Genomic DNA, 56111 nt, shown 5'->3' with positions numbered 1-56111 from the left:
GACGCCAGCCCTCCCCTCGCGGGTGTTGTTTTGCGTTCACGCGCCGGCCGGTGCGTGAACGCTCGGCGTCGGACAGGCTACTCGGCCGTGCGAAGCGCAGGTGCCGGAGCTGGCGCCGCGCGGCGCGCATAACGCTGCGCCAGCACCGCGCACACCATGAGCTGCATCTGGTGGAACAGCATCAACGGCAGCACGATCGCGCCGACGGCGTGCGAGGCGAACAGCACCTTGGCCATCGGAATCCCGCTCGCCAGGCTCTTCTTCGAGCCGCAGAAGACGATGGTGATCTCGTCCTCGATGTTGAAGCCGAAGCGCCGCGCCATGAACGTCGTCAGCCCCAGCGCCAGCGCCAGCAACACGCCGCACACCAGCAGCAGCCCCAGCAGCGCGCTCACGGGAATCTGCTTCCAGAGCCCTTCGATCACCGCCGCGCTGAAGGCCGTGTAGACCACCAGCAGGATCGAGCCCTGGTCCACGAACTTCAGCACCGCGGCGCGCTTCTGGATCCACTTGCCGATCAGCGGGCGCGACAGGTGGCCGATGACGAACGGCACCAGCAGCTGCAGCAGGATGCGCCCGATCGCGTCGAGCGACGACGACGACGCCACCGCGCCGCCTTCAGGCAGCACCACAAGGCTCACCAGCACCGGCGTGATGAACACGCCCAACAGGGTCGAGGCCGAGGCGCTGCAGATGGCGGCCGGCATGTTCCCCCGCGCCATCGCAGTGAAAGCAATCGCCGACTGCACCGTGGCCGGCAGCACGCACAGGAACAGCACGCCCGTGTACAGCTGCGGCGTCACCAGCGGCCCCAGCACCGGCCGCAGCGCGAGCCCCAGCACCGGGAACAGGATGAAGGTGCAGGCGAACACCAGCAGGTGCAGCCGCCAATGCATGATGCCCGCAAGGATCGCCTCGCGCGACAGCTTGGCGCCGTGCAGGAAGAACAGCAGCCCGATCGCGACCGTGGTCAGGCCCTCGAAGAAATGGGCCACGCGGCCGCTGGCGGGCAGCAGGCTGGCCAGGGTGACGACCGCGACGAGCGTGAGCGTGAAGTTGTCGGGGAGGAAGCGTGAACGTGCCATGCCTCGCATTGGACCTTCCGGCCATTCAAAAGAGAAATGGATTTATCGGATGGATATATGATTTGAGCGCATGAACGTCACGCTGCGCCAACTCCGCGTCTTCCGCTCAGTGGCCGAGGGCCGCAACTTCAGCCGTGCCGGCGACCAGGTGGGCCTGAGCCAGCCGGCGGTGAGCCGGTCGATCTCGGAGCTCGAGGCCCAGCTCGGCCTCAAGCTACTGGACCGCACCACGCGCGAGGTGGTGCTGACCGAAGCCGGCCACTCGTTCGCGGCCCGGCTCGACCGCGTGCTCGACGAACTCGACCAGACCCTGCAGGACGTGGCCGGCCTGGCCAGCGCGCGCGGCGGCAAGGTGCGCGTGGCCAGCAGCCCCACGCTCTCGGCCAACCTCATGCCCGACTGCATCGCGGCCTGCGCGGTGCAGGCGCCGGGCATCCAGTTCTTGTTGCTCGACCGCATTCAGCAGGACGTGCTGGACAGCGTGCGCAGCGGCGAGGTCGACTTCGGCGTGGTGATCGAGCCCTCCGAGGCCGACGACCTGCACTGCGAGTCGATCCTCAACGACCCCTTCATGGTGGTCACGCTGCCCGGCCACCGGCTGACGGAAAAAAAGGCGTCGGTGAACTGGTCGGCGCTCGACGGCCAGCCGCTGGTGCTGCTCGATCACGCCTCGGGCAGCCGGCGCCTCATCGACCAGGCGCTGGAGCGGCACGGCGCGCGCTGCGACGTGAAGCAGCAACTGGGCCATGCGACCACCGTGTTCCGCATGGTCGAGGCCGGCATCGGCATCAGCGTGATGCCGGGGCTGTCGCTGCCGCCCGAGGGGCTGGCGCGGCTGGTGGTGCGCCCGCTGGTGCCGAACGTGCAGCGCGCGATCATGCTGATCCGGCGCCGCAACCGCGAGCTGTCGCCGCTCGCACAGCGGGTCTGGCGCATGGTGCGCGAGACGGCGGCGCTCAGTGAGGCGCCCGCGGCCCCGCCGACGAAGGCGCGCTGAAGAAGCGCTCCTGTCGCTGGCGCACGCAGAAGTCGATCAGCTCCTCCACCTCGGTGGCCTTGTCGAACACCGCGTCGGCGCCGAGCTGCGCGCACTTGCGGCGCGTCTCGGGCGTGGCGTGGTTGCTGAGCACCACCATCTTCTGCCTCGGGTCGCGGTTGCGGCAGGCCTCGAGCACGCTGAAGCCGGTGCCGTCGCCCAGAAACAGGTCGACGATGGCCAGGTCCCACAGCGCCGGGTTGCGCGTGAGCCAACGCGTGCCCTCCGCCTCCGACTCGGCCTGGCCGACCGGATCGATGCGCGCCATCTCGCGCAGCGTGCCCGCCAGGCTGGCGCGCTGGGCGGGGTTGTCTTCGACGATGAAGGCGCGGACGGTGGTCATGGCGGGCTCTGCAAAGGGACAAATGCAGGCTACAAATTGCGCCCGCCACAAGTCGAAGGTGTGACACCCCACCACGCGTAGGACATCACCCGCCGGCCACCCGCCCGGACTCAGAGCGTGAGGATGGTGCAGCCCGTGGTCTTGCGCGCCTCGAGGTCGCGGTGCGCCTGCTGCACGTCGGCCAGGGTGTAGCGCTGGTCGATCGGGATCTTCACCGCGCCGCTTTGCACCACGGCGAACAGGTCGTCGGCCATGGCCTGCGTGCGCTCGCGCGTGGCGATGTGCGTGAACAGCGTCGGGCGCGTCACGTAGAGCGAGCCCTTCGAGGCCAGCAGGCCGAGGTTGACCGGCGGCACCGGACCCGAGCCGTTGCCGAAGATCGCCAGCAGGCCGAAGGGGCGCAGGCTGTCGATGGAGCCTTCGAAGGTGTCCTTGCCCACCGAGTCGTACACCACCTTCACGCCCTGGCCGCCGGTGATCTCCTTCACGCGCGCCGCGAAGTTCTCGGTGCTGTAGTTGATGGCGTGCGCCGCGCCGTGCGCCAGCGCGAGCTGGCACTTGGCGTCGCTGCCGGCCGTGCCGATGAGCTGCAGCCCGAGCGCCTTGGCCCACTGGCAGGCGATGAGCCCGACACCGCCGGCCGCGGCATGGAACAGCACGAAGTCGCCGGGCTGCAGGCCTTCGGCGGGCAGCGTCTTCTTCAGCAGGTACTGCGCGGTGAGGCCCTTGAGCATCATGGCCGCGCCGGTCTCGAAGGAGATGTCGTCGGGCAGCTTGCACACGCACTTGGCGGGCATCACGCGCAGCTCGCAGTAGGCGCCGGGCGGCTGGCTCGCGTAGGCGGCGCGGTCGCCCACCTTCAGGTGCGTCACGCCCTCGCCCACCGCCTCGACGATGCCCGAGGCTTCCATGCCCAGCTGCAGCGGCATCTGGAACGGGTACAGGCCGGTGCGCTGGTAGGTGTCGATGAAGTTCAGGCCCACGGCCTTGTGGCGGATGCGGATCTCGCCGGGGCCGGGCTCGCCCACCTCGACCTCGACGACCTTCAGTTCCTCGGGACCGCCGTGGCGGTCGATACGGACGGCTTTGCTCAACATCGTTGCTGTCTCCACGCAGGGGAAAAAAGAATGGGACGGGCATCGTGCCACGTTTGACCATTTCTCGACGGGCCACGGACACTGCGCGGGCCCGGTAGAGTCGGCGGCCATGTCGTCCGCATCGCACCACCGCCTCACGCCCCTCACCGCCCTGCTCCTCACCGTGCCGCCGCTGCTGTGGGCCGGCAATGCCGTGGTCGGCCGGCTGGTGCGCGCGCTGGTGTCGCCGCTGACGCTGAACTTCGTGCGCTGGGTGATCGCGTTCGTGCTGCTGCTGCCGCTGGCGGCGTGGGTGCTGCGCCGCGACAGCCCGCTGTGGGCGCACTGGCGGCGCTATGCGCTGCTGGGCCTGCTGGGCATCGGCCTGTACAACGCCTTCCAGTACCTGGCGCTGCAGACCTCCACGCCGATCAACGTCACGCTGGTGGGCTCCAGCCTGCCGCTGTGGATGCTGGCCGTGGGCACGCTGTGCTTCGGCGCGCGCGTCAGCCGGCGCGCGCTGGGCGGCGCGCTGCTGTCGATGCTGGGCGTGCTGCTGGTCTTGAGCCGCGGCGAGTGGCAGCAGCTGCTGGCGCTGCGGCTGGTGCCGGGCGACCTGTACATGATCGCGGGCACCATCGCCTGGGCCTTCTACAGCTGGCTGCTGGCGCGCACGCACGAGCCCGCCGACGTGCGCAGCGACTGGGCTGCCTTCCTGATGGCGCAGCTGGTTTTCGGCGTGGCGTGGTCGGGCGCGCTGGCCGCCGGCGAGTGGACGTTCACGCCCGCCCACCTCGACCTGGGCTGGCCGCTCATTGCGGCGATGCTGTTCATCGGCATCGGCCCCGCCGTGCTGGCCTACCGCTGCTGGGGCACCGGCGTGCAACGCGCGGGCCCGCAGGCGGCGAGCATCTTCATGAACCTCACGCCGCTGTTCGCGGCCGTGCTGTCGGCGGCCTTCCTCGGCGAGGCGCCGTACTGGTACCACGGCGCCGCCTTCGTGCTGATCGTGGGCGGGATCGTGGTGTCGTCGCGGCGCTGAACGCGCGCCGCTGTGTGGGTCAGTACGTTCCGGGGTACGCGCCGCCGTCGGCGAGCACGTTCTGGCCGGTCATGTAGCCGGCCTGCATGCTGCACAGGAACGCGCAGATCGCACCGAACTCGGCCGGGTTGCCGAAGCGCTTGGCCGGAATGTTCTTCTTGCGCGCTTCCCACACGGTGTCGAAATCCTGGCCCGACTTCTGCGCCGCGCCGGCCATCGTGCCCTTGAGGCGGTCGGTCTCGAAGGAGCCCGGCAGCAGGTTGTTGATGGTCACGCCCTGCGCCGCCACCGACGTGCGCGCCACGCCGGCCACGAAGCCCGTGAGGCCGCTGCGCGCGCCGTTCGACAGGCCCAGGATGTCGATCGGCGACTTCACCGAGCTCGACGTGATGTTGACGATGCGGCCGAAGCCGCGTTTCGCCATGCCATCGACCGTGGCCTTGATGAGCTCGATGGGCGTGAGCATGTTGGCGTCCACCGCCTTGATCCACGCCTCGCGGTCCCAGTTGCGGAAGTCGCCGGGCGGCGGGCCGCCGGCGTTGGTGACGACGATGTCGAAGTCCTGGCCCAGCGCGAACACGGCCGCGCGGCCGGCTTCGGTGGTGATGTCGGCCGCCACGTGCTTGACGAACGGACCCGACGGCCCGGCCACCGCCACCAGCTGCTTGGCCGCGGCGTCGAGCGCTTCGGCGCCGCGCGCCACGATCACCACGTTGACGCCTTCGCGCACCAGCGCCTCGGCGCAGCCGTAGCCCAACCCCTTGCTCGCGCCGCACACGAGTGCGGTCCTGCCTGCAATGCCCAGATCCATGTGTTTGCTCCAGTCGATCGATCGATCGATGTTGCAAGGACGGCTACCGCCCCTTGCGTGTGAAAACGAAGATGCCCGCGATGACGAGCACCGTGCCGGCCGCGATCCACGCGGTGAACGGCTCACCCAGTATGACCACCCCCATGAGGATGGTCGACAGGGGCCCGATCATGCCGGTTTGTGCCGCAATGGCGGGGCCGATGCGTTCGATGGCCATCATCACCATGAGGACAGGCACCGCGGTGCACAGCGTGGCGTTGAGCACCGACAACCAGATCACCTCGGGCGCGACCGCCATCGCCGCGCTCATCGGCCGCGTGAGCACGAACTGCAGGATGCACAGCAGGCAGGCCACGGTGGTGGCCAGGCCCACGAGCCGCAGCGAGCCCAGCCGCTTGACGAACTCGCCGCTGTACACAAGGTAGCCCGCATAGCTCACCGCGCTCAGGAACACGAGGAACGCGCCCCATGCGGCCGCGCCGCCGCCCTTGCCGTCGCCGCCGGTCCAGAGCTCGTGGCCGAACACCAGCAGCACGCCGGCATAGCTCACGACCATGCCGAACACCTGCGGGCGCGTCGGGCGGCGCCGGTACAGCAGCCAGCCGAAGAACAGCACCAGCGTCGGGTTGAGGTACAGGATCAGCCGCTCGAAGCTGGCCGAGATGTAGGCCAGCCCTGCAAAGTCGAGAAAGCTCGCGAGGTAGTAGCCCGAGAAGCCGAGCCCCAAAATGCCGAGCCAGTCGCGCGTCGTGAGCGCGGGCTTGCCGCGCCCGGCCCACCACGCCATCAGCGCGAACAGCGGCAGCGCGAAGAGCATGCGCAGCATGATGAGCGTGATGGCGTCGACGCCGTAGCGGTACGCCAGCTTGACGATGATGGCCTTGCCGCTGAACGCGATGGCGCCCAGCGTGGCCAGGACGAGGCCGGTGGCGTAGCCCTTGCGGGCGGCCTCGTGTCCGTGCGGGGGAATGCCGACCGATGCGGCTGTCTTGTTCATCCCCCGATCATCCCTTGATCCTCAGTAGCCTGCAGCGAGGCCGTCGCGGCGCGGATCGCTCGCGGCCACGTAGCCTTCGACCGAAGGCTCGCCCGCGCGCCAGATGAACTGGCCGGCGCCGAAGTCCTGGTACGAGTCGTTGATCACCTCGAGGTGGTGGCCCAGGTCGCGCAGGCCCTGCAACGTATTGGCATTCATCGCGGCCTCGACATTGATCTCGAGCCCCGCGTTGAAGCGCCAGCGCGGCGCATCGCACGCGGCCTGCGGGTTCTGGCCGTAGTCGAGCATGCGCACCAGCGTCTGCATGTGGCCCTGCGGCTGCATGTTGCCGCCCATCACGCCGAAGCTCATCACCGGCTGCCCGTCCTTGGTGAGGAAGGCCGGGATGATGGTGTGGAACGGGCGCTTGCCCGGTGCCACCACGTTCGGGCTCTCGGCCTTGAGACTGAAGCCGTGGCCGCGGTTCTGCAGGCTGATGCCGAACTCGGGTTCCACGCAGCCCGAGCCGAAGCCCATGTAGTTGCTCTGGATGAAGCTCACCATCATGCCGCTCTCGTCCGCGGCCGTGAGGTAGATGGTGCCGCCCTTGACGGGGTTGCCGGCCTTGAAGTCCTGCGCCTTGTTCACGTCGATGAGTCTCGCACGCGAAGCCAGGTAGGCGTCATCGAGCATTTGCGCGGGGGTCACCGTCATCGACGATGGCTCCGACACGTAGCGGTACACGTCGGCGAAGGCCAGCTTCATGGCCTCGATCTGCAGGTGCTGCGACTGCACCGAGTCGACCGGCAGCGAGGCGATGTCGAACTTCTCGAGGATGCCCAGCGCGATCAGCGCCGCGATGCCCTGGCCGTTCGGCGGGATCTCGTGCAGCGTGTGGCCGCGGTAGTCGCGCGAGATGGGCTTCACCCACTCGGGCTGATAGGCCGCCATGTCGGCCACGGTGAGCGCGCCGCCCTGTTCTTGCGAGAACTTGGCGATGGCCTCGGCGATCTCGCCGTTGTAGTAGGCCTCGCCCTTGGTGCGGGCGATGGCCTTGAGCGCGCGGGCCGCCGCGGTGAAGCGGAACAGCTCGCCGACCTCGGGCGCGCGGCCCCAGGGCAGGAAGGCCTGCGCGAAGCCGGGCTGCGACTGCAGGATCGGCGTGGCCGCCGCCCACTTGCCTTGCACCACCGGCGGCACGAGGTAGCCGCGCTCGGCGATGTCGATGGCCGGCGCCATCAGGTCGGCGAACGGCAGCTTGCCGAAACGCTCGCTCATCGCAACCCAGCCGCGCACCGCGCCCGGCACCGTCACCGAGTCGATGCCGCGCATCGGCGGCGTGGCAGCGTCGGCGCCGTACTTGGCCTTGAAGTACTCGGGCGTCCATGCCTTCGGCGCGGGGCCCGAGGCGTTCAGGCCGTGCAGTTCCTTGCCGTCCCACAGGATGCAGAAGGCGTCGCTGCCCAGGCCGTTGCTCACGGGCTCGACCAGCGTCATCACGGCGGCCGTGGCAATGGCCGCATCGACCGCGTTGCCGCCCTGCTGCAGGATGCGCAGGCCCGCCTGCGCAGCCAGCGGGTGCGAGGTCGCGACCACGTTGCGCGCGAAGACCGGGAGGCGGGTCGAGAGGTAGGGATTGTTGAAGTCGAAGTTCATGTCGGCGTGCTCTCGTTAGTCATTCGTGATCTTGCGATCGACGACGATCTTTTTCCACTTGGCGGCGTCAACGGCCACCATCTTTGCGAACTGCTCGGGCGTGCCCGCGTTCGCCGGCTCGATGCCCAGGCGCGCGAGCTTGTCCTTCAGCTCCGGATCGGCCAGCGCCTCGTTGGCGGCCTTGTTCACGCGCGCCACGACGTCGGCCGGCAGCCCCTTCGGGCCGTAGAAGCCGAACCAGGTGGTCGACTCGAAGCCGGGCAGCGTGTCGGCGATGGGCGGCAGCTCGGGCGCGAGCGGGCTGCGCTTGAGCGAGGTCACGCCCAGCGCGCGCAGGCGGCCGTCGCGCACGTGCGGCATGCCGGTGGGCAGCGAGTCGAACAGCACGTCGACCTTGCCGCTGATGAGGTCGGGCACCGCCAGCGCCGTGCCGCGGTAGGGGATGTGCGTGACGAACACGCCGGCCTGCGCCTTGAACAGCTCCGCCGTGAGCTGCACGATGGTGCCGTTGCCGCTCGATGCGTAGTTGAGCTTGCCGGGGTTCTTCTTGGCGTTGTCGATCCATTCGCGCACCGTCTTGGCGGGCGTGTTGATCGGCACCAGCATGATGCTCGGCGCATCGCCCACGTGGGCGATGGGCGTGAAGTCGCGCACCGTGTCGTAGGGCAGCTTCGGCGTGATGGCCGGGCCGATGGCGTGCGTGCTCGTGGTCGCGAGCAGCAGCGTGTAGCCGTCGGGCGGCGCCTTGGCCGCGAGGTCGGAACCGATCGCACCGCCGGCGCCGGGCTTGTTGTCGACCACCAGCGTGGCGCCGAGTTTCTCGCCCATCTTCTGGCCCAGCGTGCGGGCGAAGAGGTCGGTGGCGCCGGCCGCCGGGAACGGCACGATCAGGCGGATGGGCCGGTTCGGGTAGTTCTGGGCCAGTGCGGGCACCGCGGCCAGCACCAGCGCAGCCGCGGCAAGCGCGGCGCGGGTGGTTCGTTTCATGGAATTCATTGTGTCCGAGGTGGTGTGTCGGGAGCGCGCCTTGTCCGACGTGGCCGCAGGATTGGACACGCGGGGCATTGAAAAGGGAAATGGATTTATCGGATAGATATATGAATCTGACGCATCAATGTTGCCACGGCCATCACGCGGCGCGCGGCCTTGCGCCCGACCATCAGAAATAGCGATGGGGTCGCATCAGCAAACGGTATTTCCTCCCGGGCGCCCTGCCGTCCGATAGTCGCGCCAGTCCACTCGACACAGAAGTGGCGCACAGGAGACCTCCCCTTGAACTTTCCTTCCCTCGAGGGCGCCGATGCCGGCGCCCTCTGCTTCAGCTCGCGCGTTCTTCGCGTGAAGCGGCACCCGCTCGGCCTGGCCCTGCTGGCGCTGGCCGGCGCGGCCTCGGCGCAGTCCTCGGTGACGCTGTTCGGCGTCATGGATGCGGGCGTCAGCCATTTCGAGACCGTCAGCGAGTACCGCCCGGCGTTCGATCCACGGCGCCCTGCCGCGGCCCTGCCGGTGGCGGGCGTGCCGCGGGTGACGCAGAGCCAGACCACGCTGTCGCGCGGCGGCTACCGCGGCAGCAGCCTGGGCTTTCGGGGCACGGAAGACCTGGGCGGCGGCCTGGCGGCGAGCTTCTGGCTGGAGTCGAACATCGCCAACGACGACGGCAAGACAGGCCTGGCCTCGTTCGCCAAGCGTTCGACGCTGAGCCTGTCGGGCGGCTTCGGCGAGCTGCGGCTGGGCCGCGACTACACGCCGATCTTTCGCAACGACTCGCTGGCCGACCCCTTCGCCGTGCAGGGCGCGGGCCTGTCGGTGATCGCGCGCGTCAACAGCGCCTCGTCCACGCTCCTGGGCGGCGCACCGGCCGGCGTGGCGGCCGGCGACAACTACGCGCGCGCCAGCAACAGCATCGGCTACTTCCTGCCGCCGGACCTCGGCGGCTTCCACGGGCAGCTCCAGTACGCCTTGCCCGAGAACGTCCGCTACAGCCCGGACGTGACGCCGACGAACGCGCGCGGGCGCTACCTGGGCGGGCGCTTCGGCTACGCCAAGGGACCGCTCAACGTGGCGCTGGCGTTCGGTGAGGACAACAAGGACCGCCTGCCCTCGGGTTCGGCGGCCAAGCCGCCCGTCGACGCCGGCGGCGAGGACCGGCTGAAGACCCTCAGCCTGAGCGCCACCTACGACTTCGGCCCCGTCAAGCTGCTGGGCGAACTGTCGCAGCTGCGGCACCGGCGCGCGCAGGCACAGCCGTGGATGCAGGATCGCACCGACAAATACAACGGCTACCTGGTGGGCGCCACGGTGCCCGTGGGCCCCGGACTCGTCCGCGCGTCGTTCGGTCGCGTCAGCTACAAGGCCGGCGCCACCGGCCTGCCGGGAGACACCGCGCAAGGCGCCAGCGCCAGCCAATGGGCGCTGGGCTACGTGCACCACCTGTCCCGCCGCACGGCGCTGTACGCCACGTTCGCGCGCGTTCGCATCCGGGACGGCCAGAACGACAAGGCGATCGGCGCCGTGACGAGCGCCAGCGACGCGCCCTATCCGGGCTACCTGGCCGCCAGCGGCTGGCGCCCGCGCAGCGCCACGGGCTACGACTTCGGCATCCGCCACATCTTCTGATCCTCGTTTTCATGCGCCCCTGCATTCATTCCATGTTGACCCACACCTCCACCTTTGCGCTTCGTTCCCTGGCCGTGGCCGCCTTCCTCGCCTTCGGCGCAGGCGCGCAGGCCCAGCCCGCCGCGTCACCACAGGCGTCGGCGATCGCGCCGCTCGTCGATGCGATGTACCCCCGGCTCGACGCCCTCTACAAGGACCTGCACGCCCACCCCGAGCTTGCTTTCAAGGAAACGCGCACCGCCGCCTTGCTCGCCGCCGAGATGCGCGCCATCGGCTTCGAGGTGACCGAGAAGGTCGGCGGCACCGGCGTCGTGGCGCTGTACCGCAACGGCCCCGGGCCGGTCGTGATGGTGCGCACCGACATGGACGGCCTGCCGATGGAAGAGAAGACCGGCCTGCCCTACGCCAGCCAGGCCCGCACCGACTGGGGCGGGCGCGACAGCTTCGTGGCCCACAGCTGCGGCCACGACATCCACATGGCCAGCTGGCTCGGCACCGCGCGCACGCTGGTCGCGCTCAAGGACCAATGGAAAGGCACGCTGATGTTCATCGGCCAGCCCGCCGAAGAAACCGTCTCGGGCGCCAAGGCGATGCTCGCGGACGGCCTGTTCACGCGCTTTCCCAAGCCCGACGCCGCGTTCGCGCTGCACACGGCGCCCACGCCGCATGGCGCCATCGGCTATGGCATCGGTATCAGCAGTTCCAACTCCGACGCGCTGGAAATCGTCTTCAAGGGACGCGGCGGCCACGGCTCGCGGCCGCACACCACCGTCGACCCGATCGTGATCGCCGCGCGCTTCGTGACCGACGTGCAGGCCGTGGTGAGCCGCGAGAAAGACCCGGCCGAATTCGGTGTCGTGACGATCGGCGCCATCCAGGGCGGCACCGCCGGCAACATCATTCCCGACACGGTCACGCTGCGCGGCACCATCCGCTCGTACAAGCCGCAGGTGCGCGAGCAGCTGCTGGCCGGCGTGCGCCGCATGGCCATGGCCACCGCCGCGACGGGCGGCGCGCCCGAACCCGTGGTCAAGCTGGTGCCGGGCGGAGAAGCGCTGGTCAACGACGAAGCGGTCGTGACCCGTGCGGCCGCCGCGCTCAAGCAGGCGCTGGGCCCGGCGCAGGTCGTTCCATCCACGGTGCCCTCGACGGGCAGCGAAGACTTCTCGGCCTTCATCAACGCCGGCGTGCCGTCGATGTACTTCACGATCGGCGTGCTCGATGCGCGGGACATCGCGGCCTCCGCCCAACCCGGCGGCAAGCCGCTGGCCCGCAACCATTCGCCCTTCTTCGCACCAGTGCCCGAGCCGTCGATCAAGACCGGCGTGCACGCGATGACCGTGGCGGTGCTCAGCGCGCTGGGCAGATAGGGACGACGGCATCCCCCCAAAGAAAAACGGCGCCCGAGGGCGCCGTTTGTGCGTTCAGAGAAAGCGCGTCGATCAGTCTTCGACGAAGGCCTCTTCGCGCTTCGATTTCACGGCCGGCAGCAGCACGATGATGAGCAGCAGCGCCGCGGCCGCCAGCAGGCTGGCCGAGATCGGACGCGTGACGAACACGCTCCAGTCGCCACGCGACAGCAGCAGCGAACGGCGCAGGTTCTCTTCCATCATCGGGCCCAGGATGAAGCCCAGCAGCAGCGGCGCAGGCTCGCAACCCAGCTTGAAGAAGGTGTAGCCCACCAGACCGAAGATGCCCACCATCCAGATGTCGAAGGTGTTGTTGTTGGTCGAGTACACACCGATCGCGCAGAACAGCACGATGGCGGGGAACAGGAACTTGTAGGGCACCGACAGCAGCTTGATCCACATGCCGATCAGCGGCAGGTTCAGCACGATCAGCATCGCATTGCCCAGCCACATCGAGGCAATGAGGCCCCAGAACAGCTCGGGGTTGCTGGTCATGACCTGCGGGCCCGGCTGGATGTTGTGGATGGTCATCGCGCCCACCATCAGCGCCATCACGGCGTTGGGCGGAATGCCCAGCGTCAGCAGCGGAATGAAGGAGGTCTGCGCGCCGGCGTTGTTGGCCGACTCGGGAGCCGCCACGCCGCGGATGTTGCCCTTGCCGAAGGGCACTTCGCCCGGCTTCAGCTTGGTCTTCTTCTCGATCGTGTAGGCCGCGAAAGCCGCCAGCAGTGCACCGCCGCCTGGCAGGATGCCCAGCGCCGAACCCAGCGCCGTGCCGCGCAGCACGGCAGGCACCATGCGCTTGAAGTCTTCCTTGGTCGGGAACAGGCCCGAGACCTTGGCGGTGAACACTTCGCGCTCGTCGTCCGGACGCGAGAGGTTGGCAATGATTTCGCCGTAGCCGAACACGCCCATGGCGATGGCCACGAAGCCGATGCCGTCGGTGAGTTCAGGGATGTCGAAGCTGTAGCGTGCGACACCCGAGTTCACGTCGGTACCGACCAGGCCCATCAGCAGGCCCAGCACGATCATCGCGATCGCCTTGAGCAGCGAGCCCGAGGCCAGCACCACGGCGCCGATCAGGCCCAGGATCATCAGCGAGAAGTATTCGGCCGGGCCGAACTTGAAGGCCAGCTCGGTCAGCGGCGGTGCGAAGGCGGCAAGAATCAGCGTGCCGACGCAACCCGCGAAGAACGAGCCCAGACCGGCCGCAGCGAGCGCCGGACCTGCACGGCCCTTGCGCGCCATCTGGTAGCCGTCGATCACGGTCACCACCGACGACGATTCGCCCGGCAGGTTCACCAGAATCGCGGTGGTCGAGCCACCGTACTGTGCGCCGTAATAAATACCGGCCAGCATGATCAGCGCCGACACAGGCGGCAGCGCATACGTGGCGGGCAGCAGCATCGCAATCGTCGCGACCGGGCCGATGCCCGGGAGCACGCCGATCAGCGTGCCCAGAATGCAGCCGACCAGGCAGTACAGCAGGTTCGTGAAGGTAAAGGCAACGCCAAAACCCATTGAGAGGTGTTCAAACAGTTCCATGTGAGCAGCTTTCTTCTCTCAACCGATGAAGGTCGGCCAGACCTGGATCTGCAGCTTCAGCGCCCAGATGAATGCAACGTAGCTGCCGATGGCCAGAACGGTGGCCAGGATCAGCACGGTGGGCAGCTTGAACTCGTGGCCCGCGAGGCTGGCGATGATCACGAGCGCGTAGATCGCGATGATCATGCCCATGGCCGGCACGCCGATGCTCGGCAGGCCGCCGAGCAGCACGCCGAAGGCGAGGTTGGCGCCCAGGATGAACACCACTTGCTTCCAGGCCCACTTGCCGATCTTTTCGCCATCGGTCGTTTCAACGGTGAGCCCGCTGAACATGATGCCCAGGCCGATCAGCGCCATCAGGATGCCCAGCATGAGCGGGAAGTAACCCGGACCCATGCGGGCGCCGCTGCCCACGCTGTAGGTGGTGGCGCCCCATGCGAACGCCACGCCCACGACGGTGAACATCAGTCCCGAGAAAAAGTCTTTCTGACTTTTGATTTTCACGAACAGTCTCCTCGAACAATTTCGATGCGGGATTGTCGAGTCAGCCTCCGGTCAGGCCGATGTGGATTCCACTAACCGAAGGACTAGGGATAACCCGAAATGACTCATGCCTCGTCGGACCCGAGGCACCTGTTTCTACTCGAGAGGAGGCGTGGCGCTGAGCACTTCCTCGATGGTTGTCACGCCCTCGGCCACGCGCAGCGCGCCGGCCAGGCGCAGCGGCCGCATGCCGTCGATCACGGCCTGGCGCCGCAGGCCCGTGAGGTTGGGCTCCTTGGTGACCTGGTCCTTGAACGGCTCGGTCACGCTCAGCAGTTCGTACAGGCCCATGCGGCCCATGTAGCCGGTCATGCGGCAATCGACGCAGCCCACCGGCTTGTAGGCGCGCACGGGGCCGGTGATCTGCCACGGCTTGACGATGGCCTCAAGGCTCTCGCGCGTGACCGCGTCGTCGGGCTGCTTGCAATGCGGGCACAGCGTGCGCACGAGGCGCTGCGCGAGCACGCCCAGCATCACGGCGGTGATGAGGTACGAGGGCACGCCCAGTTCCATCATCCGCGTGATGGCGCTGGGCGCGTCGTTGGTGTGCAGCGTGCTGAACACGAGGTGGCCGGTGAGCGCGGCCTGCACCGCCATCTCGGCGGTGGCGAGGTCGCGGATTTCGCCGACCATGATGATGTCCGGGTCCTGCCGCATCAGCGCGCGCAGGCCCTCGGTGAAGCCGAAGTCGAGCTGCGGCTGCACCTGGGTCTGGTTGAACGAAGGCTCGATCATTTCGATCGGGTCTTCGACCGTGCTCACGTTGACCTCTTCGGTCGCCACGCGCTTGAGCGTGGAGTACAGCGTGGTGGTCTTGCCCGAGCCCGTGGGCCCGGTCACCAGGATGATGCCGTTGGGCCGCGTGACCAGCTGTTCCCAGCGCTGCGCGTCGTGCTGCGCGAAGCCCAGCGCGTCGAGGTCCTTCACCGCGGTGTCGGGGTCGAAGATGCGCATCACCATCTTCTCGCCGAAGGCGGTCGGCAAGGTCGACAGGCGCATTTCGATTTCGTCGCCGCGCATGTTGCGGGTCTTGATGCGGCCGTCGAGCGGACGGCGCTTTTCGACCACGTCCATGCGGCCCAGGAGCTTGATGCGCGCGACCATCGCGTTCATCACGCCCATGGGCATCTGGTAGGCGGGGTGCAGGATGCCGTCGATGCGAAAGCGGATCACGCCCTGCTCGCGGCGCGGCTCCAGGTGGATGTCGCTGGCGCGCTGGTCGAAGGCGTACTGCCACAGCCAGTCGACCACCTGCACCACGCTCTGGTCATTCGCGTCGAGCTGCTTGGTGCTCTTGCCCAGCTCGACCAGCTGCTCGAAGCTCGCGCCGCCGGTGTTGCCGCCGGCCTTCTGCGCGGCGCGCACCGACTTGGCGAGCGCGAAGAACTCGGCCGTGTAGCGCTGGATGTCCGACGGGTTGGCCACCACGCGGCGCACGGTGCGCTTGGACTGGCGCTCGACCTCGGCGATCCAGTCGGTGAGGAAGGGTTCGGCCGTGGCCACCACCACCTCGTTCGGCAGCACCTGCACGGGCAGCACCTTGTGGCGCTCGGCGTAGCCGGCGCTCATGGTGTCGGCCACCTTGCCCACGTCGACCTTGAGCGGATCGATGCGCAGGTAGGCCAGGCCGGCGCGGCCGGCGAGCCATTGCGTGAGCGCCTCGAGGTCGAGCGGCTTGCCGTCGGCCTCGCGCGTCATGGCCACGTTGGCCAGGCGCACCAGTGGCGCCTGCCGGCTCTCGGCCTGGGCGCAGCGCGCGATGGTGCGCTTGGCCTCCATCGGCGAGATCACGCCGTCGGTGGCGAGCCATTCGATCAGGCGACGCAGGTCGAGCGGACCTTCGTGGCGGGCAGCAGCGGAAGCGGCGGCGGGTACAGCGCTCATGAAGCGGGAATCAGGTGGTGAGGGAAAGCGTCATCGGCTTGAACACCCGCAGCCATTTCGGCGCGGGCAGGCCCCAGCGAGTCTGGATGGTTTGGGCGCGCTCGGCAAGCACCTCGCGCTTCGGGCGCGACGCCGTGCGCTGGGCCAGCACCACCGTGTTGCCTTCGCGCGTCGGCTTGAAGGCCCAGACCGCGTCGGCGCCGAAGGCGGCGGCGATTTTCTCGAGGCTGCGCTCGTAGCTCGACGAGCGGCCGAACAGGTTGACCGTCATGCAGCCGTCGTCGGTGAGCAGCGCGCGGCAGTCGGCATAGAAGGCTTCGCTGTCGAGCACCGGCGCGGCGGCCTCGTGGTCGTACAGGTCGACCTGCAGCGCATCGACCGTGCCCTGCCATTCGGGCTTGCGGATTTCCTCGGCGGCGTCGGCGATCACCACGCGCAGCTTCAGGTCGTCGGCCGGCAGCTTGAACCAGCCGCGGCAGGCCGACACCACCTGCGGGTTCAGCTCGACCGCGGTGGTGCGCATGCGCAGCGTCTTGCGGCTGAACTTGGTGAGCGTGGCCGCGCCCAGGCCCAGCTGCATCGCGTGGCGGTTGCCCACGCCCTTGCTGTCGACGAACAGCAGCCAGGCCATCATGCGCTGCACGTACTCGAGCTCGATCTCGAAGGGCGCGTCGAGCTTCATCGAGCCCTGGACCCATTCGGTGCCCAGGTGCAGGTAGCGGATGTCGCCCCAGTCGGAAAAATTGACTTCGGGCAGGACGAGGGTTTTCTTGGAAGAAGCGGAAGAAGCCATCAGAGAAGGTGGTGGGCAACGAAGACCTCGCGCCAGGCCGCGAGCTTGCGCTCGAAGGACCACGACGCGTTGGCGGGGCTGGTGGAGGGCAGCGAATACACCGGCACCCCGAGGGTGCGCGTGTGGCGTGCGTGCTTGAAGCTCTCGCCGCCGTTGTGGGCGATGGCGGCGAGCTTCGGCAGTTGCAGGCCGGCGATGTCGTTCACGACCGGCGAGCGGATCGCGGTGTCGAGGCTGCCCTCGCGCTCGCAGGCGCCGTACACGTCCCACACGCCGAGGCCGCGATCGAGCAGCCAGTCGCAGCGCGCGCGGTAGCTGTCTGCGCCCGTCGGAAGCAGGGGGTCGGGCCAGAGGGCTTGCAAGATCTTCCAGAACTGATTTTGGGGATGCGCATAGTACTGCTGCCGCTCGAGCGACTTGACGCCCGGGAAGCTGCCGAGGATGAGCACACGTGTGTGGGGCGAGACGATGGGCGCAAGGCCAGTCAGCACCATGCCGGCGCTGTCGGCAACGGTCGGGGACGGGACGGCGGTCGGTTTCATGGGCGGTATCTTGGCATTGCCACGCGGCGGGCCCGAACGCCCATGAAAAAACCCGCCGAAGCGGGTTCTTTCGTCAAGCACGGACCGAAGCCCGGCGCATGGAAGTTACGGCTTCTTGGCCGCTTCGTTCTCGGCCGTGCCCGGCACCTTCTCGCCGATCGCCTTGCCGGCGCTGCGCATGCCGTCGGCCGTCTTGTGGCCGGCCGTTTCCACCGCGTCGCCGGTCTTCACGGCCGCCTTCTTGGTGGCGGTGGTGGCCTTCTTGGTGGTGTTCTTGGTCGCGTTCCAGGCCTTCTTGGTGCCGCGCTCGGTGGCGTTGGCTGCCTTCTTGGTGCCGCTCTTGGTGGCATCCCAGGCCTTCTCGGCGCCGCTTTCGGTGGCGTTCACGGCCTTCTTGGTCGTGCTCTTGGTGGCGTCCCAGGCCTTTTCGGTGCCGCGTGCGGTCGCATCGACGGCGTCCTTGCCGGCTTCCTTCACCTTCTCGGTGGTCGTGGGCTCGGCCGCGGTGGTCTGCGCGATGGCCGACACACCGATGGAGGCCAGCGCCAGTGCGAGCGCGACGGGCAGGGTACGAACAAAAGATGTGGTCATGAAAGACTCCTTTTTTGAGTGAAGTGCGGAGTGACGACAGTGCCACTGGACAACCAACGTCACTTCGAACTTCAAGGATGACAGCAAAAAGGGCCCGATGACCTGCGCTGGCGCAACTCGGGAACTTGGCCTACGCGGCGGGCGGACGCCCCTCCGACACGTTCAGCAGACTTTGGAGCTTCGGCAGGGCTGCCACCGCATTGCGCGTGGTGTTTTCGGCCAGCGACGCGATGTCGATGCCCCGCAGCTGCGCGACCACTTCGGCGATGCGCGGCAGCTCGCCGGGCTCGTTGCGGCCCTGCGCCTGGCCCGCGTCGCGTTGCGCCTGCGTGCGGTACAGCCAGTGCGGCTGGATGTCGGGCGCGTCGGTTTCCATCACCAATGCGTCCATCGGCAGGGTGGCCGCGAGGCGGCGCAGTTGCAGCGCACGCTCGAAGGTCACGGCGCCGCCGAAGCCCAGCTTCAGGCCGATCTCGATGCAGGCCTGCGCCTGCTGCTCGCTGCCGTTGAACGCGTGGGCGATGCCCTGCCAGGGCCGTCCGCCCGCGGTCTGGCGCAGATGCTTGAGCACCTTGTCGACCGAGCGCCGCACATGGATGAGCACGGGCAGCCCGTGCTTGCGCGCCAGTTGCAACTGAGTGTGAAAGAAGCGTTCCTGTCTATCGGCGTCCAGGCCTTCGACGAAGTAGTCGAGCCCGATCTCGCCGACCGCCACCAGGCGCGGATCGTCGCGGCGCGCGTGCAGCTCGTCGTCGAGCGTCTGCAGGTCCGCATCGCTCGCCTGCCCCGTGCACAGCGGGTGGATGCCCAGCGCGTAGGCGTCGCCCTGCGCGTGCGCCAGCTCGCGCACGGTGGCGAAGTTGAAGGCCGCCACCGCCGGAATGACGCACAGCACCACGCCCTGCGCCGCCGCGCGGGCGCGGATGACGGGCATCTCCGCCCCGAATTCGGGCGCATCAAGGTGACAGTGGGTATCGACAAACGCAGCCATCGCGCGATGATGCCCGAAGGGATGCACAGGCGCGGAAAGCGTGCTACTGTGAACTCCTTCTCGCGTCTTATTAGCCGGAGGTGCTCCGATGCGCAGGCCCGCTTTCTACAGCCGCTCGCCCCGCACGCTGCCGCCGGCCGCAGCACCGGCGGCCGGGTCGCCGGCGGATGCCGCGGCTGTGGCCGAGGCCGACGCCGTGCAAGCCCCACCCCCTCGCGCACGCTGGCAGCCGGGCCGCCGCGCCTTCGCGCTGCTCACCGTCAGCTGCATCGCCATCGCCGCCGGCGGCGCCTTCTGGGCACCGCGCCAGGGCGCCAAGGCGCTCACGCAGAAAGACATCGACGCCGCCGTGCTGCGCACGCTGCAGACCGCCACCCTGCCCTCGCCCGCGGCCAAGGCCGCCGACATCGTGCGGCCCTCCGTCGTGCGCGTGGTCGGCTACGGCCCCGAGAAGGCCACGCCCGAGGCCAAGACCCAGAAGCGCGGTCGCAACATGGCCAAGGGCAAGCCGCCCGAGGCGCCCGCCGACGGCGGCACGCCGGGCGAGGTCGAGCGCGGCGTGGGCACGGGCGTGGTGATCGTCGACAAGGGCGTGATCCTCACCAACCTGCACGTGGTCGCCGGCGCCGAGAAGATCAAGGTCACCTTCGCCGACGGGCTCGAAGCGGTGGCCGTCATCACCGGCGTGCAGCCCGAGAACGACCTGGCCGTGCTGCAGGCGCAGAAGATCCCCGACGACCTGATCCCCGCCGTGATGCGCTCCACCGCCGACCTGCGCTCCGGCGACCAGGTGGCGGCCGTGGGCTTTCCCTTCGGCATCGGGCCCTCGGTGTCGGCCGGCGTGGTGTCGGGACTGAAGCGCTCCTTCCGTTCGCCCGAGGGCAAGCAGGAGCTGGGTAACCTGATCCAGTTCGACGCCGCCGCCAACCCCGGCAATTCGGGCGGCCCGCTCATCAACATGGACGGCGAGGTGCTGGGCATCGTCACCGCCATCCTCAACCCGACGCAGCAGCGCACCTTCATCGGCATCGGCTTCGCGGTGCCGATCGAGAACGCCGCCTCGGCGGCCGGCTCGCCGCCTTTCTGATTTCTTCGAAAGCCCTTCGCATGAGCACAGAAAACCCGACCTCGTCGACCTTTGCAACAGCCCCCGCCACCGCCGAGCTGATGGAGCAGATCCTCTACGAGGTGAAGCGCGTGGTCGTGGGGCAGGACCGCTTTCTCGAGCGCGTGATGGTCGCGATGCTCGCGGGCGGCCACCTGCTGGTCGAAGGCGTGCCGGGGCTGGCCAAGACGCTCACCATCAAGACGCTGGCCGACACCGTGCGCGGCCAGTTCAAGCGCATCCAGTTCACGCCCGACCTGGTGCCGGCCGACTTGGTGGGCACGCGCATCTACAACCAGAAGACGGGCGAGTTCAGCACCTCGCTGGGGCCGGTGTTCGCCAACCTGCTCCTGGCCGACGAAATCAACCGCGCGCCGGCCAAGGTGCAAAGCGCGCTGCTCGAAGTGATGCAGGAGCGGCAGGTCACCATCGCCGGCGAAACGCACAAGGTGCCGCGTCCCTTCCTCGTGATGGCGACGCAGAACCCCATCGAGACCGAGGGCACCTACCCGCTGCCCGAGGCGCAGGTCGACCGCTTCATGATGAAGGTGATGGTCGACTACCCGAGCGACGAGGAAGAGTTCGTGATCGTGCAGCGCGTGATCGGCCCGGTGGTCACGGCCACGCCGGTCGCCACCACCGAACAGCTGGCCGAGCTGCAGGCCGAGGCGCGGCGCGTGTACGTCGACCCTTCGCTGATCCAGTACGCCGTCAAACTCGTGTCGGCCACGCGCACGCCCGAGAAGCACGGCCTGAAGGACCTGCGCCGCTTCATCACCTTCGGCGCCAGCCCGCGCGCCAGCATCAGCCTCACCGAAGGCGCGCGCGCCCTGGCGCTGCTGCGCGGTCGCAGCTACGCGCTGCCCGAAGACATGAGCGCGCTGGTGCCCGATGTGCTGCGCCACCGCGTGACGCTCTCCTACGAAGGCCTGTCCGAAGGGCTCACGCCCGACGGGCTGATCGAGAAGATCATGAAGGCCGTTCCCGCTCCTCCCAAGCCCCTCGAACATGAAAAGCTGGTGGCGTAAGGCCCCCGAGGCCGCGAACGACGACCGGCTCGCGATCGAAGCCGGCGGGGCCGAACGCGCGCTGCGCCGGCTCGAATGGACCGTGATCCGCCGCCTCGACGGCCTGCTGCAGGGCGACTACCGCACGCTGATGCGCGGCACCGGCCTGGACCTGGCCGACCTGCGCGAGTACCAGCACCACGACGACGTGCGCCACATCGACTGGAACGTCACCGCGCGGCTGCAGACGCCGCACGTGCGCGTGTTCACCGAAGACCGCGAGATGGCCGCATGGTTCGTGCTCGACCTGAGCCGCTCGGTCGATTTCGGCTCGGGCCTGAAGGCCAAGCGCGAGATCTCGGCCGGCTTCGTCGGCGTGCTCGCGCGGCTGCTCACGCGGCACGGCAACCGCGTCGGCGCGCTGGTCTACGGCCGCGACCTCGAGGCCGTGATCCCGCCGCGCACCGGCCGCCGCCATGTGCTGCACCTGCTGCACGCGATGGAAAAGCGCGCGAACCAGGCCGAGGCCGCACCCGCGCAGAAAGGCATGACGCGCCTGGCCGACCTGCTGACCTCCGCCGCCGCGCTCATGCCGCGCCGCTCCACCGTGTTCGTCGTCTCAGACTTTCTCAGCGAGCCCGGCTGGGAGCGCCCGCTGGGCCAACTGGTGCAGCGGCACGAAGTGATTGCCGTGCGCCTGTTCGATCCGCTCGAGCTCGAGCTGCCCGACCTCGGCCTGGTGCCGCTGCGCGACGCCGAGACCGGCGAGCAGCTGTGGGTCGACACCCATGACGCGGGGTTCCGCAAACGCTTCGCGCGGCTGGCCGCCGAACGCGAGACCACCCTGCGCGAGTCGCTGGCCCGGGCCGGCGTCGACGCCCTCGAACTCTCGACCAACGACGATCTGGTCGAAGCCATCGTGCGATTCGCGGACCTGCGCAAGCGCCGGGTCCGCGGCGTCGCAGCGGGTGGCGGGAAGGCGGTGGTGGCGGCATGACATTCCTCTGGCCTCAATTCCTCTGGCTGCTGGCGGCCTTGCCGCTGCTGGTGCTGCTGTATGTCTGGCTGATCCGCCGCAAGAAGAAGATGGCGGTGCGCTACGCCAGCCTGTCGATCGTGCGCGAGGCCATGGGCCCGGGCCAGAGCCTGCGGCGCCACATTCCGCCGCTGCTGTTCCTGGTGGCCATCACCGCGATGCTCGTGGCGGCGGCGCGGCCGATGGCCGTGGTGGTGCTGCCGTCGAACCAGCAGACCATCATCCTGGCGATGGACGTGTCGGGCAGCATGCGCGCGGCCGACGTGCAGCCCAACCGGCTGGTGGCGGCGCAGGAGGCGGCCAAGAGCTTCATCAAGGACCTGCCGCGCCACGTGAAGGTGGGCATCGTCGCCTTCGCGGGCAGCGCGCAGGTGGCGCAGCTGCCCACCACCAACCACGACGACCTCGTGACGGCCATCGACAGCTTCCAGCTGCAGCGCGCCACGGCCACGGGCAACGCCATCGTGGTGTCGCTGGCCACGCTGTTTCCCGACGCGGGCATCGACATCTCGCAGTTCAGCGCGCCCAGCCGCCAGCGCGGCATCCCGATCGACCAGAACGAGAAGCAGCTCAAGGAATTCACGCCCGTGGCGCCCGGCTCGTTCACCTCGGCCGCGATCATCATGCTGACCGACGGCCAGCGCACCACCGGCGTCGACCCGCTGGACGCCGCCAAGGCCGCGGCCGACCGCGGCGTGCGCATCTACACGGTGGGCGTGGGCACGGTCGACGGCGAGACCATCGGCTTCGAAGGCTGGTCGATGCGCGTGCGGCTGGACGAAGAAACCCTCAAGGCCATCGCCAACAAGACCAGCGCCGAATATTTCTACGCCGGCACCGCGAGCGACCTGAAGAAGGTCTACGAGACGCTGAGTTCCAAGCTCACCGTGGAGAAGAAGGAAACCGAGATCTCGGCGCTGTTCGCGCTGGGCGCTGCGGTGCTCACGCTGCTGTCGGCGGGGCTGTCGCTGCTCTGGTTCAACCGGATTCTTTAGCGCTCGCCGAGGGTGCAGCAGGCGGCAGCTTCACCGCCCCCACCCCGCCCAGGAACAGGTCGGCCACGATCGGCGCAATGGCCGCGTGGTCGAGCCGGCCGCCGGGCTTCATCCAGGTGAACATCCAGTTGATCATGCCGAACAGCAGCATGGTCAGCGGCTTGGCGAGCTCGTCGCTCGGTGCGCCGGGGCGCAGCGCCGACACGGCGCGCGCAAAGCCGGCGACCACGGCGCGCTCCTGGTCGAGCACGCGCTCGCGGTCCTCGTCCTCGAGAAAGCGCACGTCGTCGGTCAGCACGCGGTGCGCGTCCTGCGCGCCGGCGTACTCCTCGACGATGCGGTAGATGAAGCGGCGCAGGCGCTCCTCGTCGGTAGAGGGCTGGGCCTCTTCCTCGGCCACCAGCGCCGCCAGCTTCGAGACGTGCGTCTCGGCGATGCTGATGAGCAGGCTGCTCTTGTCCTTGTAGTAGTGGTAGAGCGTGGCCTTCGAGAGGTTGCAGGCCTCGGCGACCTGGTTCATCGAGGTCGCGGGGTAGCCGCGGCGGGCGAACAACTGGGCGGCCTGCGCGAGGATCAGTTCGCGCTGGTCGTCGTAGGTGGCGGATCTTCCACGCGGCATCGGGTCTTCTTCCTGGGTTGTCTGTCGGTTGCTGGGTTGCAGCAGTCGCGATCTTGCATGAAGCCGCAGGGCTATCCGCGGCGGGTGGCGATCAGGGATTTCACGTCGGTGGCAGGCAGGCGCGGCCTGTCTTTTTCCACCTCGGCGAGCGGCGCCACCTCGTGCAGGCTGGCCAGACTGCGCACCGTCAGCGCCTGGTAGGTCTGCGTGCCTTCGAGCTTCCAGGCGATCTCTTCGTCGCTGAGCTCGCGCCGCACCTTGGCCGGGATGCCCGCCGCGAGCGAGCGCGCGGGCACCTTCATGCCGGCGGGCACGAAGGCGCAGGCCGCGACGATGGCTTTCTCGCCCACCTCGGCCTCGTCCATCACCACCGCGTTCATGCCCACCAGCGCGTCGCGCCGCACGATGCAGCTGTGCAGGATCGCGCCGTGGCCGATGTGGCCGTTGACCTCCACCACCGTGTCGTTGTCGGGAAAGCCGTGGATGCAGCAGTGGTCCTGCACGTTGGAGCCTTCCTGCAAGACGATGCGGCCGAAGTCGCCGCGCAGGCTGGCGCAGGGGCCGACGTAGCAGTGCGGGCCGACGATCACGTCGCCGATCAGCACGGCCGTGGGATGCACGTAGGCGCTCGGGTCGACCACCGGGATCACACCGTCGATGGAATAGCTGGGCATTCGGTCTCCTTGTTTTTTCGCGGGTTGGGGAAGGTGTGAACAAACCCGGCATGCCCGCTCATCCCACCCAGGCGCGCCCCCTCTGCGTTGCAAATGCTCGCCATAGCCCGAGCTATGGCTGCGCTTTGCGCCTTGAGGGGACGTGCCTGGACGGGCTGCTCGGTCACGCCGGATTCATTCACACCTTCCTAGGGTTTGCCCTGAATGCACCCCGCTTGTGCCGGAATCGAGGTCGATCCTAAAATCAACCGAACGGTCGGTCAATAGTGTTTACGCACCGAACCGTCCCCACAAAGGATGAAAGAGACACGCATGACTGAGCCTTTGGTACTCATCAGCAACGCCGGCGCCGTCCGCACGCTGAGCCTGAACCGCCCTGCGGCACTCAACAGCTTCACGACCGGGTTGCATGCCGAACTGCTGGCCGCGCTCGAAGCCGCTGCCGCCGACAGCAGCGTGCGCTGCGTGGTGCTCACCGGTGCCGGCCGCGCCTTCTGCGCGGGGCAGGACCTGGCCGACCCGTCGGTCGCGCCCGACCCCACGCCGGGCGCCGCGCCAAAGGACCTGGGCCACGTCATCTCCACCTACTACGGCCCGCTGGTCGCGCGCCTGCGCTCGATGCCGGTGCCGGTGGTTGCCGCCGTCAACGGCGTGGCGGCCGGCGCGGGCGCCAACCTCGCGCTGTGCTGCGACCTCGTGGTGGCGGGCCGCTCGGCCAGCTTCATCCAGGCCTTCACCAAGATCGGCCTCGTGCCCGACACCGGCGGCACCTGGCTGCTGCCGCGCCTCGTGGGCCCGGCGCGCGCGCTGGGCATCGCGATGCTGGGCGACAAGCTCCCGGCCGAAGAAGCCGCCCGCATCGGCCTCATCTGGCAGTGCGTGGACGACGCGGCCCTGGCCGACACCGCCGCCGCGCTGGCGGCGCGCCTGGCCGGCATGCCCACGCGCGCGCTGGTCGCCACCCGCGAAGCGATGGCCGCCGCGCAAAACCTCGACCTGGGCGCGGCACTTGCCGAAGAAGCGCGCATCCAACGCGAGATGGGCAACGCCGACGACTACCGCGAAGGTGTCGAGGCTTTCCGCGCCAAGCGCGCCCCGGTGTTCAAGGACCGCTGAGATGACCGACGCTTCCTCCCGCACCCCGCAACAGACCGCCGAGTACGTGCGCGACGGCATGTTCGCGAACGACAACGCCAGCAAGGGCCTGGGCATGCGCATCGTGGAGGTCGGCCCCGGCCAGGCCACGCTCGAGATGCGTGTGCGCCCCGACATGCTCAACGGCCACGCCATCTGCCACGGCGGCTTCATGGCCACGCTGGCCGACTCCACCTTCGCCTTCGCCTGCAACTCGTACAACGAGCTGACCGTGGCCTCGGGCTTCGCCATCGACTTCCTCGCGCCGGCGCGCGAGGGCGACGTGCTCACCGCACGCTGCTTCGAAGTCTCCAAGGCCGGGCGCACCGGCGTGTACGACACCGAAATCACCAACCAGCGCGGCGAGCGCATCGCGATGTTCCGCGGACGCTCGTACACCGCCAAGGGCCGGCCGGCCGTCCCGGCCGCTTGAGGAGACACAACACCATGACCGTGAAACGCCCCGCCCCCGGCGACCTCGAGCCGATCGAAACCGCCAGCCGCGACGAGATCGCCGCCCTGCAGCTCACGCGCCTGCGCGCCACACTGCGCAACGCCTACGACCACGTGCCGCACTACCGCCAGGCCTTCGATGCCAAGGGCGTGCACCCCGACGACCTGAAGTCGCTGGCCGACCTGTCGAAATTCCCGTTCACGGTGAAGACCGACCTGCGCGACAACTACCCCTTCGGCATGTTCGCCGTGCCGCGCACGCAGGTGGCGCGCATCCACGCGTCGTCGGGCACCACCGGCAAGCCGACCGTGGTGGGCTACACGAAGAACGACATCGACACCTGGGCCGACCTCGTTGCGCGCTCGATCCGCGCGGCGGGCGGACGGCCCGGCGACATGATCCACGTGGCCTACGGCTACGGCCTCTTCACCGGCGGCCTGGGCGCGCACTACGGCGCCGAGCGCGCCGGCTGCACCGTCATCCCGATGTCGGGCGGCCAGACCGAGAAACAGGTCCAGCTCATCCAGGACTTCAAGCCCGACATCATCATGGTCACGCCCAGCTACATGCAGGTGATCATCGAGCAGTTCGAGCGCCAGGGCCTCGACGCCAAAGACAGCTCGCTCAAGGTCGGCATCTTCGGCGCCGAGCCGTGGACCGAGGCCATGCGCCGCGACATCGAGACGCGCGCCGGCATCGACGCCGTCGACATCTACGGCCTGAGTGAAGTGATGGGCCCGGGCGTGGCCAGCGAATGCGTCGAGAGCAAGGATGGCCCGGTGATCTGGGAAGACCACTTCTACCCCGAGATCATCGACCCCGAAACGGGCGAGCTGAAGGCCGACGGCGAAGAAGGCGAACTGGTCTTCACCTCGCTGAGCAAGGAGGCCATGCCGATCGTGCGCTACCGCACGCGCGACCTCACGCGCCTGTTGCCGCCCACCTCGCGCGCGTTCCGCCGCATGGGCAAGATCGTCGGGCGCAGCGACGACATGATGATCATCCGCGGCGTCAACGTCTTCCCCACCCAGGTGGAAGAGATCGTGCTCGCGCACAGCGCCCTCACCGGCCTGTACCAGGTGCGCGTGAGCCGCGAAGGCCTGCTCGACCAGGTCGAGGTGCACTGCGAACTCACGCCGCACGAAGCCGCCGCGGCCGACCGCAACGCGATTTCCGAGTGGGTGCAGCACCGCGTGAAGACGCTCATCGGCATCTCCACCCGCGTGGTCGTGCACGGCCCCGACGAAATGGAACGCACGCAGACCGGCAAGGCCCGGCGCGTCGTCGACACGCGCCCGCGCTGAGCGCCCGCGCCCCCACACACCGCACCGAAAGGACACGCACATGTACACCCAGGCCATGGACACGATGGGCAAGGACGCAGGCGACGGCAAGCAGAAGGCCGTGCGCTCCGCCGACGAGTTGCGTCTCGAGGAACGCTTCGACGCGCGCATCGACGCGGGCGACTTCATCGAGGCGAAAGACTGGATGCCCGAGCACTACCGCAAGACGCTGGTGCGCCAGATCAGCCAGCACGCGCATTCGGAAATCGTCGGCATGCTGCCCGAGGGCAACTGGATCAGCCGCGCGCCCACGCTCAAGCGCAAGGCCATCCTGCTGGCCAAGGTGCAGGACGAAGGCGGCCACGGCCTGTACCTGTACGCCGCCGCCGAAACGCTGGGCACCTCGCGCGACCAGATGTTCGACGCGTTGCACACGGGCAAGGCCAAGTACAGCTCGATCTTCAACTACCCCACGCTCAGCTGGGCCGACATGGGCACCATCGGCTGGCTGGTCGACGGCGCGGCCATCATGAACCAGGTGCCGATCTGCCGCTGCTCGTACGCGCCGTATGCGCGCGCGATGATCCGCATCTGCCGCGAAGAGAGCTTTCACCAGCGCCAGGGCTACGAAGCACTGCTGACGATGATGAAGCAGGGCACCGACGCGCAGAAGGCGATGGTGCAAGACGCGGTCAACCGCTGGTGGTGGCCCTCGATCATGATGTTCGGCCCGCCCGACGACCAGTCGCCCAACTCGGCGCAGTCGATGCGCTGGGGCATCAAGCGCTTCAGCAACGACGAGCTGCGCCAGAAGTTCATCGACGCCACCGTCGAGCAGGCCGCGATCCTCGGCGTGACGCTGCCCGACCCCGACCTGAAGTGGAACGAAGAACGCCAGGCGCACGACTTCGGCGTCATCGACTGGAGCGAGTTCTGGCGCGTGATCGCCGGCGACGGCCCCTGCAATCGCGAACGCCTGCAGGCCCGGGTCGATGCCTGGGACGACGGCGCCTGGGTGCGCGAAGCCGCGATGGCCCACGCCAACAAACAACCGATGAAGGAAGCAGCATGAGCACCGAAGTGAAGCAAGAGTGGCCCCTGTGGGAAGTGTTCGTGCGCAGCAAGGCCGGCCTGGACCACAAGCACTGCGGCAGCCTGCACGCGGCCGACCCGAAGATGGCGATCCAGATGGCGCGCGACGTCTACACGCGCCGCCAGGAAGGCAGCAGCATCTGGGTGGTGCGCTCCGACCAGATCGTGGCCAGCGACCCTGGCGACAAGGACATGTTCTTCGACCCGGCCGAAGACAAGGTGTACCGCCACCCCACCTTCTACGCGCTGCCCAAGTCCGTGGACCACATGTGAGCGAGCGGCACGCCATGCAAGCCTCGATCGAACTGAACCGCACGCCCGCCGTGCACTACCTGCTGCGCATCGGCGACACCTGCCTGGTGCTCGCGCAGCGCCTGGGCGAATGGTGCGGCCACGCACCGGTGCTCGAAGAAGACATCGCGATGGCCAACATCGCGCTCGACCTCGTCGGCCAGGCCCGCGCGGTGCTCACGCACGCCGGCCAGCTCGAAGGCGCCGGCCGCGCGCACGACGAAGACCAGCTCGCCTACCTGCGCGACGAGCGCGACTACTTCAACCTCACGCTGGTCGAGCTGCCGCGCGGCGACTTCGCCTTTGCCGTGCTGCGCAACACCATGGTCGCCACGCTGCTCAAGCTGCTGTGGCAACGCCTGGCCGCATCAAGCGACGCCGAGGTGGCCGCCATCGCCGGCAAGGCGCTGAAGGAAGCGCGCTACCACCAGCAGCACTCGGCCGACTGGGTCGTGCGCCTGGGCGACGGCACCGACGAATCGCGCCGCCGCACCGAGAAGGCGCTCAAGCAGCTGTGGCTCTACGTGCCCGAGCTGTTCGACAGCGACGACGTCGATGCACAAGCCAGCGCCAGCGGCCTCGGCCCGGCCTGGAGCGAACTGCGCGAACCGTGGCTGGCCGAGATGCAGCAGGTGCTCGACGCCGCCGGTCTCGCCATGCCGAAGGAAGCCGCGTTCCGCAGCACCGGCAAGCACGGCGTGCACAGCGAGCACATGGGCTACATCCTGGCCGAGATGCAGCACCTGCAGCGCAGCTTCCCCGGAGGCGTGTGGTGACGAACGCACTGGCGTCGCGCATTGATGCGGCGTGGGCCGTGCTGCACACCGTGCCCGACCCCGAGGTGCCGGCCGTGTCGGTCTGCGACCTGGGCATCGTGCGCGAGGTGATCGAGCACGACGACGGCCTGGAGATCGTGCTCACGCCGACCTACTCCGGCTGCCCCGCCACCGAAGCCATCGAGCACGACGTGCTGGCCGCCATCGAGAACGCAGGCCTGGGCCGTGCGCGCGCCACGCTGCGCCGCGCACCCGCCTGGACCAGCGACTGGATCAGCGACGCAGGCCGCGACAAGCTCAAGGCCTACGGCATCGCGCCGCCCGCGCACCTCACGCCCGAGCAGGCCTCCAACACCGCCGTGCCGATCAAGCTGTTCGGCCGCATGGCCGGCGAGCGCATCGCCTGCCCGCGCTGCGCCAGCGAGCGCACCGAGCGGCTGTCGGCCTTCGGCTCCACCGCCTGCAAGGCGCTCTATCGCTGCATGGCCTGCCGCGAACCTTTCGAACATTTCAAGCCTATCTGAGGCACGCCCACGATGAGCACCCTCTTCCACCCCCTGCGCGTGAAGGCCATCGAGCCCGACACGCACGAGGCCGTCATCGTCTCGTTCGAGGTGCCGCCCGCGCTGCGCGAAGTCTTCGGCTTCACGCAGGGCCAGTACCTCACGCTGCGCCATGACATCGACGGCCAGGACCTGCGCCGTTCCTATTCGATCTGCGCCGGCCTCGACGACGGCGAGCTGCGCGTCGGCGTGCGCAAGGTGCGCGGCGGCGTGTTCTCCAACTGGATCAACGCGCACCTGCAACCCGGCGACAGCCTGCAGGTGATGGCGCCGCAAGGCCGCTTCTTCGTGCCCATCGAGCCCGAGGCCGCGCGCCACCACGTCGGCATCGCCGGCGGCAGTGGCATCACGCCGATCCTGTCGATCATGAAGACCGTGCTGGCGCGCGAGCCCAAGAGCCGCTTCACGCTGATCTACGGCAACCGCCAGCTGCAGTCCACGATGTTCAAGGAAGAGATCGAGGACCTGAAGAACCGCTACATGACGCGCCTCGTGCTGCAGCACGTTTTCTCCGACGAGCACACCGATTCGCCGCTGGGCTTCGGCGTGATGAACCGCGAGAAGATCGGCGAGTTCCTGGCCTCGGTGGTGCCCGCCGCGCAGATCGACCACGTGTACGTGTGCGGCCCGTTCCAGATGAACGACGAGGCCGAGGCCGCGCTGCTCGCCGCGGGCGTGCCCGAGGACCGCATCCACATCGAGCGCTTCGGCGTCGCGCTGCCTTCGGCCAGCCAGGTCGGCGCGGTGGTGCACGAGGCGCAGCCGGGCGACGCCAAGCAGGCGCGCGTGACCATCGTGCGCGACGGCCTGCAGCGCGAGATCACCTACACCGAGGGCCAGCCCAGCATCCTCGATGCGGCCTCGGCGGCCGGGCTCGAGGTGCCGTTCTCGTGCACCTCGGGCGTGTGCGGCACCTGCCGCGCGAAGTGCGTGGACGGGGAAGTCCGCATGGAAAGAAACTTCGCGCTCGACAAGAATGAGGTGGCCGCGGGATTTGTGCTGACCTGCCAGGCCCACCCCCTGACCGAACGCGTCACGCTGTCCTTCGACGAGCGTTGAACGCACGGCTTTTTCCTCGGCCTTTCCCCTTTCAACCCGGAGACAAACCAACCATGAAATTCTTCAAGCCCCTGCTGATCGCCGCCCTGTGCGCCACGGCCCTCTCGGCCTGGGCCGACGTCAACGTCGGCGTGACCATCTCGGCCACCGGGCCGGCGGCGTCGCTCGGCATCCCCGAGAAGAACACCATCGCGCTGATGCCCAAGACGATCGGCGGGCAGAAGATCAACTACATCGTGCTGGACGATGCCTCCGACACCACGGCCGCCGTGAACAACACGCGCAAGCTGATCGCCGAGAACAAGGTCGACGTGATCCTGGGCTCGACCACCACGCCGGCCTCGCTCGCGATGATCGACGTGGCCAGCGAAGCGCAGACGCCGATGATCTCGGTGGCCGCCTCGGCCCGCATCATCGAGCCGATGGACGCCAAGAAGAAGTGGGTCTTCAAGACGCCGCAGAACGACATCATGATGTCGCTGGCCATCGCCGAGCACATGGCCGCCAACGGCGTGAAGACGGTCGGCTTCATCGGTTTCTCCGACGCGTACGGCGAAGGCTGGTCGCAGGAATTCGCGAAAGCCGCCGACCTGAAGAAGATCAAGATCGTCGCCAACGAACGCTATGCGCGTTCCGACACCTCGGTCACCGGCCAGGCGCTGAAGCTCATGTCGGCCAAGCCCGACGCGGTGCTGGTCGCCGGCTCCGGCACGCCGGCCGCGCTGCCGCAGAAGACGCTCAAGGAGCGCGGCTACACCGGCAAGATGTACCAGACGCACGGCGTGGCCAACGCCGACTTCCTGCGCGTGGGCGGCAAGGACGTCGACGGCACCTTCCTGCCGGCCGGCCCGGTGCTCGTGGCCGACCAGCTGCCCGCCAGCAACCCGGTGAAGAAGTCTGCGCTCGCCTACGTCGCCGCCTATGAAGCCGCCTACGGCAAGGGCACGGTCTCGACCTTCGGCGCGCACGCCTGGGACGCGGGCCTCTTGATGAGCTCGGCCGTGCCGGTCGCGCTGAAGAAGGCCCAGCCGGGCACGCCCGAGTTCCGCGCCGCGCTGCGCGATGCGCTCGAGCAGACCAAGGACGTGTCGGGCGCGCATGGCGTGTTCAACATGACCGCGGCCGACCACCTGGGCCTGGACCAGCGCGCGCGCGTGATGGTCAAGATCGAAAACGGCGCCTGGAAATTCCAACCCTGAGCTCGCCCCCAGGCTCCGCGCACTTCGTGTCGCTTCTCCTACCCCCTACCGGGGGCAACACCAGAGGCCCGGCAAAGCCGGTTCCTCGGTGTTCCTGATCTGAATCACGGGCGACGCCCGAAGGTTGTTTTATGGACTTGCAGATTGCCCTGTTGCTGGGGCAGGACGGCATCGTGAACGGCGCGGTCTACGGACTGATGGCGCTCGCGCTGGTGCTGGTGTTTTCGGTCACGCGCGTGATCTTCATTCCGCAGGGCGAGTTCGTCGCCTTCGGCGCGCTCTCGATGGCGGCGCTGCAGGGCGGGCGCACGCCGGCCACGCTGTGGCTGCTGGTGGCGTTGGGCGTCATGGCGCTGGCCGTGGAGGTGTGGCGCTGGAAGCGCGGCGCGACCATCGACTGGCGCTCGGCCTTCACCTGGTGCGTCGCCTTCCCGGCGATCGCCGCGGTGCTGGTGCTGGGCCTCAAGCCCACGTCGATGACGATGCAGGCGGTGACCACGCTGGTGCTGATCGCGCCGCTGGGCCCGTTGCTCTATCGCCTGGCCTATCGCCCGCTGGCCGATGCCACGGTGCTGATGCTGCTGATCGTCTCGGTCGCGCTGCACGGCGTGCTGGTCGGCCTGGGCCTGTTCTTCTTCGGTGCCGAAGGTTCGCGCACCACGCCGTTCTCGGACGTGCGCTTCGACATCGGCGGCATCCCCGTGAGCGGGCAGTCGCTCGTGGTGGTGGGCGTCACGCTGCTGCTGGTGATCGCGATGTTCTGGTTCTTCGGACGCTCCATGGTCGGCAAGGCGCTGCGCGCCACCGCCATCAACCGCGTGGGCGCGCGGCTCTCGGGCATTCCCACCGAGCTGTCGGGCGACCTGAGCTTTGCGCTCGCGGCGCTCATCGGCGCGGTGTCGGGCCTGCTGATCGCACCGATCACCACGGTCTACTACGACACCGGTTTTCTCATCGGCCTGAAGGGCTTCGTGGCCGCCATCGTGGGCGGGCTCGCGAGCTACCCGCTGGCGCTCGCGGGCGCGCTGTTGGTCGGCCTGCTGGAGGCCTTCTCTTCGTTCTGGGCCAGCGCCTACAAGGAAGTGCTGGTGTTCACTTTGATCATTCCGGTGCTGTGGTGGCGTTCGCTGCGCAGCCACCATGTGGAGGACGAGGAATGAGCGCGCCGTCCACTTCATCTTCGCCCGCCACCGCCGCACACGCGGGCCGTCCGCTGGTCACGCCGCGCACCCTCACGTTGGCGTGCATCGTGGCGCTCGCGCTGGCCTGGGGCTGGCTGCCCGACTTCACGGTCGCGGTGCTCAGCAACATCGGCCTGTACGCGCTGGTGGCCGCCGGGCTGGTCATGCTGACCGGCGTGGGCGGCATGACCTCCTTCGGCCAGGCTGCGTTCGTCGGCATGGGCGCCTATGCCACCGCGTGGATCTGCACCTCGCCCACGGCCGCGGGCTGGCTCGGCGGCATCGCCGGTTCGGCGCTGGTGCCGTGGCTCGGCCTGCTGCTCGGGCTGGTGCTGACCTTCGCGCTGGCCTGGGCGCTCGGCGCGGTCACGCTCAAGCTGTCGGGCCACTACCTGCCGCTGTGCACCATCGCCTGGGGCCTGAGCCTGTACTTCCTGCTCGGCAACATGGAGTTCCTGGGCGGCCAGACCGGCATCACGGGCGTGCCGCCGCTGGTGGTCGCAGGCATCTCGCTGGCCTCGCCGCGCGCACTCGGCGTGGTGATCTGGGCCGTGCTGCTGCTGGCACTGTGGGCGCTGCACAACCTGCTCGACTCGCGCGAAGGCCGCGCCATCCGCGCGCTCAAGGGCGGCCGGCTCATGGCCGAGTCGATGGGCGTGGACACGGCGCGCCACCGCATCAAGCTGTTCGTGCTGGCCGCGCTGCTGGCGGCGGTGTCGGGCTGGCTCTACGCGCACATGCAGCGCTTCGTGAACCCGACGCCCTTCAACCTGAACATCGGCATCGAGATGCTGTTCATGGCAGTGGTCGGCGGCGCGGGCCACCTGTGGGGCGCGGTGCTCGGCGCCACGCTGATCACGCTGCTGAAGGAGAAGCTGCAGGACATCCTGCCCGCGCTGCTGGGCACCAGTGGCAACTTCGAGGTGGTGGTGTTCGGCCTGCTGATGCTGTTCGTGCTGCAGCGTTTTGCCGACGGCCTGTGGCCCACGCTGGCGCGGCTCGTGAGCCGCTGGGTGCGGCCGGTGGCCAAGGTGCCCGCAGCCAACGCAGCCGCACCGGCGGCGCAGCTCGCACAGCGCGTGCTGCCGGCGGCGGGCACGCTGCTCTTGCAGGCCGACGCGGTCAGCAAGCGCTTCGGTGGCCTCATCGCCAACAACGACATCTCGATGACGCTGAAGGCCGGCGAGATCCACGCGCTGATCGGCCCGAACGGCGCGGGCAAGAGCACCTTCTTCAACATGATCTCGGGCGTGGACGACCCCAGCTCGGGTGAAGTGCGACTCGAAGGCGATGCCATGTCGGGCCGCCCCTCGCGCGCCTTCGCGGCACGCGGCCTGGGCCGCACCTTCCAGCACGTGCGCCTGCTGGGCCAGCGCAGCGTGGTCGAGAACGTGGCGCTCGGCGCGCACCTGCGCGCCAAGCGCGGCTGGCTCGCGGCCATGCTGCGGCTGGACCGCGCCGAAGAGGCCGCACTGATGGCCGAAGCCCGCAAGCAGATCGAGCGCTGCGGCCTCGGCGCGCACGCCGACACGCCGGCCGCGTCGCTGTCGCTGGGGCAGCAGCGCGTGGTCGAGATCGCCCGCGCGCTCGCCGGCCAGCCCTCGGTGCTGCTGCTGGACGAACCCGCCGCCGGCCTGCGTCACCTGGAAAAGCGCGCGCTCTCCGAGCTGCTGGGCCAGCTGCGTGCCGAAGGCCTGGGCATCCTCGTGGTGGAGCACGACATGGAGTTCGTGATGAACCTCGCCGACCGCATCACCGTGCTCGAGTTCGGCACCGTGATCGCCACCGGCACACCGGCCGAAGTGCAGGCCAACCCGCGCGTGCTCGAGGCCTACCTGGGCGGCGCCGACGACGAACTGCTGGAAGACGCCCGATGAGCCACCCGATCCTTCAACTGGAAGACTTTTGCGTCGCCTACCGCACCGTCGAGGCGGTGCACAGCGTGCGCCTGCACGTGAACGAAGGCGAGATCGTCACCGTGATCGGCCCCAACGGCGCCGGCAAGACCACGCTGCTGTGCGCGGCCATGGGCCTGCTGCCCTCGACCGGCAAGCTGTCGCTCGATGGCGAGCGCATCGCGCGCCCCGGCGTCGAGACCATGGTGGCGCGCGGCGTGGCGCTGGTGCCCGAGCGGCGCGAGCTGTTCGGCGAGATGTCGGTCGAAGACAACCTGCTGCTCGGCGGCTTCTACCAGTGGCGCAAGGGCCAGCGCGACCAGCGCGCGCGCATGGACGAGATCTTCGAGATCTTTCCGCGCCTGAAGGAACGCCGTCCGCAGATGGCCTCCACGCTCTCCGGCGGCGAACGCCAGATGCTGGCCATCGGCCGCGCGCTCATGGCGCGCCCGCGCCTGCTGATGCTCGACGAACCCTCGCTGGGCCTGGCCCCGCTGGTGGTGCGCGAGGTGCTGCGCGTGGTGTCGCAGCTGCGCAAGCACGGCGTGTCGGTGCTGCTGGTGGAACAGAACGCCCGCGCCGCGCTGCAGGTGGCCGACCGCGCCTATGTGCTCGAAATGGGCGCCGTGGCGCTCGAAGGCAACGCCGGCGATCTGCTGCACGACCAGCGAATCATCGATACCTACCTGGGCATCGGCAACAAGAAATGACCCCCGCGCAGCGCGCGCTCCGCGCCGCTGCGTCTTCCCTCTTCAAAGGACACGCGCCATGACCACCCTTCAAAGCTACATCGCCGGCCGCTGGATCGGCCAGCAAGCCGCGCAATCGCTGCGCAGCGCCGTCAACGGCCAGGCCGTGGCGAGCACGCACGCCGAGGCCATCGACTTCGCCGAGGCGCTGGCGCATGCGCGCCGCGTCGGCATTCCCGCGCTCATGAAGCTCGACTTCCAGCAGCGCGCCGAACGCCTGAAGGCGCTGGCCAAGTACCTGGCCGCGAACAAGGAAGCGCTGTATGCCGTGTCGGCCCACACCGGTGCCACGCGCGCCGACGGCTGGATCGACATCGAAGGCGGCGCCGGCACGCTCAGCGCCTACGCCAGCATCGGCACCAACGAGCTGCCCTCGGGCAACCTCGTGCACGAAGGCCCGGCCTTCCCGCTGGGCAAGAAGGGCGGCTTCGCGGGCACGCACATCCTGGTGCCGCGCGGCGGCGTGGCGGTGCACATCAACGCCTTCAACTTCCCGGTGTGGGGCCTGCTCGAGAAGTTCGCGCCCAGCTTCCTGGCGGGCATGCCCTGCATCGGCAAGCCGGCCACGGCCACCAGCTACCTCACCGAAGCACTGATGAAGCTCATCGTGCAGTCGGGCATCCTGCCCGAGGGCAGCCTGCAGTTGGTGATCGGCAGCACTGGCGACCTGCTCGACCGCCTCGAAGGCCCCGACGTGGTCACCTTCACCGGCTCGGCCGACACGGCCGCGAAGCTGCGCGTGAACGCGAACCTGGTGCGCCAATCGATCCCGTTCAACGCCGAGGCCGACTCGCTGAACTGCGCGATCCTCGCGCCCGACGTGACGCCCGACGACGAGGAGTTCGACCTCTTCGTGAAGGAAGTGGCGCGCGAGATGACCATCAAGGCCGGCCAGAAGTGCACCGCCATCCGCCGCGCGATCGTGCCGCGCCAGCACCTCGATGCCGTGGCCGAGAAGCTGCGCGCGCGCCTGGCCAAGACCGTCATCGGCGATCCGTCGCGCGAAGACGTGCGCATGGGCGCCCTCGCCTCGCGCGACCAGCAGGCCGACGTGGCCGAGCGCGTCGCCACGCTGCTGCAGGGCGCGGAGCTGGTGTACGGCGAACGCGACGGCTTCGCGCCCGTGGGCGACGGCGTGGGCGAAGGCGCGTTCTTCGCGCCCACGCTGCTCCTGAGCCGCAAGCCGCTCGAACACGATGCGGCGCACGACGTCGAGGCCTTCGGCCCCGTCAGCACGCTCATGCCCTACGACGGCATCGACGAAGCGCTGGCGCTGGCCGCGCGCGGCAAGGGCAGCCTCGTGGGCACGCTGGTCACGCGCGACCCGGCCATCGCCGCCAAGGCCATCCCGGTCGCTGCCGCCTGGCACGGCCGCCTGCTGGTGCTGGACCGCGAAGCCGCCGCCGAATCGACCGGCCACGGCTCGCCGCTGCCGGTGCTCAAGCACGGCGGCCCGGGCCGCGCGGGCGGCGGCGAAGAACTCGGCGGCCTGCGCGCCGTGAAGCACTACCTGCAGCGCGCCGCGCTGCAGGGCTCGCCCACCATGCTCGCGGCCGTCACCGGCGAGCACGTGCGCGGCGCCGCGCTGCGCGAGAGCGAGGTGCACCCCTTCCGCCGCTACTTCGAGGAACTGCGCATCGGTGACTCGCTGCTCACGCACCGCCGCACCGTGGGCGAGGCCGACATCGTCGCCTTCGGCGGCATCTCGGGCGACTACTTCTACATGCACTTCGACGAAGAGGCGGCCAAGGCCTCGCCCTTCGGCAAGCGCATCGCGCACGGCTACTTCGTGCTGTCGGCGGCCGCGGGCCTGTTCGTGTCGCCCTCGCCCGGCCCGGTGCTGGCCAACTACGGCCTGGACACGCTGCGCTTCGTCAAGCCCGTGGGCATCGGCGACACCATCCAGGCGCGCCTGACCTGCAAGCGCAAGATCGACCGCAACAAGAAGGACGCGAGCGGCCAGGGCCAGGGCGTGGTGGCCTGGGACGTGGAGGTGACCAACCAGCTCGGCGAGCTGGTCGCGAGCTACGATATCCTGACGCTCGTCTCCAAGAAACCAGAAACCACCTGATGTTCGATCTCACAGGCAAAGTCGCACTCGTCACCGGCGGCAACGGCGGCATCGGTCTCGGCATGGCACAGGGCCTCGCCAAGGCCGGCGCCCGCGTCATCATCGCGGCGCGCAATGCGCAGAAGTCGGCCGCCGCGGTCGAATCGCTGAAGGCACTGGGCAGCGACAGCTTCGCGCTCGCGCTCGACGTGACCGACGAAGCCTCGGTGCAGAAGGCCTTCGATGAGGTCGTAGCGCGCTGCGCCCGGCTCGACATCCTCATCAACAACGCCGGCACCACGGTGCGCAAGCCGGTCGACCAGCTCGCGCTGGCCGAGTGGCACCAGGTGATGGACACCAACCTCACCAGCGCCTTCCTGTGCAGCCGCGCCGCGCACCCGCACCTCAAGGCTGCGGGCGGCGGCAAGATCATCAACATCGGCTCGATGATGTCGATCTTCGGCGCGCCCTACGCCCCAGCCTACGCCGCGAGCAAGGCCGGCATCGTGCAGCTCACCAAGTCGACCGCGCTCTCGTGGGCGGTCGACCAGATCCAGGTCAACGCCATCCTGCCGGGCTGGTTCGAGACCGAGCTGACCGACGGTGCGCGCACCCAGATCCCGGGCCTGTACGAGCGCGTGAAGACGCGTGCCGCCGCCGGCCGCTGGGGCCAGCCTTCGGACATCGCAGGCACCGCCGTGTTCCTGGCCAGCGCCGCCTCCGACTACGTGACCGGCACCGCCATCCCGGTCGACGGCGGGTTTTCGATCTCCGGCTGAGTCTTGCGGGCCGTGTAAATTCGGCCGCCATGCTCCTCTGGTTCCAGCTCTTTCTTTTCGTCGCCGGCACGGCCGCGCTGCTGTACGTGTCGCGCGGGCCGCTGAGCCAGCCCGGCTCGCACGGCTTCTACCGCTTCTTCGCGTGGGAATGCATGCTGGTGCTGATCGTGCTGAACCTGCCGGTGTGGCATGTCGATCCGCTCTCGTTCACGCAGCTGCTCTCGTGCGTGCTGCTGGCGCTGTCGATCTGGCTGCCGATCCACGCGGTGCGGCTGCTCAAGGCGCAGGGCAAGCCGAGCGAGGCGCGCAACGACGACCCGGCCCTGTACGGCTTCGAAAAGACCTCGGCGCTGGTGACCACCGGCGCCTTCCGCTACATCCGCCACCCGATGTACACGGCGCTGATGCTGCTGGCCTGGGGCGCGTTCCTCAAGCAGTTCACCTGGCTCACGCTGGCGCTCGTGCTGATGGCCACGCTGTTCCTCTTCTTGACGGCGCTGCGCGACGAAAAGGAATGCCTCGCGCATTTCGGCGACACCTACCGCGACTACATGCGCGGCACGCGGCGCTTCATTCCTTTCGTGCTGTAGCGCCGGGCGCTTCGGACGCGCCCTCTTCTTTCCTCGCGCCCCACCAGGCGGAGAGCACCAGCCCGCCCTTGCGCACCAGCAGCACCGCCATGACCACGAGCACGGCCCGCGAGGCCACGTAGCCCGCAACACCGAGCACCGTCGACGGCAGTGGCTTGGACGCCCAGAAGATGACCCAGGCCGCCAGCCCGGCCATCGCCAGCCCGCCGACGATCAGCATCACGCCACCCACCATCCACGTGAGGATCGCCAGCCGCGCGGCCAGGCCGGTCAGGCGGTCGGCACCGGGCCAGTCGCGCCAGGTCCACAGCGCGGCCAGGCCCAGCGACCCCATCATGGCCGCCAGCAGGCCCATGAGGCTGTAACCGACGACGGTGATGATCAGGTTCAGGTCCGGCATGCAGGCTACGGTGTCAAACGCGGCAGCGCCTTCGCATCGACCGCCTCGCCGTCGACGATGAAGTGCCCGCCCGCCACGTGGTGCAGCGTGCGCAGCTCGTCGTGGCCCTCGAAATGCCAGCGGCCTTCCGAGAACACGCGCGCATCGGCCTGCGCCGCGATCACCTCGCCCAGGAACAGGTCGTAGCGCTGCTGGATCGGCGGCTCGGGCAGCAGCCGGCATTCGAGCCAGGCCGCGCAGCCTTCGAGCAGCGGCGTGCCGGTGACCTCGCCCGCGAAGGTCGAGAGGCCGTAGGCGGTGAACTTGTCGCTGCCGTCGCGCTCGGCGATCTCGCGGCCCGAGCTGTTGCCCAAGGCCTCGGTCAGGTCGAGCTGCGCGCGCGTAGGCACCTGCAGCGCGAAGGTGCCTGCGCCTTCGAGCAGCACGCGCGTCCAGGTGCTCTTGTCGAGCACCACCGCCACCTTGGGCGGATCGAAGTCCAGCGGCATGGCCCAGGCCGCGGCCATGATGTTGCGCCGGCCGTCGTGCGCGGCGCTCACGAGGACGGTCGGGCCGTGGTTCAGGAGACGGTAGGCCTTGTTCAGCGGAACCGGCCGGCGATGAGAGGCGTTCATGCGCGTGGGGCCCGCGAAAGCGAGCCCGGAGGATGGCGGCCCGCCAGCCTACCAGCAGGCGCCGGGCGGCTCAAACGCGCGGTTGTTTGCCCGTCACGCCGCGTAGGCGTCGCACAGGGCGAGGTACTCGTCGCCCGAAATCTCCAGCGCGGTCGCGCGGCGCAGCACGCGGGCCTTCGGCTTGGGCAGGTCGGTCTTGATCTGGATCTGCTTGCCGATGGGAATGCCCATGTAGTCCTGGTTGACCCAGGTGTTCTCGACGATGTTGTGCCACGGCAGCAGCAGGCCGTTCTCGAAGGTCAGGCCCTGGCGGCCGATGACGAAGGCAGGCGTTGCGATGTTGGCCAGCGTGCGGATGCACTTGACGGCCAGCCACGCGGCCAGCAGGCCGAAGCCCGCCGCAATGAGGATGCCGATGTTCTTGTCCTGCGCGCGGATGCACAGCACAGCGAGCACGACCGCGACCACCACCCAGAGCGTGGCACCGGCAATCAGTCGCGTGCGGGAGTAGAAGACGGGGCGGTCCTGGCGGGTTTTTTCCTGTTGGCTGGCGGAGCTGTAGATTTCCATTTTGTGAGTCGCTGTACTTTGGAGATTGAAGAAAGAAAAAGAAGGGCTCAGGCCGACGGCAGGCGTTGCATGAGGCAGCTCATCAGCACCGGCTCGTTGTCGATCTTCGAGCGATCGATCTTGCGGGTCTTGCCGTTGGCAACGATGAGCAGGTGCTCGTCGACGTCCATGGCTTCGGCGTCCGATTGCGTGCGGATGGTGTCGATGCTCGACCACGCGATGAGCTGGCCCTTGTGCACCAGCCCTTCGGCATTGAGCGCCAGCGCGCCGAAGGGCACGGTGTCGCCCGCATGCAGGCGCCGCTCCACGTCGTGGCGCAGCACCTCGCCGACGGCCTCTTCCACTTCGGCGACGAGCGCATACGGGTCGTCCCACAGGTCGAGCCGCAGGCGCAGCGTGCGGCCGTCGCGGGTGGTGAGCAGCAGGTGGTTGCGGTTGTGGCGATGGCGCAGCCGCGTCACGTCGGCGAAGGCAACCGTCTGCGTGCCCAGCTGCAGGCCGTGCGCGGTCAGCGTCAGCACCTGCGGGGTGCGCAGCCACGCGAAGAAGTCGCTGCCCTTCCAGCCGATCAGGTAGATCGCGGCCGGGATCGCCAGCACCAGCACGAAGAAGGCGCCCTTGTAGCGCACGAAGTCCGGCGTGATGAGGTACGGAAGGATGTAGATCTTTGCCGGCACCAGCACCATGGCGCAGAAGACATAGATCGCGGCCAGGCCGGCCAGCACACAGTAGAACGCGTAGCGCGGAAAGATGCGGTCGTGACGAAGGGGCATGTGAAGCAAGTACCCAATGCGTCGACAACGGGCGTGATGGCGTGGAGCTGAATTGCGCGCACGACCATACCAGCGGGAAGCGTCGCTCCCGAGGCTGCGCACGCGTTAAAGCATCTTTTTTTTGATCTGAAAACGCCCGTTGCGAAATCAGTTAACCAAGAAGATTTAGGTTTGATACCCGCTTCGACACAAGCGCTGCTTAAGCATTCATGGCAACTCTGCAAGCAGCGCACCGCGAGCGATGCGCACCCGCACGATCAACGCTGCAGCGTCGCCTGCCGCCTGAACTCGCTCGGGCTGCCGCCCGTGTGCGCGCGGAACACGCGGCTGAAGTGCGAGAGGTTGCCGAAGCCCGCGCCCAGCGCGATGTCGGTGATGGAGCGCGCGGCGTTCGCGGGATCGATGAGGTCGCGGATGCTGGCCGCCAGCCGCTGGTGCTGGATGTAGCCGGTGAGCGTGTCGTCGTCGCCCGCGAAGGCCTGGTGCAGCAGGCGCTTGCTGCAACGCAGGGCCAGCGCCATGCCGTCGATCGACAGCGCCGGGTCGCGCAGGTTCTGCGCCACGTGGCGGTGGATGCGGTCTTTCAGTGCCTCGCGCTGGGTCTGGGCGGTGCTGCGGCCCGCCAGCTCCATGAGCGACAGGCGCACCAGCTGGATCAGCAACTCGCCCGCGCCGCGCGCGGCGGCCTCGCTCATGTGGGGCAGCTCCAGGTAGGTGTTGCGCATGGTCTCCAGCGCCACGCGCGAGATGCCGCTGTCGCCGCCGATGCGCCGCGCCACGAGGTCGCCCAGCGGCAGCGCGGGCGAGGCGATCTGGTCTTTCGGCAGCATCACGATGAGGTGGTCGCTGCGCTCGGGGTTGGCCACGGTGTAGTCGAGCGTGGTGTCGTACAGCGTCCAGCCGCCCGCGCGCACCGCCGCCGCGCGCCCGCGCTGCGTGACCTCGGCCGAGCCCTGCCAGGGCGCGACGATCTTCAGGTAGGGCGCATCGCTCAGGCGCGCCATCTGCGGGGTGCGCAGCACGCGATGCCGGTTCGCCTCGAGCCGCGTGAGGATCACGTCGCCCGCGTGCGAGGACGCGAGGTGGCCGTCGAAATCGCTGTCGCCGTACAGGTCGGAGCCGAGGCCGCCGAAGTGGCGCCACACCCACTCGCACCACAGCGGCCCGCGTTCCTTCGGCGGGATGGCGTCGGTGGACAGGAGCAGGGACGCGGTCATGGGGCGAAAGCAGTGAAGACGAAAGATTGCAACACGGCAGCAGGATGCCGCGCATTGTGGAGTGCCCGCAAAGCCCTCGCCTTTGCGGGTTAACCACTAGGCGCATGCACGCTGCGTCAAGTGCTTTGTGCGCGGCGGGCACAGCGGCAAAGGGCGTGCGTTTCTACGATCCCGGTCAGCGGGCGCATACCGACGCCCGGAAGGAGACCTCCATGCTTCACCCCACCCGCCGCCACTGGATTCAGGGCACGGCCACCGCGCTGGGCGCGGCCGCCGTCGCGCCGCAGCTGTTCGCGCAGAGCGCGCCCGTTCGCATCGGCTACGCCATCGCCCGCACCGGCCCCTGGGCCGCGGGCGCGCAGGTGAGCCAGGAACCCAACTACCTGCTGTGGGCCGAGCAGGTCAACGCCGCGGGCGGCCTGTCGGTGAAGGGCGCCAAGCGCCCCATCGAGCTCATCGGCTACGACGACCGCAGCGAGACCGAGACCTGCGTGCGCACGTTTGAAAAGCTCATGGGGAGCGACAAGGTCGACCTCGTGCTGCCGCCCTGGGGATCGGGCGCCAACTTCGCGGTCGCGCCACTGGCCAACCGCTTCGGCTACCCGCTGCTGGCGCCCACGGCCCTGTCGCGCAAGCTCATCGACATGCGCCTGCCCTTCTTCTTCTCGCTGCTGCAGCAGCCCGACAAGATGATGGGCGCGCTGGTCGACATGCTGGTGGCGCAGAACGTGAAGACCATCACCATCGTCTACATGGACGACCTGTTCGGCCTGGAGAACTTCGCGGCGCTGAACAACGCGCTGAAGAAGACGCAGATCCAGGTGCTCGACCGCAAGAGCTACCCGCTCGGCGTGAAAGACCTCGCGCCCGTGCTGCGCACCATGAAGGACCTGAACCCCGACGCCTTCATCGGCATCACCTACCCGCCGGACACCATCCTGGCGAGCCGGCAGGCGCGCGAAGTGGGCTTCAACCCGAAGTACTTCTACACCTCGGTGGGCACGGCCTTCCAGCTCTACAAGAACGTGATGGCGGCCAACACCGAGGGCGTGATCGGCATGGGCTCGTGGAACGGCAAGACCAGCCCCGAAGCCAAGGCCTACTTCGATGCGCACACCAAGAAGTTCGGCAAGGAGCCCGACCGCTGGGCCAGCGGCCATGCGTGGGCCGGCCTGCAGATCCTGCAGCAGGCGGTGGAGAAAGTGGGCCTCGATCGCAAGGCGCTGCGCGAGCAGATCGCGAAGAACGAGTTCAAGACCATCCTCGGGCCGATCCGCTTCGAGGGCAGCGAGAACGCGTCGATCCCCGGTACCGTGTCGCAGTGGCAGGGCGGCGACTTCGAAGTGGTGTGGCCCAAGGACCGCGCCACCGCGCAACTGATGCCGAAACCGGCCTGGAAATAACAGCGTGTCGTTCTCTGGATGGGCCGAGCTCCTGGCCGGCGGATTGATCACGGGCGGCATCTATGCGCTGGTGGCCATCGGACTGAACCTGCAGTACGGGCTGATGCGCATCATGAACATCTCGCACGGCGAGTTCCTGATGCTCGGCGCCTTTCTCACCTGGTGGGCGCACACGGCGCTGGGCATCTCGCCGCTGGTGTTCATGCCGGTGGCCTTCGTGCTGCTGATGGCGCTGGGCATGGCGGTGCACTGGCTGTGCTTTCGCCAGGTGGCGGCGCGCGCGCCGAACGTCGACGTGTTCGAGGCGCGCAGCCTGATGGTCGGCTTCGGCCTGATGTTCTTCGTGCAGAACACCGCCCTGCTCGTGTGGGGTGGCGACCTGCGCGGCTACGACTACCTGGCCGAACCGGTGCAGCTGGGCGAAATGCGCTTCACCGCCAACAAGCTGGTGCTGTTCGGCGTGGCGCTGGCGCTGAGCCTCGTGCTCATCGCGCTGCTCAAGCTCACGCTGCTGGGCAAGGCGGTGCGCGCGCTGATGCAGTCGCCCACCGGCGCGCAGCTCGTGGGCATCAACACCAAGCGGCTGCACCCGCTGATGTTCGGCATCGGCCTGGGCCTGTCGGGCGTGGCCGGCGCGCTGCTGTCGATGACCTACGAGATCTCGCCCTCGATGGGCGAGCCCTACACCGTGACGGCGCTGATCGTCATCACCCTCGGCGGCTTCGGCAGCATCGCGGGCAGCCTCGTCGGCGGCCTGCTGCTGGGCGTGGTCGAAGCGCTGGGCATGTACTACACGAGCCCCTCGCTCAAGATGCTGCTGTCGTACGCCGTGTTCATCGGCGTGCTGATCTGGCGGCCTAACGGACTGTTCTCCAGAAGATGAATTCCCTCTTTCAAAACAAACCGTGGTGGGTGCTTTGCATCGGCCTCGCGCTGGCGGCCGCCGTGCCGTGGGTCGCGAGCGAGTTCATTGCGTCGGTCGCGCTCGGCTGCCTGATGTACATCGCGCTGGCCACGAGCTGGTCGCTGTTCTGCGGTGCCACGCGCTACCTGTCGCTCGCCACCTCGGCCTTCTTCGGCCTGGGCGCGTATGCGAGCGCGACGCTGCTGGAGGTGCTGCCCTGGCCGCTGGTGATCCTGAGCGGCGCGGCCATCGCGAGCGCGGTGGCGGTGCTGATGGGCGCGGCCGTGCTGCACCTGCGCGGCACCTACTTCGCCGTGCTGACCTTCGGCATGACCGAGCTGATCCGCCATGCCGTCACCTTCGTCGAGAAGCAGGTCTCTGGCACCGTGGGCCGCGTGCTCACGGTGGTGCCGTCGAACGAGACGGTGTACCTCACGGTGCTGGCGATTGCGGGAGCGGCCATTGCCACGGCGCTGCTCGTGAAGCGCAGCCGCTTCGGCCTGGCGCTGGCTGGCATCGGCGCCGACGAGCAGCGCGCGCAGACGCTGGGCGTGGACACGCGCCGCGTGAAGATCGCCGGCTTCGCGCTCACCGCCGCCTTCGCCGGGGCAGTGGGCGCCGCGATGGCCGTGCGCTGGACCTACATCGAACCGGCCGCCGTGTTCAGCCCCTTCATCGGCTTCCAGACCGTGCTGATCGCGATGATCGGCGGCGCCGCCAGCATCGGCGGACCGGTGGCCGCGGCCATCGTGTTCAGCCTGCTCTCGGAGACGCTGCGGCTGCAGCTGCCCTACGGCTACATGATGGTGCTGGGGCTGCTGCTCATCCTGTGCGTGATGTACCTGCCCAACGGTCTCGCGTCGCTGTGGCAGCGCAAGGCGGCCGCGTTGCGGAGGCACGCACCATGAAGGCCACGCCGCTTCTCGAAGCCCGCGACCTCACGGTGCGCTTCGGCGGACTCACTGCGGTCGATGCCGTGAACGCCACGCTGCACGCGGGCGAGCTGGTCGGCATCATCGGCCCCAACGGCGCGGGCAAGACGACCTTCTTCAATGCGATCTCGGGCGTGGTCATGCCGACGTCGGGACGGCTGCTGGTGGAAGGCGATGTCGACCTGACACGGCGCGGCCCGCACCTGTACGCCGCCCACGGCATCGCACGCACCTTCCAGACCCCGCGCGTGATGGCCGACATGACGCTCGAAGACAACGTGCGCTTCGGCATGCAGTTCGCCGGCCGCCGCCGCGCGCCCATCGCGGGCCTGGGCAGCACCGGCGAGATCCTCGACATGCTGGGCCTGGGCGGCCTCGCGACGCAGATCGCGGCCGACGTCACGCCCTCGCAGCAGCGGTTGCTCGAGATCGGCATGGCGCTGGGCACGCGGCCGCGCGTGCTGCTGCTCGACGAGGTGGCGGCCGGCCTCACCGAGGCGGAGGTCGATGCCATGGCGCGGCGCATCCGCCGCCTGCGCGACGACCATGGCCTCGCCGTCGTGTGGATCGAGCATGCCGTGACCACGCTGCTGAAGTACGTCGAGCGCGTGCTGGTGCTGCACCAGGGCCGCAAGATCGCCGACGGCACGCCGGCCGAGGTCGTGCGCAATGCCGAGGTGGTCGAGGCCTACCTGGGCGACGAGATGGAGACCACGGCATGAGCGGCACCCAGATGACCGTGCGCGGTCTTGCGGCCGGCTACCACGGCTTCCAGGTCATCCAGGGCCTGGACCTCGACGTGACGCCCGGCGTCACCGTCGTGCTCGGGCCCAACGGCGCGGGCAAGACCACGCTCCTCAAGGCGCTCGCAGGGCTGCTGCCGCGCTCGGGCGAGGCGGTGCTCGACGGTGCGGCGCTGCCGTCCACCGATGCCACCGCCTGCGTGCGGCGCGGCCTGGCGCTGGTGGCCGAGGGCCGCCAGCTGTTCCCGCAGATGACCGTCACCGAGAACCTCGAGCTCGGCGGCTGGCTCATTCCTGCGCGGCTGCGCGCCGAGCGCCTCGCGCGCGCCTTCGACGACTTTCCGCGTTTGAAGGAACGCGCCACGCAGCTCGCCGGCACCATGAGCGGCGGCGAGCAGCAGATGGTGGCCGTGGCGCGCGCCCTCATGAGCGGGCCGCGCCTGCTGATGCTCGACGAGCCCTCGCTCGGCCTCGCGCCGCGCATGGTCGACGAGCTGCTCGCCATCGTGCGCCGCATCGCCGACCAGGGCGTGACCGTGCTCATGGTCGAGCAGAACGTGCGCAAGGCCTTGCAGGCCGCCGACCGCGGCTACGTGCTCGAACGCGGGCGCGTCGTCGCCGCGGGCGAAGCGCAGGCGCTGCTGCATTCCGACGCCGTGCGCCAGGCCTACCTGGGCGTGGCCTGAACCACCCTCTTCCTCTTTCTTTCTTGCAAAGGACACCCATGACCGACATCTCCATGCTCATCGACGGCGAACGCCGCGCGGCCACCGGCGGCGCCACCTTCGAGCGCCGCAACCCGCTGGACGGTGGCATCGCCACGCGCGCCCCCGCCGCCACGCCCGCCGACGCGGTCGCCGCTGTCGACGCCGCGCAACGCGCCTTCGCCACCTGGTCGCAGACCGGCCCCAACGAACGCCGCGCCTTGCTGCTCAAGGCCGCGCACGCGCTCGAAGCGCGCGCCGACGCCTTCGTGCAGGCCATGGCGCGCGAGACCGGTGCCTCGGCGCTGTGGGCGGGCTTCAACGTGCACCTGGCGGCCGGCATCCTCACCGAGGCCGCGTCGCTCACCACGCAGATCGCGGGCGAAGTCATTCCGTCCGACGTGCCCGGCAGCCTTGCCATGGGCGTGCGCCAGGCCGCCGGTGTGGTGCTGGGCATCGCGCCATGGAACGCCCCCGTGATCCTGGCCACGCGCGCCATCGCCACGCCGCTGGCCTGCGGCAACACCGTCGTGCTCAAGGGCTCCGAGCTGTGCCCCGAGACGCATGCGCTCATCATCGAAGCGCTGGCCGAGGCCGGCCTGCCCCAGGGCACCGTCAACTTCGTCACCAACGCGCCGGCCGATGCAGGCGCCGTGGTCGAGGCCATGGTCGCGCACCCGGCCGTGCGGCGCGTCAACTTCACCGGCTCCACACGCGTGGGCCGCCTCATCGCGCAGACCTGCGCCACGTACCTGAAACCCGCCGTGCTCGAACTCGGCGGCAAGGCGCCCTTCGTGGTGCTCGACGACGCCGACATCGACGCGGCCGTGGACGGCGCGATCTTCGGCGCCTTCGCCAACTCGGGCCAGATCTGCATGTCGACCGAACGCCTCGTGGTCGACAACGCCGTCGCCGACGAATTCGTCTTCAAGTTCGCCGCCCGCGCACAGGCGCTGCCGCTCGGCGACCCGCGCGAAGGCCCCGTCGTGCTGGGCTCGGTCGTCGACATGAGCACCGTGACCCGCTGCAACGCCCTGATCGACGACGCCCTCGCCAAGGGCGCCGTGCTCGTGTGCGGCGGCAAGGCGCAGAACACGCTGATGCCCGCCACCGTGCTCGACCACGTCACGCCCGCGATGGCCATCTACCGCGAGGAATCGTTCGGGCCGGTGAAGGCGGTCGTGCGCGTGAACGGCGTGGAAGAGGCGGTGGCGGTGGCCAACGACAACGAGTTCGGTTTGTCGTCAGCGGTGTTCGGCCGCGACGTGGCGCGCGCATGGAACGTGGCGCAGCGCATCGAGGCGGGGATCTGCCACGTCAATGGGCCAACGGTGCATGACGAGGCGCAGATGCCGTTTGGGGGGGTGAAGGCGTCGGGTTATGGGCGGTTCGGCGGGCGCGCTGGTGTCGAAGCGTTCACTGAGCTGCGGTGGATTACGGTGCAAACGACGGCGCGGCGGTATCCGTTCTGAGCAAGGCCAGGGCTGGCCGGTCGCAGCGCTACTTCGCAGGCAGGTTCGCCAGTTCCGGCATCGGCGGCTGCGTGGGCCGCAGGCGGATGCTGCCGAGCAGCGCGCTCAAGCGCTCCATGCTTTGGTCGAACGGCGGTGGGTTGACGCTCAGCTCTGGAGCCTCGAGTCGGGTGTAGCTGCGCATGTCCACCAGGATTGAAGGCAGCACGAACGTGCCCTGCCAGCCCCCATAGCCCGTGAACACGCTGTAGACGTTCATGGGCTTGCCTTCGTTGTCGGGCTTCTGCGCGGCAAAGCCGCCTTGCTGCGCGGTGAGGCCGCCGATCTTGACAATGCGGGGGCCGATTTTCTTCGTCACGTACTTGTCGGCCAGCTCCTTCTCGTAGCCCCCGATGTGGCCGGCCAGTGCGCGGCCTGCGGCCGTGAGGGTCGTGGTTTCGGGGCCGAGCCGAGGATCGACGTTGGACGTTTGAATGGTGTAGAGCACCCCGGGCGCATCGTCGTAGCGGATCGACATGCGATTGAAAATCGTCGACTTGCCATCGTCGGCGATGAAGCCGTAGGGGATGCAGATGCCGAGGTCTTTGGGGATCTCGCCGGCTGCGCGAGGGCGGAAGCGCTGAAGGAAAGGGAGGAACTCTTTCTGGTGTGCGGCCTTGCCAAGGTCGCTTCCGCTCTTGAAGGCGTAGATATAGCCGTTGCGTTCGATATAGGCATAGAAGTAGGACCCATCCGAGTCATGCCCTGCACCTGGCTGCAGCGGTGAACCACGTTTCCAAAAGCCAAAGCTTTCAGGAATCCCCAAGTCCAGTGTCTTCCAATCAGCCTGCACTTCAGCCAAGGCAGCTTGCAGCTCCTTCACCGCCGCCAGATCATCGGCCCTCGCCCCCTCGATGTCTTTCCTCTTCTCATCAGAGGCTGTAGCCATTCTCTTTTGACGATCATCCGCGGACTCTTGGCGACTCCTTATCTCGGAATTCAATTCTTCCATCCGATAGCGCTTTTCGCTCTCGTGACTTTCCGCGAACTTTTGCAGATTGGATGTCTGATCGATCTTTACCGTCGCAACATCCACAGTGCCGATTCGCAACCGATCCTGGCCATCGCGGACGTTCTCCGAAAATTTGCGGACTCCGAATGTTTCGCTCCGCCGGCCATTGGCCACCGGCCACTGCACCGGCCGGGTCACATCGAACACCAGGCGCCCCAGGCACTCTTGAGACGTACCGCTCGGCGACACATAGCCGGGCGCCGTGGATTCGAGCAGTTCCTTGGCATTGGGCTTGGGCACCACATACTTTTCTTCCTGCCGCTCCTGAGTGGTCTTGCGCGGCTCCTGCGAATTGGAGGGCTGGCAGCCTGTCAGAAGGACCAGCAACAAAAGAGCTGGCGCCGCAGTGTGCGTTGAAGAAGGCATGGGTCGGTGAATCAAACATTTTCTCCTTGGGGAGCCGTCGCAGTATTGGTCATGGACGCCAAGGCGGACTGGACAGCTTCGGGATTTTGTGTCGGACTGGGCATCTGGTTCGCAAGCAAGGTCAGGTTCATGCGCGAGCGGTTGTTCTCTCCCTGTGTCCAGGCAACGGGGAGCGCAACGATAAAGCCCTGGATGTCTTTAGGAGCGGATTCGAGTACCCTGCTTTTGGCATCCCAGGTAAACGATTCGTCACGCGGCTCTGTATCTCGCCAGAAGCGCTCGTTGAAAGGCATGTAGTGCTCAAGCACCCCCTTCTTGCTGTCCCAGGTGGGCCAGATGGAACTGGGCCCCTGTGCCTTGGGCAGGAACTTGAACGCTGCCCTGTAGGCCTTTGCATTCGCCGCCGCCACCTTCTGAATCGCCTGCCATGTCGCAGGAGATGCTGGGTGTGTAAGCACCGTCTCCAGGCTGCTCGCCGGATGCGTCGCCCCATCGGTCAATCCAAACAGCTTTCGCCACAACCGCACTCGCAGGTCGTGAACGGCCGCGCCCACATCCACGCTGTCTTTGCCGTTGAGGGCAACTTTCACCTTCGTGTCGTCGTTCACGATGATCGCCAACTCCGAATCCCGGTCACCCTGCATGCTGCGGTCGTTGATGTTGGCACTGCCCAGCACCGCTACGCGGTCGTCGGCAATCAGCAGTTTGGAATGCACGTAGCACTGTTCGGTCATCGGGCGGCCGCCCAGGGTCGTCCAATTGCGCAGATTCAGCAGAGTCAGGTACCTGGACCATCGCTCACCGACGATTCTTGACAGCTCTCCCCCCGTTGCGCTCTCGGCATCCAGCGCACGTACGGCAGACCTCGCTGCCTCTTCGCTCATCTTCTTCTCGTGCACATACTCGCCCAGCATCACCGCTCGCCGCACACCGTTGAGCAGGCTGTCGTCGGCGAATACCAGCGACTGCATCGTCAGATGCAACTGCGCCATGATGTTCATTGTGTCGAGCGTGCCTTCCGGATGCATCGGCAGCACCAGGTAGACATGGAAGTCGCTCTTTTCGAGCACAGCCCGCTCGATGCGCCGCACCAGCGCCCTGCCCACAGGGTTGAGCAGGGCTGACTGCTCTGGCCCCAGCTTGTTGGTGATCTCTGCCATGGCTGTGTTCTTGATCGTCGCCATCACGTCGTTCATGAAGTCGGCACCGCCGCCCTTCAGGTCGCGACGCACATCGTCGATCTTGCTCCAGATCAACTTGCTTGCAATCTCATTCGCGGGGACGCCTTCGATGCCCAGCATGCGGGCGTACTTGCGGTAGCCCGGTGACATGCGGATATCGATCAAGGCGCCCATGGGACCGGAAGGCATCGCATCGCGCGGTGGAACTTGCTTGCCGCACGCCGTCTGGTAGAACTGCCCCTCGATGTAGATGAAACACTGCGACCCGGCGATGGCCTTCAGCATGCCCTTGAGGCAGTTGTTTTGCGCGTAGCTGTCGGCCCTCTGCGGCGCGCCGAGGGCCGCACCTTCATCGGCAAGCAATCGACGTGGTGCGCTGCGCAACACCTGCACCCAGGATTTGCCGGGCTTCGCCGCGGCGGCTGTTGCTGCAGCAGGCACATGTGCAGCGGGAATGCGCGGCAGCTTCAACGGCTTGAAGGCCGCAGGCGGCACCCCGAGCACGTCGTAGATCTGTTTGATGACGCCGTTGACGCCCTGCACCAGGCGTGCACTGGATCCTTCGTATCGCTTGGCAATACCATTCCAGCGGCGGACGAAGTTGCGACTCAGGTCATGTACCGAGGGGCCTTCGACGCGACATTGCACGTCGTGCCAGGGCATCCGGGGTTGCTTGGCAGGGTCGACTACCTTGGGCGGCGGCAGCGTCTTGCCAAGTTTGCGCAGATTGGCGTACGGCTGCTTGCGGTTGGAGGCACCAGAAGTCAACAAGCCCAGAAGCGAAAAGGTCAACGCCTCGAAGGCTTTTCTCGTCTCTTCCAGCAGCTTGGGCGGAAGCCCGCTCATGTCGATGTTGTTCAGCCACGCGACCACGACGGTCGCACTGTCGATTGCATTGGCGGTCCCGCTTTCGTTCAGTCGATCGAACTGGTTTTGCAGGGATTTGTCGAGGCTGCCGTAGGCCCAGCGAGAGATGCCTTGGGCAGCATCGAGAGGGATATCCTGCAGCTGCCGCATGAACTCAGGCACCAGGTCGATGGCACTCCACCAGTCGGCGAACTCCTTGTGCGTGTCTTTCACTTTGTCGCTCACGGCACCGATCGCGTCCTGTGCAACGGCCACCGGCTTGATGGGGGCCGATGTGACGAACTGCGCCGCCTCTGCGACCTTGCCTTCGAAGCAGGCGGCGACCAGTTCTGCACGCGTCAGGTACTTGACTTTCTCAACGTGGCTGACTTCGTGGATGGGCGGTATGCAGGTGTTGTAAAGCTCCTTGTTCGTGCGGCCACCGGACTCGAGCTTGAAGGCGCCATCGTCGTTGCGACCATAGGCCAGGTCCATGCCGCCCATGAAGGCATATTGGTTGTCGACGACCACGAGTTTCTGGTGATGCGCAAAACCGATGTTGAGTGCGCCGGACATGTCGCTCTGTGCAATGGCCGGGAGGCAATGCGCACGATGCGGCCCTGTGCGACCCGCGTTCAGGTGATGGAGCACCAACATGGTCTCGAAGTCGCCAGTGTCGACACCGATCTTCGGTGACATCCAGGGCATGACAAACACGTCGGCATGGTTGAGCGCCTCGTCCAGAAGCTGGAACAGCATCTTTCCGTCCTGCGTGATCTGGACGTCGAAGTTCACCTGCCAGCCGGCGATGAAGATGCATTTTTTTGCATTCTTGATGGCGGCTCCGACCTTGTCGAAGTATTCCTTGCCTGAGACGTAGAACTCGACCTTGTTTCCGCTTCGAACGTCGGAAAACTGATCTCCCCAGACTTGCTCCTTGTCTTGCCCCGGCACCTTGACGCTATCTTGAACGAACCAGCCGGGGATGCTCTTGGCCGGCGCGACAGGTTGGTGCTTGCCGTCCCACAGCTGCGTGATCTGTTTTTGGGTATCAACCATGTCGAATCTCTGTTACTTCTTGACGTGCTCGTAGAGCGTGCCTTCGCTCGCGGCGCCCAGCGCCTCCTTGGCGTAGGCGAGGTTGGGCTGCACCTGTTTCGCAAAGCGGGTTTGCTCGCGTTGCCCGGTGAAGTCGGCCGCGTCGAGGGCATGGAGCATCCGGTCTTCGGCATTCCAGTCATCGGATTCCTGCACGCCAGTCAACAAGACTGTCTGCCCCGGATAGACCAGCCAGATAGCGCTGGGGTGTGTTCGATAGGCCTGCTCCAGCGCCTTTTCCTGATCGTCCGACAAGACGAGCTTGCCCTCCTCATCCGTTTTTCCCTCCGCGACCAAGCACCTTTCGTCGATGGTGTACAGCGCTGTCGGCGCGTCTCCGGTCGCGATGCGCCAAGGCGTATGGGCCAGTGCGTGCCCTCCTGTTCCCGGTGTGTCAGCGAGGCGCAGATCGAACTTGATGCTCGAGGCGCTCAGCGTAGAACGGACAAAGGTCGGCAAGCGATAGTCCTTGGCGGTCGGCCCGGCCAACTTCCGCTGCACCGAGTGATAAGTGATCTTCCCCGGGCACTCGAAGGTGATGTCCCCATCCTGCAGCGTGATCGACGCGCCCTGCGCCGTCGCGATGCGGATCTTCTTCTTGGCTGCGAACTCCACCGTCTGGTCGGTGCTGGCGATCTTCAGCGCTTTCTTGGCCTGTACGCGCAGTTCGTCGTGCTGCGCCTGGAAGTCCAGGTCGTCGTTGCCCGCGATGACCGACAGGCCCGTGTCCGCATCGGCCTTCTGCGCCCCGGCCAGCACGCCGATGGCCTGGCCGCTGTGCACGCGCAGCACGTCGGCCAGCGCCAGGTTGATGTCGCCGCCGCTGGCCAGCGTGGCGGTCTCGCCGCTGACGACCTGCAGCTGTTGGCCGGCCACCATCGCCAGCCCGCCGCGTGCGGCTAGCGCGATCACGGCGTCGCTCGTGTGCGGCACCTTGCCTTCGCCGGTGGCGATGGTTTTGTCTGCTGCATCGGCGTAGGCGGTGTCGAGCGCGTCGGCGGTCACCATGCCGCTGACGGTGCGTTCCATCGCGGCGTAAGGGGCACGCTCCTTGTCGAGTTGCGATTCGTCGACCTTGTTGGCACCGATGTGCCCAGCCAGCTGTACCGTCTCGTGGGTCTTGGCCGCATCGCTCAGGGCCTGGCCCAGCTGCTGCACCTGCTTAAGCAGCGCCATGCCGGCGGCGAAGTCGCCCACGGGCTCGAGCTTCTGGCCGCCTGCGCCGTGGTAGGTGCTCAGCAAGACGCCCTTGCCGCCGCGCAGGGCGGCATAGCCGTCGGTGCGCAGCTCCAGGCCCTGGCCGCGGAAGCTGCCGCGGAAGTTGTCGGCCTGGTGGATCAGGTGGCCCAGGTTCAGCTGGCTGTGGGCGGTGCTCGCATGCAGTTGCACGCGCAGCTGCTGGTTCGAATCGTCGAACACCAATTGGCTGAAGCCCTCGCCGCCGAACTCCTTGGTCTTGAAGCCGCTCAGGGCGGCCGCGTTGCGGTGGCCCTTGTCGTCGGCGCTGGCGCCGTGCCAGGGCGGGGCATGGCCGGCTGCGAGGTTGGCCTGGGCGCTGGGCGAGGCATTGCTCGCCTGGGCGAAAACGTCGTTGTTGTCGTTGCTGCCGTTGCCCTGTTCGCCGCTGTCGCGCGATGCGCCACCGGGCGTGGGGGCGATGCCGCCGTCGCCGCGGCCGTTGTACAGCGCGCCGACGATGACGGGCTGGTCCACATCCAGGTCGACGAACTTGACCAGCACTTCCTGACCGATGCGCGGCAGCCACTGCCAGCCCATGCCGGGACCCGCCTGGCGTTGGGCCACACGGATCCAGCGGGTGCTGCGGTTGTCCTGGGCGTTGTCACCGTTGCTGTTGTCGCTGGCGTTGTTCTGCCAGTGGAAGCGCACGCGCACGTCGCCACGGTCGTTGCAGTACAGCTCGTCGGCGCCATTGGGCGAGGTCTCGCCCGAAGGCCCGACCACGATGGCGCTGTGCACGCCGCTGGCCGTGGGCCTGGCATGCAGGCGGGCACCGTCGGCCGCGGCCAGGGCCGGGCGCCAGGGGCGCGGGGCGTGCACGCCCGAGAAGCTGTTGGCGTAACCCTGGGCCTGGGCGGTGGCCAGGCTCTGGGGCTGCGGGTGGATAGTGTTGTTGTGCGTGCCTGTGGCTGCAGACACCAGCCCGAACACATCGGCCTCGGCCGTCACAGGGGCGCACGGCTGGTCGAACACGAGGTGCTCCGTCAGCGCACCCAGCTGCGCCGCAATCGATGCCGCCGTGTCCTTTGGCAGGTTGTTGATGCCCACGTGCTCGATGGTGTCCAGCAGCAGCGCAGGCCTGGCCTGCAAGCCCAGCGCGGGCGCGTCGTCGATCTCAATGCGCGTGCC

The 56111-nt window shown here is 68.1% G+C and carries 53 protein-coding genes; 29 read left to right on the top strand and 24 right to left on the bottom strand.

Annotated features, from left to right (window positions below):
* Nucleotides 1-77: 77 nt before the first annotated feature.
* Entirely contained in the window at nucleotides 78-1085 is a 1008-nt protein-coding gene (locus tag AC07XP_RS20415; protein WP_495265690.1) for a bile acid:sodium symporter family protein, read from the bottom strand.
* Between the two features lie 70 nt (nucleotides 1086-1155).
* On the opposite strand from AC07XP_RS20415, the gene AC07XP_RS20410 reads away from it, so the two are divergent.
* Nucleotides 1156-2082, top strand: coding sequence for a LysR family transcriptional regulator (locus AC07XP_RS20410; RefSeq protein WP_062479435.1), 927 nt, complete (start codon nucleotides 1156-1158; stop codon nucleotides 2080-2082).
* Here AC07XP_RS20410 and AC07XP_RS20405 read toward each other — a convergent pair.
* Entirely contained in the window at nucleotides 2042-2464 is a 423-nt protein-coding gene (locus AC07XP_RS20405) for a response regulator (protein ID WP_095743895.1), read from the bottom strand. The genes AC07XP_RS20410 and AC07XP_RS20405 overlap by 41 nt on opposite strands.
* Before the next feature lie 110 nt (nucleotides 2465-2574).
* Nucleotides 2575-3561 carry a quinone oxidoreductase family protein gene (locus AC07XP_RS20400; protein ID WP_495265689.1) on the bottom strand — a complete coding sequence of 329 codons (987 nt, stop codon included), beginning with the start codon at nucleotides 3559-3561 and terminating at the stop codon, nucleotides 2575-2577.
* Nucleotides 3562-3670: 109 nt separating this feature from the next.
* Here AC07XP_RS20400 and AC07XP_RS20395 point away from each other — a divergent pair, with 109 nt between their 5' ends.
* Nucleotides 3671-4582 (top strand): DMT family transporter, encoded by a 912-nt coding sequence (locus AC07XP_RS20395; protein ID WP_492685739.1) that lies wholly within the window; start codon nucleotides 3671-3673, stop codon nucleotides 4580-4582.
* A 19-nt stretch (nucleotides 4583-4601) separates the two neighbouring features.
* On the opposite strand, the gene AC07XP_RS20390 is transcribed toward AC07XP_RS20395, so the two are convergent.
* Genes AC07XP_RS20390 through AC07XP_RS20375 form a run of 4 tightly spaced genes read right to left on the bottom strand, consistent with a single transcriptional unit; the run spans nucleotide 4602 to nucleotide 9012 of the window.
* A complete protein-coding gene (locus AC07XP_RS20390; protein WP_495265688.1) occupies nucleotides 4602-5393 on the bottom strand; it encodes an SDR family oxidoreductase in 792 nt (263 codons plus the stop codon).
* A 43-nt stretch (nucleotides 5394-5436) separates the two neighbouring features.
* Nucleotides 5437-6390 carry a DMT family transporter gene (locus AC07XP_RS20385; RefSeq protein ID WP_495265687.1) on the bottom strand — a complete coding sequence of 318 codons (954 nt, stop codon included), beginning with the start codon at nucleotides 6388-6390 and terminating at the stop codon, nucleotides 5437-5439.
* A gap of 21 nt (nucleotides 6391-6411) precedes the next feature.
* Entirely contained in the window at nucleotides 6412-8025 is a 1614-nt protein-coding gene (locus AC07XP_RS20380; RefSeq protein ID WP_159274989.1) for a gamma-glutamyltransferase family protein, read from the bottom strand.
* Between the two features lie 15 nt (nucleotides 8026-8040).
* Nucleotides 8041-9012, bottom strand: a complete 972-nt coding sequence (locus AC07XP_RS20375) for a Bug family tripartite tricarboxylate transporter substrate binding protein (protein WP_495265686.1) — start codon at nucleotides 9010-9012, stop codon at nucleotides 8041-8043.
* 351 nt (nucleotides 9013-9363) lie between these two features.
* Here AC07XP_RS20375 and AC07XP_RS20370 point away from each other — a divergent pair, with 351 nt between their 5' ends.
* Nucleotides 9364-10641: a porin gene (locus tag AC07XP_RS20370; RefSeq protein ID WP_495265700.1), complete on the top strand. Its 1278-nt coding sequence runs from the start codon at nucleotides 9364-9366 to the stop codon at nucleotides 10639-10641.
* Between the two features lie 32 nt (nucleotides 10642-10673).
* Complete coding sequence (locus AC07XP_RS20365; RefSeq protein WP_495265685.1) at nucleotides 10674-12011, top strand: amidohydrolase; 1338 nt, start codon at nucleotides 10674-10676, stop codon at nucleotides 12009-12011.
* Nucleotides 12012-12083: 72 nt separating this feature from the next.
* Here AC07XP_RS20365 and AC07XP_RS20360 read toward each other — a convergent pair whose 3' ends face one another.
* The 7 genes from AC07XP_RS20360 to AC07XP_RS20330 all read right to left on the bottom strand — a co-directional run bounded on the left by AC07XP_RS20360 (nucleotide 12084) and on the right by AC07XP_RS20330 (nucleotide 18939).
* Nucleotides 12084-13595, bottom strand: a complete 1512-nt coding sequence (locus tag AC07XP_RS20360; RefSeq protein WP_062479412.1) for a tripartite tricarboxylate transporter permease — start codon at nucleotides 13593-13595, stop codon at nucleotides 12084-12086.
* Nucleotides 13596-13613: 18 nt separating this feature from the next.
* Nucleotides 13614-14099, bottom strand: coding sequence for a tripartite tricarboxylate transporter TctB family protein (locus AC07XP_RS20355; RefSeq protein ID WP_062479410.1), 486 nt, complete (start codon nucleotides 14097-14099; stop codon nucleotides 13614-13616).
* Between the two features lie 135 nt (nucleotides 14100-14234).
* Nucleotides 14235-16022, bottom strand: a complete 1788-nt coding sequence (gene tfpB, locus AC07XP_RS20350; RefSeq protein ID WP_495265684.1) for a type IV pilus assembly ATPase TfpB — start codon at nucleotides 16020-16022, stop codon at nucleotides 14235-14237.
* A 10-nt stretch (nucleotides 16023-16032) separates the two neighbouring features.
* The gene (locus AC07XP_RS20345) at nucleotides 16033-16815 is read right to left on the bottom strand and encodes a class I SAM-dependent methyltransferase (RefSeq protein ID WP_062479405.1); all 783 of its coding nucleotides are present in this window, start codon (nucleotides 16813-16815) and stop codon (nucleotides 16033-16035) included.
* Nucleotides 16815-17357, bottom strand: coding sequence for a DNA-deoxyinosine glycosylase (locus AC07XP_RS20340; protein WP_095743885.1), 543 nt, complete (start codon nucleotides 17355-17357; stop codon nucleotides 16815-16817). The genes AC07XP_RS20345 and AC07XP_RS20340 overlap by 1 nt, the downstream gene beginning before the upstream one ends.
* A gap of 105 nt (nucleotides 17358-17462) precedes the next feature.
* Entirely contained in the window at nucleotides 17463-17948 is a 486-nt protein-coding gene (locus AC07XP_RS20335; RefSeq protein ID WP_062479399.1) for a hypothetical protein, read from the bottom strand.
* 130 nt (nucleotides 17949-18078) lie between these two features.
* Complete coding sequence (locus AC07XP_RS20330) at nucleotides 18079-18939, bottom strand: TatD family hydrolase (RefSeq protein WP_307696309.1); 861 nt, start codon at nucleotides 18937-18939, stop codon at nucleotides 18079-18081.
* An 88-nt stretch (nucleotides 18940-19027) separates the two neighbouring features.
* On the opposite strand from AC07XP_RS20330, the gene AC07XP_RS20325 reads away from it, so the two are divergent.
* From AC07XP_RS20325 to AC07XP_RS20310, 4 genes are read left to right on the top strand one after another with little or no spacing between them, the layout of a single operon-like run.
* Nucleotides 19028-20026, top strand: coding sequence for a S1C family serine protease (locus AC07XP_RS20325; RefSeq protein ID WP_070063643.1), 999 nt, complete (start codon nucleotides 19028-19030; stop codon nucleotides 20024-20026).
* Between the two features lie 20 nt (nucleotides 20027-20046).
* Nucleotides 20047-21072: an AAA family ATPase gene (locus AC07XP_RS20320; protein WP_095949404.1), complete on the top strand. Its 1026-nt coding sequence runs from the start codon at nucleotides 20047-20049 to the stop codon at nucleotides 21070-21072.
* Nucleotides 21053-22048 (top strand): DUF58 domain-containing protein, encoded by a 996-nt coding sequence (locus tag AC07XP_RS20315; protein ID WP_159278217.1) that lies wholly within the window; start codon nucleotides 21053-21055, stop codon nucleotides 22046-22048. The genes AC07XP_RS20320 and AC07XP_RS20315 overlap by 20 nt, the downstream gene beginning before the upstream one ends.
* A complete protein-coding gene (locus AC07XP_RS20310) occupies nucleotides 22045-23082 on the top strand; it encodes a VWA domain-containing protein (protein WP_062478619.1) in 1038 nt (345 codons plus the stop codon). The genes AC07XP_RS20315 and AC07XP_RS20310 overlap by 4 nt, the downstream gene beginning before the upstream one ends.
* Here the strand turns inward: AC07XP_RS20310 and AC07XP_RS20305 are convergent.
* Nucleotides 23066-23701 (bottom strand): TetR/AcrR family transcriptional regulator, encoded by a 636-nt coding sequence (locus tag AC07XP_RS20305; RefSeq protein WP_495265683.1) that lies wholly within the window; start codon nucleotides 23699-23701, stop codon nucleotides 23066-23068. The genes AC07XP_RS20310 and AC07XP_RS20305 overlap by 17 nt on opposite strands.
* Nucleotides 23702-23772: 71 nt before the next feature.
* On the bottom strand, nucleotides 23773-24375 hold the full coding sequence (locus tag AC07XP_RS20300) for a phenylacetic acid degradation protein PaaY (protein WP_159278218.1): 603 nt from the start codon (nucleotides 24373-24375) through the stop codon (nucleotides 23773-23775).
* A 312-nt stretch (nucleotides 24376-24687) separates the two neighbouring features.
* On the opposite strand from AC07XP_RS20300, the gene AC07XP_RS20295 reads away from it, so the two are divergent.
* From AC07XP_RS20295 to AC07XP_RS20225, 15 genes are all read left to right on the top strand, one after another.
* Nucleotides 24688-25491, top strand: coding sequence for an enoyl-CoA hydratase-related protein (locus AC07XP_RS20295; RefSeq protein WP_495265682.1), 804 nt, complete (start codon nucleotides 24688-24690; stop codon nucleotides 25489-25491).
* A 1-nt stretch (nucleotide 25492) separates the two neighbouring features.
* Nucleotides 25493-25942, top strand: a complete 450-nt coding sequence (gene paaI, locus AC07XP_RS20290) for a hydroxyphenylacetyl-CoA thioesterase PaaI (protein WP_495265681.1) — start codon at nucleotides 25493-25495, stop codon at nucleotides 25940-25942.
* Nucleotides 25943-25956: 14 nt separating this feature from the next.
* Nucleotides 25957-27267, top strand: a complete 1311-nt coding sequence (paaK, locus tag AC07XP_RS20285; protein ID WP_495265680.1) for a phenylacetate--CoA ligase PaaK — start codon at nucleotides 25957-25959, stop codon at nucleotides 27265-27267.
* Between the two features lie 40 nt (nucleotides 27268-27307).
* Complete coding sequence (paaA, locus tag AC07XP_RS20280) at nucleotides 27308-28318, top strand: 1,2-phenylacetyl-CoA epoxidase subunit PaaA (RefSeq protein WP_495265679.1); 1011 nt, start codon at nucleotides 27308-27310, stop codon at nucleotides 28316-28318.
* On the top strand, nucleotides 28315-28611 hold the full coding sequence (paaB, locus tag AC07XP_RS20275; protein ID WP_062478634.1) for a 1,2-phenylacetyl-CoA epoxidase subunit PaaB: 297 nt from the start codon (nucleotides 28315-28317) through the stop codon (nucleotides 28609-28611). Before paaA ends, paaB begins: the two co-directional genes overlap by 4 nt.
* Before the next feature lie 14 nt (nucleotides 28612-28625).
* Nucleotides 28626-29405 (top strand): 1,2-phenylacetyl-CoA epoxidase subunit PaaC, encoded by a 780-nt coding sequence (paaC, locus tag AC07XP_RS20270; protein ID WP_095949436.1) that lies wholly within the window; start codon nucleotides 28626-28628, stop codon nucleotides 29403-29405.
* The gene (gene paaD, locus AC07XP_RS20265; RefSeq protein ID WP_495265678.1) at nucleotides 29399-29929 is read left to right on the top strand and encodes a 1,2-phenylacetyl-CoA epoxidase subunit PaaD; all 531 of its coding nucleotides are present in this window, start codon (nucleotides 29399-29401) and stop codon (nucleotides 29927-29929) included. Before paaC ends, paaD begins: the two co-directional genes overlap by 7 nt.
* A 12-nt stretch (nucleotides 29930-29941) precedes the next feature.
* Nucleotides 29942-31027, top strand: a complete 1086-nt coding sequence (paaE, locus tag AC07XP_RS20260; RefSeq protein WP_062478643.1) for a 1,2-phenylacetyl-CoA epoxidase subunit PaaE — start codon at nucleotides 29942-29944, stop codon at nucleotides 31025-31027.
* Between the two features lie 53 nt (nucleotides 31028-31080).
* Nucleotides 31081-32226 (top strand): ABC transporter substrate-binding protein, encoded by a 1146-nt coding sequence (locus tag AC07XP_RS20255; RefSeq protein WP_070063655.1) that lies wholly within the window; start codon nucleotides 31081-31083, stop codon nucleotides 32224-32226.
* Between the two features lie 131 nt (nucleotides 32227-32357).
* On the top strand, nucleotides 32358-33386 hold the full coding sequence (locus AC07XP_RS20250; RefSeq protein ID WP_062478648.1) for a branched-chain amino acid ABC transporter permease: 1029 nt from the start codon (nucleotides 32358-32360) through the stop codon (nucleotides 33384-33386).
* Complete coding sequence (locus tag AC07XP_RS20245) at nucleotides 33383-35284, top strand: branched-chain amino acid ABC transporter ATP-binding protein/permease (RefSeq protein ID WP_495265677.1); 1902 nt, start codon at nucleotides 33383-33385, stop codon at nucleotides 35282-35284. The genes AC07XP_RS20250 and AC07XP_RS20245 overlap by 4 nt, the downstream gene beginning before the upstream one ends.
* Nucleotides 35281-36012 (top strand): ABC transporter ATP-binding protein, encoded by a 732-nt coding sequence (locus AC07XP_RS20240; protein WP_487847872.1) that lies wholly within the window; start codon nucleotides 35281-35283, stop codon nucleotides 36010-36012. The genes AC07XP_RS20245 and AC07XP_RS20240 overlap by 4 nt, the downstream gene beginning before the upstream one ends.
* 58 nt (nucleotides 36013-36070) lie before the next feature.
* Nucleotides 36071-38122, top strand: coding sequence for a phenylacetic acid degradation bifunctional protein PaaZ (gene paaZ / locus AC07XP_RS20235; RefSeq protein ID WP_495265676.1), 2052 nt, complete (start codon nucleotides 36071-36073; stop codon nucleotides 38120-38122).
* Nucleotides 38122-38880, top strand: coding sequence for an SDR family NAD(P)-dependent oxidoreductase (locus tag AC07XP_RS20230; protein ID WP_495265675.1), 759 nt, complete (start codon nucleotides 38122-38124; stop codon nucleotides 38878-38880). Before paaZ ends, AC07XP_RS20230 begins: the two co-directional genes overlap by 1 nt.
* Before the next feature lie 29 nt (nucleotides 38881-38909).
* Entirely contained in the window at nucleotides 38910-39470 is a 561-nt protein-coding gene (locus AC07XP_RS20225; protein ID WP_307584171.1) for a methyltransferase family protein, read from the top strand.
* On the opposite strand, the gene AC07XP_RS20220 is transcribed toward AC07XP_RS20225, so the two are convergent.
* The 5 genes from AC07XP_RS20220 to AC07XP_RS20200 all read right to left on the bottom strand — a co-directional run bounded on the left by AC07XP_RS20220 (nucleotide 39451) and on the right by AC07XP_RS20200 (nucleotide 43044).
* A complete protein-coding gene (locus tag AC07XP_RS20220) occupies nucleotides 39451-39870 on the bottom strand; it encodes a hypothetical protein (protein ID WP_495265674.1) in 420 nt (139 codons plus the stop codon). The genes AC07XP_RS20225 and AC07XP_RS20220 overlap by 20 nt on opposite strands.
* A 5-nt stretch (nucleotides 39871-39875) precedes the next feature.
* Entirely contained in the window at nucleotides 39876-40484 is a 609-nt protein-coding gene (locus AC07XP_RS20215; RefSeq protein ID WP_495265673.1) for a flavin reductase family protein, read from the bottom strand.
* Nucleotides 40485-40577: 93 nt separating this feature from the next.
* Complete coding sequence (locus AC07XP_RS20210; protein WP_062478668.1) at nucleotides 40578-41054, bottom strand: hypothetical protein; 477 nt, start codon at nucleotides 41052-41054, stop codon at nucleotides 40578-40580.
* A 47-nt stretch (nucleotides 41055-41101) separates the two neighbouring features.
* Nucleotides 41102-41827, bottom strand: coding sequence for a hypothetical protein (locus AC07XP_RS20205; protein ID WP_447741518.1), 726 nt, complete (start codon nucleotides 41825-41827; stop codon nucleotides 41102-41104).
* A gap of 257 nt (nucleotides 41828-42084) precedes the next feature.
* Complete coding sequence (locus AC07XP_RS20200; RefSeq protein WP_095949420.1) at nucleotides 42085-43044, bottom strand: AraC-like ligand-binding domain-containing protein; 960 nt, start codon at nucleotides 43042-43044, stop codon at nucleotides 42085-42087.
* Nucleotides 43045-43256: 212 nt separating this feature from the next.
* On the opposite strand from AC07XP_RS20200, the gene AC07XP_RS20195 reads away from it, so the two are divergent.
* The 6 genes from AC07XP_RS20195 to AC07XP_RS20170 are packed head-to-tail and all read left to right on the top strand — an operon-like array spanning nucleotide 43257 to nucleotide 49202.
* On the top strand, nucleotides 43257-44447 hold the full coding sequence (locus tag AC07XP_RS20195) for an amino acid ABC transporter substrate-binding protein (RefSeq protein WP_495265672.1): 1191 nt from the start codon (nucleotides 43257-43259) through the stop codon (nucleotides 44445-44447).
* Between the two features lie 4 nt (nucleotides 44448-44451).
* A complete protein-coding gene (locus AC07XP_RS20190; RefSeq protein ID WP_062478682.1) occupies nucleotides 44452-45330 on the top strand; it encodes a branched-chain amino acid ABC transporter permease in 879 nt (292 codons plus the stop codon).
* A complete protein-coding gene (locus AC07XP_RS20185) occupies nucleotides 45327-46259 on the top strand; it encodes a branched-chain amino acid ABC transporter permease (RefSeq protein ID WP_493194646.1) in 933 nt (310 codons plus the stop codon). The genes AC07XP_RS20190 and AC07XP_RS20185 overlap by 4 nt, the downstream gene beginning before the upstream one ends.
* Nucleotides 46256-47005 (top strand): ABC transporter ATP-binding protein, encoded by a 750-nt coding sequence (locus AC07XP_RS20180; RefSeq protein ID WP_495265671.1) that lies wholly within the window; start codon nucleotides 46256-46258, stop codon nucleotides 47003-47005. Before AC07XP_RS20185 ends, AC07XP_RS20180 begins: the two co-directional genes overlap by 4 nt.
* A complete protein-coding gene (locus AC07XP_RS20175) occupies nucleotides 47002-47712 on the top strand; it encodes an ABC transporter ATP-binding protein (protein ID WP_495265670.1) in 711 nt (236 codons plus the stop codon). Before AC07XP_RS20180 ends, AC07XP_RS20175 begins: the two co-directional genes overlap by 4 nt.
* Before the next feature lie 38 nt (nucleotides 47713-47750).
* Nucleotides 47751-49202 (top strand): aldehyde dehydrogenase, encoded by a 1452-nt coding sequence (locus AC07XP_RS20170; RefSeq protein ID WP_495265669.1) that lies wholly within the window; start codon nucleotides 47751-47753, stop codon nucleotides 49200-49202.
* Between the two features lie 28 nt (nucleotides 49203-49230).
* Here AC07XP_RS20170 and AC07XP_RS20165 read toward each other — a convergent pair whose 3' ends face one another.
* From AC07XP_RS20165 to AC07XP_RS20155, 3 genes are all read right to left on the bottom strand, one after another.
* Nucleotides 49231-50619, bottom strand: coding sequence for a T6SS immunity protein Tli4 family protein (locus AC07XP_RS20165; RefSeq protein ID WP_495265668.1), 1389 nt, complete (start codon nucleotides 50617-50619; stop codon nucleotides 49231-49233).
* Between the two features lie 11 nt (nucleotides 50620-50630).
* On the bottom strand, nucleotides 50631-53705 hold the full coding sequence (locus AC07XP_RS20160; protein ID WP_495265667.1) for a phospholipase D-like domain-containing protein: 3075 nt from the start codon (nucleotides 53703-53705) through the stop codon (nucleotides 50631-50633).
* A gap of 12 nt (nucleotides 53706-53717) precedes the next feature.
* Nucleotides 53718-56111: type VI secretion system Vgr family protein (locus tag AC07XP_RS20155; RefSeq protein WP_495265666.1), on the bottom strand; the 2394-nt coding region annotated here is incomplete at its 5' end.

The organism is Variovorax sp. GW531-E2, from assembly GCF_059423125.1.
Note: the sequence above shows the minus strand (reverse complement) of the source record. Positions and strands in the feature narration are given on the sequence as shown.

Coding starts and splice junctions, on each gene's coding strand:
- AC07XP_RS20415 (WP_495265690.1), bottom strand. CDS start 1,085: ATGGCACGTTCACGCTTCCTCCCCGACAACTTCACGCTCACGCTCGTC.
- AC07XP_RS20410 (WP_062479435.1), top strand. CDS start 1,156: ATGAACGTCACGCTGCGCCAACTCCGCGTCTTCCGCTCAGTGGCCGAG.
- AC07XP_RS20405 (WP_095743895.1), bottom strand. CDS start 2,464: ATGACCACCGTCCGCGCCTTCATCGTCGAAGACAACCCCGCCCAGCGC.
- AC07XP_RS20400 (WP_495265689.1), bottom strand. CDS start 3,561: ATGTTGAGCAAAGCCGTCCGTATCGACCGCCACGGCGGTCCCGAGGAA.
- AC07XP_RS20395 (WP_492685739.1), top strand. CDS start 3,671: ATGTCGTCCGCATCGCACCACCGCCTCACGCCCCTCACCGCCCTGCTC.
- AC07XP_RS20390 (WP_495265688.1), bottom strand. CDS start 5,393: ATGGATCTGGGCATTGCAGGCAGGACCGCACTCGTGTGCGGCGCGAGC.
- AC07XP_RS20385 (WP_495265687.1), bottom strand. CDS start 6,390: ATGAACAAGACAGCCGCATCGGTCGGCATTCCCCCGCACGGACACGAG.
- AC07XP_RS20380 (WP_159274989.1), bottom strand. CDS start 8,025: ATGAACTTCGACTTCAACAATCCCTACCTCTCGACCCGCCTCCCGGTC.
- AC07XP_RS20375 (WP_495265686.1), bottom strand. CDS start 9,012: ATGAAACGAACCACCCGCGCCGCGCTTGCCGCGGCTGCGCTGGTGCTG.
- AC07XP_RS20365 (WP_495265685.1), top strand. CDS start 10,674: ATGTTGACCCACACCTCCACCTTTGCGCTTCGTTCCCTGGCCGTGGCC.
- AC07XP_RS20360 (WP_062479412.1), bottom strand. CDS start 13,595: ATGGAACTGTTTGAACACCTCTCAATGGGTTTTGGCGTTGCCTTTACC.
- tfpB (WP_495265684.1), bottom strand. CDS start 16,022: ATGAGCGCTGTACCCGCCGCCGCTTCCGCTGCTGCCCGCCACGAAGGT.
- AC07XP_RS20345 (WP_062479405.1), bottom strand. CDS start 16,815: ATGGCTTCTTCCGCTTCTTCCAAGAAAACCCTCGTCCTGCCCGAAGTC.
- AC07XP_RS20340 (WP_095743885.1), bottom strand. CDS start 17,357: ATGAAACCGACCGCCGTCCCGTCCCCGACCGTTGCCGACAGCGCCGGC.
- AC07XP_RS20335 (WP_062479399.1), bottom strand. CDS start 17,948: ATGACCACATCTTTTGTTCGTACCCTGCCCGTCGCGCTCGCACTGGCG.
- AC07XP_RS20330 (WP_307696309.1), bottom strand. CDS start 18,939: ATGGCTGCGTTTGTCGATACCCACTGTCACCTTGATGCGCCCGAATTC.
- AC07XP_RS20325 (WP_070063643.1), top strand. CDS start 19,028: ATGCGCAGGCCCGCTTTCTACAGCCGCTCGCCCCGCACGCTGCCGCCG.
- AC07XP_RS20320 (WP_095949404.1), top strand. CDS start 20,047: ATGAGCACAGAAAACCCGACCTCGTCGACCTTTGCAACAGCCCCCGCC.
- AC07XP_RS20315 (WP_159278217.1), top strand. CDS start 21,053: ATGAAAAGCTGGTGGCGTAAGGCCCCCGAGGCCGCGAACGACGACCGG.
- AC07XP_RS20310 (WP_062478619.1), top strand. CDS start 22,045: ATGACATTCCTCTGGCCTCAATTCCTCTGGCTGCTGGCGGCCTTGCCG.
- AC07XP_RS20305 (WP_495265683.1), bottom strand. CDS start 23,701: ATGCCGCGTGGAAGATCCGCCACCTACGACGACCAGCGCGAACTGATC.
- AC07XP_RS20300 (WP_159278218.1), bottom strand. CDS start 24,375: ATGCCCAGCTATTCCATCGACGGTGTGATCCCGGTGGTCGACCCGAGC.
- AC07XP_RS20295 (WP_495265682.1), top strand. CDS start 24,688: ATGACTGAGCCTTTGGTACTCATCAGCAACGCCGGCGCCGTCCGCACG.
- paaI (WP_495265681.1), top strand. CDS start 25,493: ATGACCGACGCTTCCTCCCGCACCCCGCAACAGACCGCCGAGTACGTG.
- paaK (WP_495265680.1), top strand. CDS start 25,957: ATGACCGTGAAACGCCCCGCCCCCGGCGACCTCGAGCCGATCGAAACC.
- paaA (WP_495265679.1), top strand. CDS start 27,308: ATGTACACCCAGGCCATGGACACGATGGGCAAGGACGCAGGCGACGGC.
- paaB (WP_062478634.1), top strand. CDS start 28,315: ATGAGCACCGAAGTGAAGCAAGAGTGGCCCCTGTGGGAAGTGTTCGTG.
- paaC (WP_095949436.1), top strand. CDS start 28,626: ATGCAAGCCTCGATCGAACTGAACCGCACGCCCGCCGTGCACTACCTG.
- paaE (WP_062478643.1), top strand. CDS start 29,942: ATGAGCACCCTCTTCCACCCCCTGCGCGTGAAGGCCATCGAGCCCGAC.
- AC07XP_RS20255 (WP_070063655.1), top strand. CDS start 31,081: ATGAAATTCTTCAAGCCCCTGCTGATCGCCGCCCTGTGCGCCACGGCC.
- AC07XP_RS20250 (WP_062478648.1), top strand. CDS start 32,358: ATGGACTTGCAGATTGCCCTGTTGCTGGGGCAGGACGGCATCGTGAAC.
- AC07XP_RS20245 (WP_495265677.1), top strand. CDS start 33,383: ATGAGCGCGCCGTCCACTTCATCTTCGCCCGCCACCGCCGCACACGCG.
- AC07XP_RS20240 (WP_487847872.1), top strand. CDS start 35,281: ATGAGCCACCCGATCCTTCAACTGGAAGACTTTTGCGTCGCCTACCGC.
- paaZ (WP_495265676.1), top strand. CDS start 36,071: ATGACCACCCTTCAAAGCTACATCGCCGGCCGCTGGATCGGCCAGCAA.
- AC07XP_RS20230 (WP_495265675.1), top strand. CDS start 38,122: ATGTTCGATCTCACAGGCAAAGTCGCACTCGTCACCGGCGGCAACGGC.
- AC07XP_RS20225 (WP_307584171.1), top strand. CDS start 38,910: ATGCTCCTCTGGTTCCAGCTCTTTCTTTTCGTCGCCGGCACGGCCGCG.
- AC07XP_RS20220 (WP_495265674.1), bottom strand. CDS start 39,870: ATGCCGGACCTGAACCTGATCATCACCGTCGTCGGTTACAGCCTCATG.
- AC07XP_RS20215 (WP_495265673.1), bottom strand. CDS start 40,484: ATGAACGCCTCTCATCGCCGGCCGGTTCCGCTGAACAAGGCCTACCGT.
- AC07XP_RS20210 (WP_062478668.1), bottom strand. CDS start 41,054: ATGGAAATCTACAGCTCCGCCAGCCAACAGGAAAAAACCCGCCAGGAC.
- AC07XP_RS20205 (WP_447741518.1), bottom strand. CDS start 41,827: ATGCCCCTTCGTCACGACCGCATCTTTCCGCGCTACGCGTTCTACTGT.
- AC07XP_RS20200 (WP_095949420.1), bottom strand. CDS start 43,044: ATGACCGCGTCCCTGCTCCTGTCCACCGACGCCATCCCGCCGAAGGAA.
- AC07XP_RS20195 (WP_495265672.1), top strand. CDS start 43,257: ATGCTTCACCCCACCCGCCGCCACTGGATTCAGGGCACGGCCACCGCG.
- AC07XP_RS20185 (WP_493194646.1), top strand. CDS start 45,327: ATGAATTCCCTCTTTCAAAACAAACCGTGGTGGGTGCTTTGCATCGGC.
- AC07XP_RS20180 (WP_495265671.1), top strand. CDS start 46,256: ATGAAGGCCACGCCGCTTCTCGAAGCCCGCGACCTCACGGTGCGCTTC.
- AC07XP_RS20175 (WP_495265670.1), top strand. CDS start 47,002: ATGAGCGGCACCCAGATGACCGTGCGCGGTCTTGCGGCCGGCTACCAC.
- AC07XP_RS20170 (WP_495265669.1), top strand. CDS start 47,751: ATGACCGACATCTCCATGCTCATCGACGGCGAACGCCGCGCGGCCACC.
- AC07XP_RS20165 (WP_495265668.1), bottom strand. CDS start 50,619: ATGCCTTCTTCAACGCACACTGCGGCGCCAGCTCTTTTGTTGCTGGTC.
- AC07XP_RS20160 (WP_495265667.1), bottom strand. CDS start 53,705: ATGGTTGATACCCAAAAACAGATCACGCAGCTGTGGGACGGCAAGCAC.